Origin of the sequence: Mesorhizobium sp. M0243, from assembly GCF_040321775.1 — a bacterium.
Lineage (GTDB): Bacteria > Pseudomonadota > Alphaproteobacteria > Rhizobiales > Rhizobiaceae > Mesorhizobium.
Genome location: NZ_JAMYSF010000020.1, coordinates 1 through 56,099, shown reverse-complemented (window position 1 = coordinate 56,099; position 56,099 = coordinate 1). Strand labels below are relative to the sequence as shown.

The following is a 56,099-nucleotide window of genomic DNA, read 5'->3' as shown; positions in this document are numbered from 1 at the left end:
GCGGACGGGCCGATCAGCGCATCCTGGAAATCGACGATGCCCAGCCGGTCATGGCCGGAACGATCACCGCGCCAGATGATGTTGGGTGAATGGAAATCGCGCAGCATCAGCGTGTACTCGCGGCCTTGCAGCCGGTCGAGGAGCGCGTTCCATTCCTTGTGGTAACCGGCGCGCAAGGCATCGCTTGCCGGGGCGCCGGAGATTGCAGGCACGTACCAGTCGACCAGCAGGTCGGCTTCGATCATCATCGCATCGCGGTCGAAGGGTGGCACGTCGTGGAAGCCGCCGTGTCCCGTTTCCAGGCGCCGCGGCCAATTTCTGCCATGCATCATGGCCAGCAGCTCGGCCGCCGCCGCGCAGCGCTCGGCGACCGGCTGGCCATCGCTGCCGAGGAACCCTTCGGAACCAAGATATTCGAGCAGCAGGAATCCCTGTTCCTGGTCTTCGGCATGGATTTCCGGGACACTGACGCCGCCGGCCCTCAAGGCGCGGTCGATGGCGACGAAGGCGGAGACCGACTGGGCGGTATGAGCGATCTCGGCATAGGGCCTGCCATCGCGCACCGGGGGGCCGAGCACCAGCCGTGGCGAATTCATCAGCACTCGCGGCTTCTGGTCCGGCAGCGAAACGATCTCATAGGAGCGGGCCGAGGCATCGCCAATGAAATGGCGGCGTTGCGCTTCCCCCCAGCCTGCGTTCACGAGAAAGTCGCGCATGGCCAGCGACCGTGCCGCCCGATCGAAGGCATCACCCTGCCCTGACAATCGCGCCAGCCGGCCGTCGCCATGCTGGACGAGCTCTATCAGGATCGTGGTTTTCGGCAGATGGGCTTCCGCCCGTTCCGGCCATTCGACCAAAGCAGCACCCTGCGCCAGGGCTTCGTCGAACCCAAGCTCATCGAGCTCGTCCGCCGAGGACAGGCGGTAGAGATCGAAATGATGGACCGGAATGCGGGTGTCGTAGCTCTGCACCAATGTGAAGGTCGGACTCGGAACGTCGAGGCCGGCATCGTCGGCCAGGGTCCTGATCAAGGCCCGCGCCAGCGTCGACTTGCCGGCGCCCAGATCGCCCTTGAGGGCAAGCACATCGCCCGGGCGCAGCGACAGCGCCAGATCTTCGCCCAGCTGCGCTGTCTGGGTCTCGTCGGCGAGTGAACGCTCCAGCGCCAATCCGGTCATCGAGCGCGCTACTCGGCCGCGGCGCGGATGCCCGGCATGTCTGGAAAGGTGCAGATGACGGTTGTGCCCTTGTCCTTGCCGGTTTCGATGCGAACGCTGCCGCCATGCAGCTCGACGAAGCTCTTGACGATCGACAGGCCGAGGCCGGCGCCGCGCCGGCGGCCGCCATTGGCGCGCGGCTCGAAACGGCGGAACACCGAATCAAGCACATCCGGTGGCATGCCGGGGCCGTCGTCATGAACCGAGAATTCCACCCCATCCGCCAGATGGCGGCAAACGAGCCGGATGACGCTGGCTTCCGGAGCGTAATTGGCGGCGTTGCTGAGCAGATTGTAGAGGATCTGGCGGACGCGGACCTCATCGCCGTGAAACGTCTTCGGCGCCGCAACGGCGTCCACCTGGAGACTGATCGAATGCTCTTCCAGCCGGTCGGCCACCAGTTCGGCCGCAGCGGCGATGGTGCGATCGACCTGCACCTCGGAAATGTCGAGCTGCATGATGCCGGCGTCCACCGTCGCCAGGTCGAGGATATCGTTGACGATGGTGAGCAGGACCGAGGAGGACGAGCTGACATGCTCGACATATTCGCGCTGCTTCTGCGTCAGCGGACCGGTCGTGGGCTGCGACAGGAGTTCGGTGAAGCCGATGATGTTGGTCAGCGGCGAGCGCAGTTCATAGGAGACGTGCTGGACGAATTCGTTCTTGAGCTGGTCGGATTTTTGCAGCGCCTCGTTCTTGTCCTTCAGCGCCCGCTCGACATGGACGCTGTCGGTAACGTCGACGAAGGTCATCATCACCTGCCCGTTGGGCAGCGGGATCATGGCGTAACTCAGCACATTGCCATTGTTGAGCTCGGTCTGTCCGTGGCGGTCGCGGCGCTCGTCGTCAAAGCCGGTGATGGCGGCAACGAAGCTGGGCCAGGGGCTGTCCGCGGCCTGCCGGTCGCAGAGGTCACGTATCGCCGACACATGGACGCTGGGCTTGGCCGCTTCACCGCTCAATCCCCAGAGAGTGGCAAAGGCAGGATTCGACAGCCGGAGCCTGCCGTCGGGTCCGAACACCGCCACGCCTTCGGCAAGATTGTCGAGCGTCTCGCCCTGAACCCGCACCGCTGTCTGGTAGCGGCTTTCGAGGTCCATCTTCTCGGTCAGGTTCTCGAACACCCAGGTCACGCCGCCCTTGGGCTGCGGATTGGCGACGACGCGAATGGTCTTGCCATCCGGCAGATGCCACCAATGTTCCTGGGATTCGACGGCGCGATAGGCGCCGAGCAGGCCTTCCTTCCAGCGGCGCCATTCAGGCTGTTCGGCGATCTTGCCTTCGCTGCGCAGCCGGTCGAGCAGCAAGGCATTGTCGGGTGCGCTGTGCAAGAAGCCGGCGTCCAGCCCCCAAAGCTTCTGGAAGGCCTGATTGAAGAACCGCAGCTTCTCGTCGGTGTCGAAAATGGCGACCGCCGTGTTGAGCTGGTCGAGCGTGTCGGCGTGGCTTCGCACGGTCCGTTCGTATTCGCCGCGAACGGTCTCGATGGCACTGGTGTCGCAGGCAAGGCCGGCCGAGCCATCGCTGCCTGCGAAATCGGTGACCGCGAACACACGGCGGTCGCCTTCGATCACGGTGGACAGCGACTGCTCGAAAACCGGATGCGTCTTGTGCTGGGCGGCAATAGCATCGCGCGCCTGACCGCCGAGGAACTCCTTTTTCTCCCGAACCGCGGCTTCGGCATTTTCGGCTTCGACGGCATCGGCATAGGCGCGGTTGACCCACTTCAACCCGCCATCCTCGCCGCGGAGCCATGCCGGCATGTTCAGCGCGTCGAGCAGGCCGATCATCGTGTCGTGGTCGGCGGCCAGCCGCTGGTTCTCGATCTTCAGCCTGGCCTGGCTGCGCTGCGTCTCCGAGAGCGAGACAAAACGCACGAGCACATGCGCGGCACTCTTGCGGCCATGCACTTCGAGCGGCGCGCCGGCCTGCGATTCGATGACGAGGTCGAAGGGTCTGGCCTTTTCGCGCAATCCCGCGACGGCATGTTCGAGTGCCGCCGCCGAACGCGGCATCAGCCAGCGGCCGAAAGCAAGAAAAGCGGCCCTATCCTCGGGAGCGCCGCTTTCGACGGGCAATGTGCCGATGAGCTCGGGCTTCTTGTTTTCCGCGGCCCAGACGACGACGCGCTGGTCGCGCAGATTGAGCAGCGCCTCCGAACGGCGGAGCGCCGCGTTGATGTCGGCCAAGCGGCTCCTGAGTTCGACATTCTCCGCCGAGGTGCGGGCTCTTTCGCGGATGAGAACGATGGCCGATATCAGCGCGGCACCAGTCACGCCGACGAACACGGCAAGCTGCATGACCTCGATGGCGCTCAGCGACAGTCCAGCCACGCTGGCAGCAGCGGTTTCGGCATGCGCGACGGCGCCAGCCAAGGGGACCGTGAGCGCGGAGGTGGCAAGAAATGTCGACGCGCGGGCGCGCCAGGACAGGCTCCCGCCTTCCAGGGCGGAGCCAGCAATCCCCGAATCGTCATGGCCGCCGGAAACGGCCCGTCCCGCTCTGTGCGGGTGTTGCCCCGGCATGTCTTGGTCCTCTCCGCCGCCTGAATGCAAGACCGCCCTGATGCGTGCCTCTCTTGACCCTCTCGGGCTGGAAGCATCGCCGAATCACCTGACAATAACCCCTCGCCGAATCGCCGTGAAGGCTGATGGCGCGCAAAAATATGGCCGGGCGAAAAGTCAATCGCCCGGCCTCAATATCTGGTAGCAATTTTAGCTTTGGTTAATAGCGGTAGTGTTCCGGCTTGAACGGACCCTGCGGCGTGACGCCGATATAGGCGGCTTGTTCACCCGACAGTTCGGTCAAGCGGGCGCCGAGCTTGTCGAGATGCAGGCGCGCGACCTTTTCGTCGAGATGCTTGGGCAGGACATAGACCTGGTTCTCGTACTGGCCGGGCTTGGTGTAGAGCTCGATCTGGGCCAGCACCTGGTTGGTGAAGGATGCCGACATGACGAAGCTCGGGTGGCCGGTGGCGTTGCCGAGATTGAGCAGCCGCCCTTCCGACAAAAGGATCATCCGCTTGCCGTCCGCGAAGGTGATCATGTCGACCTGCGGCTTGACGTTTGTCCATTTCAAATTGCGCAGCGCGGCGACCTGGATCTCATTGTCGAAATGGCCGATGTTGCCGACGATGACCATGTCCTTCATCGAGCGCATATGGTCGAGGGTGACGACATCCTTGTTGCCGGTGGTGGTGATGACGATGTCGGCGGTGGGGGCCGCATCTTCCAGCGTGACGACTTCAAAACCGTCCATCGCCGCCTGCAGGGCGCATATCGGATCGACCTCGGTGACCTTGACGCGGGCGCCGGCGCCCTTGAGCGAGGCCGACGAGCCCTTGCCGACGTCGCCATAACCGCACACGACAGCGACCTTGCCGGCCATCATCGTGTCGGTGCCGCGGCGGATGCCGTCGACCAGCGATTCCTTGCAGCCATATTTGTTGTCGAACTTCGACTTGGTGACCGAGTCGTTGACGTTGATGGCGGGGAAGGGCAGCAGGCCCTTCTTCTGCAGTTGGTAGAGCCGGTTGACGCCGGTGGTCGTCTCTTCGGTGACACCGCGGATCGCCGCCTTTTGCTTGGTGAAGAAGCCGGGCGAAGCCTTCAGGCGCTTCTTGACCTGGGCGTAGAAGTATTCCTCTTCCTCGCTCTGCGGGTTGGACAGCACATCCTCGCCTGCCTCGGCGCGGGCGCCGATCAGGATGTACATGGTGGCATCGCCGCCATCATCGAGGATCATGTTGGACAGGCCGCCATCGGCCCACTGGAAGATCTTGTCGGTGTAGTCCCAATATTCCTCGAGCGACTCGCCCTTGACGGCGAACACCGGGATGCCGGCTTCGGCGATGGCCGCGGCTGCATGGTCCTGGGTCGAGAAGATGTTGCAGGAGGCCCAGCGGATATCGGCGCCCAGTACCTTCAGCGTCTCGATCAGCACCGCCGTCTGGATCGTCATGTGCAGCGAGCCGGTGATGCGCGCGCCCTTGAGCGGCTGCTTGGGACCGAATTCCTCACGGCAGGCCATCAGGCCCGGCATTTCGGTTTCGGCGATCTCGAGTTCCTTGCGGCCCCAGCCGGCAAGCGAGATGTCGGCGACCACATAGTCCTTGCTACCCGTCATGGCAGTACTCCGATGCGAATGTTGTGCTTGCGAATTTGTTGCGGACACGCCCGCGCCGGTCGGCGCGTCGAAGGGCGCGAATTGCCGGCCTGACTAGCAGATCGGAGCAGGGTCGACAATGGGATATAAAGAAATCTTTATCCCTGCATGTCTCTCAGACGCGCATCTGCACTCAGCATTCCTCGCCAAAGCGGGACGCCACCAGCTGCTCCAGGGCGTCGATGACCTGCCGGGCCTCCGGCCCGCTGGCGGTGACGCGGATCGAATAGCCGGGGCTTGCCGCCAGCATCATCAGGCCCATGATCGAGGTGCCGCCGACCTTGACGCCATCCTTCTCGACATGCACCGAGGCATCGAAGCCGCTGGCCAGCTGGACGAACTTCGCCGAAGCGCGCGCATGAAGGCCACGTTGGTTGATGATGGGAAAATCCCGGACAATTTGGTCTTTTTCCGGGGACAGCGCGGTCATTTGCTGCTCAGGAGCTGGCTGGCGACGTTGATGTATTTGCGGCCGGCGGCCTGAGCCTCATCGAGCGCGGCGGCCATATTGTCGCCCTTGCGGATTGAGGAGAGCTTGATCAGCATCGGCAGGTTCATGCCGGCGATCACCTCGGTGCGGCCGGATTCCATCACCGAAATGGCAAGGTTGGAGGGCGTGCCGCCGAACATGTCGGTCAGCACGATGACGCCCGCCCCGGTATCGACACGGGCAACAGCGTCGACGATGTCGCGGCGACGCTGCTCCATATCGTCGTCGGCACCGATCGCCACGGTTTCGAAATTGTCTTGTGGCCCGACGACATGTTCGACGGCATGTCGGAACTCGGTGGCCAGTTGACCGTGCGTTACAAGCACGAGTCCGATCATTCTTTGGTGGCTCCCGTCATCGCCGCTTCACAGGCGCATTTTATGCTCGCCAGCCAATCCAGGCGGCGGGAGCGCTATCTTGTCGACGCACGGCCCGTTGACAAGCCCAAAATTGCGCAGGCACATGCCATTTTGACGCATTGCAGCAAAAAACCCGGAACGGATCATAGAAAAGGCGCGATCGACAGCCGCGCCATCACGACCGGCAAGACCGCTGGGACATTGCGTTCGACCACGTCGACCCGCGGCACCAGACAGCCCGCAATGCTGCTTGCGGTATCCTCCTGGAAGCGCACCGCTTCACCGGCCGGCACCAGGCGGACATGGAGGTCGACGAGGCCTGCCGGCTCGAATGGCAGAGGTCGGGGGCCGAGCCCCGGCACCTCGGCGAGGCCTTCTATGGCGGCGGGAGCGCGGCACAGCAGCCGCCCGGCATGCGCCTCGACGAAGAGCTGATCGTCGCCGACGAGCCGCGAGAACAGGCCGCGATGGCGACAATGGTCGATGAGCGCCAGTGCCAGCGTCGTCTTGCCCGAGCCGGATGCTCCGGTGACGAGAATGCCGCGCTCGCCGATCAAAACCATTGTCGCGTGAATGTTTTCAGGCTGCACGGCTGGACCAGGCGTGGTGGAATTCATGCTCTCAGCCTTCGGCCGGCAATGTCACCACAAAGCGTGCGCCCTTGATCTCGCCGGGTTTGGTGCCGGGGATGTTCTCGGCGGTCAGCGTGCCGCCATGGGCCTCGACGATTTGCCTGGATATCGACAGGCCAAGGCCCGAATTCTGGCCGAATGCCTCGCCGGCCGGCCGATCCGTGTAGAAGCGCTCGAAGATGCGGTCGATGTTGTCGGCGCGGATGCCGGGGCCATTGTCGTCGACGGTGACGATGTTGAACTTGCCGGCACGCGCCAGCGAGAGGCTGATGTGGCCATGGTCCTCGGGAACGAAGGAACGGGCGTTCTCGATCAAATTGGTGATGACCTGGCCGATGCGCAGATCATGCCCGACGACGACGTAGCCTTTGACGCCTTGCGGCAGTTTGGCGGCCTTGAACTCGATCTCGACCGCCTTCTTGTTACGCGTCGCTTCGCGCGAAACGGCGACGAGATCGGTGATGAATTTCTTCAGGTCGACCGTCCCGGCATCCTCGCGCGCCAGTTCGGCGTCGAGGCGCGAGGCGTCGGAAATATCGGTGATGAGCCGGTCCAGCCGCCTGACATCGTGCTGGATGATATCCATCAGTCGGCCGCGCGAATCGTCGTTCTTGGCCAGCGGCAAGGTTTCCACCGCGCTGCGCAGCGACGTCAGCGGGTTCTTCAATTCATGCGACACGTCGGCCGCAAAGCTTTCGATCGCCTCGATACGGGCGTAGAGCGCGTTGGTCATGTCGCGTATGGCGATCGACAGATTGCCGATCTCGTCCTGACGGTCGGAAAAGTCGGGGATCTCTTCACGGCTCTTGACGCCGCGCCGCACCCGCACCGCCGCCGCCGACAGCCGGCGCAGCGGATTGGCGATGGTGGAGGCAAGCAGCATTGACAGGATGGCGGTGACAAGGGCCGCGATACCGAAGACGCGCAGGATCGCCTTGCGCTCGGCGGCGACGATCTTGTCGATGTCGCCGCCTTCGGTCGACAGCATCAGCACGCCCAGGACGGCACGAAAGCGCTGGATCGGCACCGCCACCGAAACGATCTGCTCGCCCTGCTCGCTGACGCGCACGATGGTCGACGGGCTGCCGGTGAGAGCCTTGACCACTTCCGGGAAAGCGGCGCCATTGCCGCCCGGCTGCTCGTGATAGACCGGCAGCTCGGTGTTGCGGAAGAAGTCGAAGACGAATTTCTGGATGCGCTCGACAAGATCGGGCTCTTCCTCTTCAACCGGCGGCAGATCGTAGCGCAGGATCTGGCCGCGCGAATAGAGGTGGCGCGAATCGAGCAGCAGATTGGCGTCGCGGTCATAGATGCGTGCGCGGGTCCTGGTCGGCGAGATCAGCCTTCTCAGCACCGGCGCGACCCGCTCCGGGTTGATCGGGAAGTCGAGATTGTCGAGCTGGTCGGAGCCGGGTCCCAGGCTTTCGCCGGCCTGCAGCTCAAGCAGCTTTTCCGGGTCGATGCTGATCGAATCCGTCTCGACGGTCGCCGACGCGGCAATGGCGCCGGCGATGATCTCGCCCTGGGTCATCAGGCTTTCGACGCGGGCGTCGATCAGTCCGTCGCGGAAGGTGTTGAGATAGAGGATGCCGGTCACCAGGACGGCGAGGCCGGCAAGGTTGAGGAACAGGATACGCCGCGTCAGGCTGGAAAAGATATGATGACCAAGGAAGCGGCGCATCGGCACCGTGATCTTCGAGACGAAGGACGGCATGATCCGCGACGGCCGCCTGGAGGCGCCCGCCGGTCTTGTTCGCTGTGCTTCCACTGCCATCGAATAGCAGGCCCTGCTACTTACGCTTCGCGGAACCGGTATCCGACTCCGTAAAGGGTTTCGATCATCTCGAAGTCGTCGTCGACGGCCTTGAACTTCTTGCGCAGCCGCTTGATGTGGCTGTCGATGGTGCGGTCGTCGACATAGACCTGTTCATCATAGGCCGAATCCATCAGCGCATCACGGCTTTTTACGACGCCTGGACGCTGCGCCAGCGAATGCAGGATCAGGAACTCGGTGACGGTGAGCGTCACCGGCTCGCCTTTCCAGGTGCAAGTGTGGCGCTCCTGGTCCATGACGAGCTGGCCGCGCTCGAGCGAGCGGGCCTGCTGGCTTGGCGTCTTGGCGGCAGCCTCGCGGGCACTGGCGCGGCGCAGCACGGCGCGCACGCGCTCGACCAGCAGGCGCTGCGAAAAGGGTTTGCGGATGAAGTCGTCGGCGCCCATCTTGAGACCGAACAACTCGTCGATCTCATCGTCCTTGGAGGTCAGGAAGATCACCGGCAGGTCGGACTTCTGGCGCATCCGGCGCAGCAGTTCCATGCCGTCCATGCGCGGCATCTTGATGTCGAGGATGGCAAGGTTCGGCGGGCGTGCCGCCAGGCCTTCCAGCGCCGACGCACCATCCGTGTAGGTCTCGACGCGATACCCCTCGGATTCCAAGGCGATCGACACCGATGTCAGAATGTTGCGGTCGTCATCGACAAGCGCGATTGTTGCCATTTCAAGCGGCTCCCTCATGAGCTGTCCCTTCTGTCGTAGAGAAGGGGCTTTTGCAGGACAAATTAGGTACAAAATGTGGCATAGGCCTTGTCCGCTGTCACGCGCGGCATGCCGGCGGCCACAATCCTACCTCGACATGGGTTGGACGAACGTACATCGCCAATCCTTTGGGCAACCGGAAACTTTTTGCACATATAAACGATTTAAACAACTTTCAAAATATTTAAATCGATTAATGATTTGATATCATTTGCCTTTTCTGGTTCTGACCATCTCAGCCCGCGTAGTGGGCGTGCTGGAAACGTGCCGGCAAAGATGCGGCAAATCCAAGAGGGACACTCGATGTCGGAAGTCGGCAAACGCAATTCCGCCTGCGCGATCGATCATATCGGCCTGAAAACCACCGGCGTGGTGCGCTATAATTTCGGTGCGGCTACCCTTTATGAGGAATCGATCCGGCGCGGGGAGGCCCGCTTGACCGCCCATGGCGCGCTGGTCGCCGAGACCGGCCAGCACACCGGCCGCTCGCCCAAGGACAAGTTCGTCGTCCGCAACGGTGACACCGAACCACATGTCTGGTGGGAGAACAACAAGGCGATCTCGCCGGCCCAGTTCGACACGCTGCTCGCCGATTTCCAGGCGCATGCCGCGGACAAGGATCTATACGTCCAGGATCTGGTCGGCGGCGCCGATGCGGAGTCGAGGCTGCCGACCAGGGTGATCACCGAATTTGCCTGGCACTCGCTGTTCATCCGCAATCTGCTCATTCGTCCCGGTGCCACCGAACTCGAGCAGTTCGTGCCCGAGATGACGATCATCGACCTGCCGTCCTTCCGCGCCGATCCCCTCCGTCACGGCAGCCGCACCGAAACGGTAATCGCCGTCGATCTTTCGCGCAAGATCGTGCTGATCGGCGGCACCTCCTATGCCGGCGAGATGAAGAAGTCGGTGTTCACCATGCTCAACTATCTCCTGCCGGCGAAAGGCGTGATGCCGATGCATTGCTCGGCCAATGAGGGTGCGGCCGGCGACGCCGCCATCTTCTTCGGCCTGTCGGGCACCGGCAAGACGACGCTCTCGGCCGATCCCTCGCGCACGTTGATCGGCGACGACGAGCATGGCTGGGGACCGCACGGCATCTTCAATTTCGAAGGCGGCTGCTACGCCAAGACGATCAAGCTGTCGGCGGAAGCCGAGCCGGAAATCTTCGCCACCACGCAGCGCTTCGGCACGGTGCTGGAAAATGTCGTGCTCGACGCCGATGGCGTGCCGGATTTCAACGACGGAAGGCTGACCGAAAACACACGCTGCGCGTACCCGCTGGACTTCATCCCCAATGCCAGCAAGACCGGCCGCGCCAACCATCCCAACAACATCATCATGCTGACCGCCGACGCCTTCGGCGTGATGCCGCCGATCGCGCGGCTGACCCCGGCGCAGGCGATGTATCATTTCCTGTCCGGCTACACCGCCAAGGTGGCCGGAACCGAAAAGGGGGTAACCGAGCCCGAAGCGACGTTTTCGACCTGTTTCGGTGCGCCGTTCATGCCGCGCCATCCCTCTGAATACGGCAATCTGCTGCGCGAGCTGATTGCAGGCCACGGCGCCAATTGCTGGCTGGTCAATACCGGCTGGACCGGCGGCGCCTACGGCACCGGCAAGCGCATGCCGATCAAGGCGACGCGCGCCTTGCTTGCCGCCGCACTTGACGGCTCGCTGAAGACGGCCGAGTTCCGCACCGACCCTCATTTCGGTTTCGCGGTGCCGGTGGCTGTCCCGGGCGTCGACAGCGGCATTCTCGACCCGATGATTCTGGACCCCCGGGCGACCTGGGCCGACAAGGCCGGCTATGACCGGCAGGCGGCAAGGCTGGTCGGCATGTTCGCCGTCAATTTCGAGAAATTCGAAAGCCATGTCGATGCCGTGGTGCTGGGCGCCGCGCCGCGCATGCAGGAAGCGGCGGAGTAATCGCGCCACAGGGTTCAGCTTTCGTTGAAAGGCCCGGTTCGATCGGGCCTTTTCTTTTTCGATCCGCCGCGCCATGACTGCGGCATGGCGAGCGACGACAACATCATCATATCAGGCGATGCGGTTATCCATCCGGGCGACCTGCACGAGGATTTCATCCGCTCGTCCGGCCCCGGCGGCCAGAACGTCAACAAGGTGGCGACGGCGGTGCAGCTGCGCTTCGACGCGGCCAACGCAACGGGTCTGTCGGAGCGCGTGCGCGAGCGGACGATCAAACTTGCCGGCCAGCGTGCCACCAAGGACGGTGTCATCGTCATCGAGGCAGGCCGCTTCCGCACCCAGGAACAGAACCGGGCGGATGCGCGGGCACGGCTGACGGCATTGGTCGCCAAGGCCGCCGAACCGCCACCGCCGCCGCGCAAGAAGACACGGCCATCGAAGGGCGCCGTGGAGCGGCGGCTGAAGAGCAAGGCCGGGCGCGGCACGATCAAGAAGCTGCGCGGCCGGGTGGAGAACGATTAAGCACCACACCAGAGCATGATGCCGAAAAGTGTGAAGCGGTTTCGGGCGACATCATGCTCTATCTCTTGGATCTAGGCACGCGCACAAAACGACTTCCCATTTTGGACCGCAGATGCAAGGTTCAACCATTGCCATTAGCAAGGGAGACCCAAGGATGGGCATGTTCGATTTCGTCAAGAGCGTCGGCAAGAAACTGGGCATCGGCGGTGACGACGAAGCCGCACCCTCGGCCGACACACTCAAGAAGGAGCTCGATTCGCACAAACTCGGCACCGATGGCGTCGAGGTCGTCGTCAAGGGTGACACGGCGGTGCTGAAGGGCGTGGTCAAGGATCAATCGATCTTCGAAAAGGCAGTCATCGCCGTCGGCAACACGCTCGGCGTCTCCAAGGTGCAGGCGGACGAATTGCAGGTCGCGCCAGCGTCTGGCACGGCCGCCGCCCCGGCCAAGGAGCCCACCTTTTACACGGTGAAGAAGGGCGACAATCTCTGGAAGATCGCCGAGAAAAGCTACGGCAAGGGCCAAGGCGTCAAGAACACGGTCATATTCGAGGCCAACAAGCCGATGCTGACCCATCCCGACAAGATCTATCCGGGCCAGGTGCTGCGCATCCCAGATCTCGCCTGATCAAGGCGATGCCAATTTGCGAAAAGCAATTCCAGGAAAAGTGTGAAACGGTTTTCCGTCCGGAATTGTGCCAAACAAAGAGTTAGAACGGCGGCTTTCGGGTCGCCGTTTTCTTTTGATCGTGACATTTTACGGTTCCGAACCATCCGGGAGGTGACCGAATCCGTGCTCGTTCTGCCCAAAGGTGTCCGCCACATGCCGGCCTATCTGTCACGCACCGTGCAGGAAGCGCTGGTCGATGAGGTGAGACGGATCGTGCAGCAGGCGCCGCTGTTCGTGCCGGCCATGCCGCGCACCGGCAAGGAGATGAGCGTGCGCATGACCAATTGCGGGCCGCTCGGCTGGGTCACCGACAAGGAGCACGGCTATCGTTACCAGCCGGCGCATCCGGTAACCGGGGCGCCTTGGCCGCCAATTCCGGATGCGCTGCTCGAGCTGTGGCGCGAGGTCTCGGGCTATCCGCACCCGCCGGAAGCATGCCTGATCAATTTCTACACGCCGGATGCAAAAATGGGGCTGCATCAGGACCGCGACGAGGCCGATTTTTCGGCGCCGGTCGTCTCCGTCTCGCTCGGCGACGACTGCCTGTTCCGAGTCGGCCAGACTACGCGTGATGGCGCCACCAAGTCGTTCAGGCTGCAAAGCGGTGACGTCGTGGTGCTCGGCGGCGAGGGGCGGCTGTGCTTTCACGGCGTCGATCGGATCTATCCCTCGACCTCGGCGCTGCTGAAAAACGGCGGGCGGATCAATCTGACATTGCGACGGGTGACGAAGCCGGCCGTCACAGCTTCCTGAGCGCCACTTCCTCGATCAGGTGGTCGGCGCCCTTGCGCAGGATGAGGTCGGCGCGCGCTCGCGTCGGCAGAATGTTCTCGCGCAGATTCTTCAAATTGATGTTGGTCCACAGGCCTTCGGCGATGGCGCGCGCCGAACCCTCCGACAGCTGCGAATAGCGGTGGAAGAAGGAGTCCGGGTTGCGGAAGGCGGTCTCACGCAGCCGCATGAAGCGGGAAATGTACCAGTTGTGGATCAGCTTTTCGTCGGCATCGATGTAGATGGCGAAGTCGAAGAAGTCCGACAGGAAAGGGACGATCTTGCCGTCCTGCGGCAGCTTGCCGGGCTGCAGGACATTGATGCCTTCGAAGATCAATATGTCGGGCCGGTCGATGGTGACGAACTCGCCAGGAATGACGTCATAGGTCAGGTGCGAATAGACAGGCGCGCGGACATCGGGCAGCGCCGACTTGATGCCCGACAGGAAGCGCAGCAGCGCGCCCACATCGTAGCTGTCGGGGAACCCCTTGCGCTCCATCAGGTTCTCGCGGCGCAGGACCTCGTTGGGCAGCAGGAAGCCGTCGGTGGTGATGAGATCGACCTTGGGGCTCGACGGCCAGCGCGTCAGCAGTTCCTTCAGCACGCGTGCGGTGGTCGATTTGCCGACGGCGACCGAACCGGCGATGCCGATGATGAAGGGCGTCTTGACCACGTCGACCGCGTTGAAGAAGGCCTGGCGTTGCCGAAACAGCAGCTGGCTCGCTTCGACATGCGCGGACAAAAGCCGCGACAGCGACAGATAGATGCGCGTGACCTCTTCGAGATCGACCGGATCGTTGAGCGAGCGCAGGCGGCGGAATTCGTCCGCGCTCAGCGTCAGCGGCGTGTCGGCACGGAATTGCGACCATTGATCGGCGGAGAAGAAACGAAAGGGGGAATATTTCTCGGTTGGCGCGAGCTGATCCATCGAGATACCTGCCCTCCTCGCGGTCAGCCCTTGGGCCGTGACGCCTTCTCGGCGATGCCCGAACGCCGGGTGCGGCCTTCGAGTTCCCTAAGCACGTCGCTCAGCGGAACCCCGGAGAGGCCGAGAACGACGAGCCAATGATATATAAGATCGGCACTTTCCGAAACGATGGCCGGTTTGTCGCCCTTGACGGCGGCAATCACCGTCTCGACCGCCTCCTCGCCGAGCTTCTGCGCCGCCTTGTCGATGCCGCGCGCGAACAGTTTTGCCGTCCACGAGTCCGGGTCGCCGGAATGGGCGCGTTCCCCAACGATTTTTTCCAGATCGGAAAGCGAAAACTCAGCCATGGCGTCATCTATCTGCTTGTTTAAGCGTGATCTTTTCCGAAAACCGGTTCCCACTTTTCGGGATCATGCTTTAGGGCCGATTATTCACAGAGTCCAGCCGCATCGGCAGCCCCGCGGCGGCCATATGTGCCTTGGCCTGCGCTATCGTGTAGGTGCCGAAATGGAAGATCGACGCCGCCAGAACCGCGCCGGCATGGCCGTCGCGAATGCCTTCGACCATGTGGTCGAGCGTGCCGACACCGCCGGAAGCGATCACCGGCGCGCGCACGGCGTCTGATATCGCGCGGGTCAGCGCGATGTCGTAGCCGGCCTTGGTGCCGTCCTGATCCATCGAGGTCAGCAGGATCTCGCCGGCGCCGCGATCGACCATTTTCCGGGCGAACTCGACCGCATCGATGCCGGTCTTTTCGCGGCCGCCATGGGTGAAGATCTCCCAGCGGTCGGTCTCACTGGTGCTCGACACCTTCTTGGCGTCGATGGCGACGACGATGCACTGGTTGCCGAACTTGTCGGCGGCCTCGGCAACAAAATCCGGGTTCTTCACCGCGGCCGTGTTGATCGACACCTTGTCGGCGCCGGCCAAGAGCAGCTTCCTGATATCGGCGACCTGGCGCACGCCGCCCCCGACGGTCAGCGGCATGAAACATTGTTCGGCGGTGCGTGCGATGACGTCGAAGATGGTTTCGCGATTGTCCGACGAAGCGGTGATGTCGAGGAAGCAGAGTTCGTCGGCGCCGGCCGCGTCATAGGCCTTGGCCGCCTCGACCGGATCGCCGGCGTCGACGAGATCGACGAAGTTGACGCCCTTGACGACACGGCCGTTCTTGACGTCGAGACAGGGGATGACACGGGCTTTCAGCATCAGCGGCCCTCTATCGTGGCGATGAGATCGTTCAGCAACTGGCCAACCAGCGGCGGAACATCGGCCTGGGCATCGAAGGCCGGGTCGTAGGCGGAGACGGTGATGCCGACGACCGGCACCGCCAGCGCCATGGCGCAAGTGGCGTCGCGCAGCTGTTCCGGGCTCGGGCCGCCCGAAGTGATATAGCGGTTGGCCTGCAGCTCCCGGGGATCATGCACGTCCATATCGAGATGCATGTGCACGCGTCTGGCGCCGGCGATCTTCAGTCTTTCGGCCGCCTGGGCCACCCCGGAGCATTCCGTCCGCACGATCGGCAAGGTCTCGAGAAGCTGTCTTTCCGCCGGATCGAGATCGCGCGCGTTGACGAGCACGCAACGCGACGGATCGATCGGCCTGAAGCCGGGAATGGCCGACGCCATCGGCCGCCAGCACAGGCCAAGCACCGTCGCCAGCGCCATGCCGTCGAGAAAGCCATATGTGGATGTCTCGGGCGTGTTCAGGTCGCCATGCTGGTCGGCCCAGATGATCGCATCGGCGTCTTCGCCGGCGACCGCGCCGGCGCTGGTCAGGCAGTTTCCGGCAAGGACGATCGGGAACCGACCGGCGTCACGGGCAAGACGAACCTCGCTCGCAACCGCGTTGCAGACGGCAAAGCCGGTGGCGATCTCGCGCTCCTGATCGTCTCCGACCTTGCCGATGTCCCCGACCGCGACGTCGTGACCGGCCATCGTCAAGGCTTCGACGAGCCCGCCCGAGACCAGCGCGTCCGGACCTTGGCCCATGCCGCCATGGTAATGGCCGCTGTCATAGGAGGCCAGGATGATGGAAATTTTCACGTCCGCGGCTCCGCCCTGCCCTGGAGGATCGCCAGGGCCTCGGCCGGATCGATGCGGCCGTCATAGAGCGCGCGCCCGGAGATCGCGCCTTCGAGCTTTTGCGCATCGGGCATGGTCATGCGCACGATGTCGGCGATCGAGGCGAGGCCGCCGGAAGCGATCACCGGGATCGACACGGCATCGGCGAGGTCGATGGTGGCGTCCCAATTGATGCCGGTCAAAACGCCGTCGCGGTCGATGTCGGTGTAGATGATGGCGGCGACGCCGGCGCCCTCGAATTTCCTCGCCAGTTCGATGACGCCAAGGCTCGACGCCTCGGCCCAGCCCTCGACGGCGACCTTGCCGCCCTTGGCGTCGATGCCGACGGCGACCTTGCCCGGAAACGCCTTGCAGGCCTGCTTGACCAGGTCCGGGTCACGCACCGCCACCGTGCCCAGGATGACGCGGGCCAGCCCGCGATCGAGCCAGTCCTCGATCTGCGCCAGCGTGCGGATGCCGCCGCCGAGCTGCACCGGGTTCTTCGTCGCCTTGAGGATGGCGCCGACCGCCGCACTGTTGACGCTCTGGCCCTGGAAGGCGCCGTTGAGGTCGACGACATGCAGCCATTCGAAGCCCTGTTGCTCGAAGGCTCGCGCCTGAGCGGCAGGATCGTCGTTGTAGATGGTCGCGGTGGCCATGTCACCGTGCCTGAGGCGCACGCACTGGCCGTCCTTGAGGTCGATGGCGGGGAAAAGGATCATCCGTTCAGGCGCCTTCCACAATGGCGAAATGCGACGTCGAATAGAGGCGTCGGAACTTCAGCGCCGCCTGGTATTCGGGCGAATGGAAGCAGGCGAGTGCGACCGCGTAGCTCTCGAACTCGATGATGACATGGCGATTGCCCGATGGCCCTTCCGGGCTCGACGACTGACCGCCGCGGGTCAGGAATTTTGCGCCATATTTGTCGAAAGCCGCTTTGTTGGCGGCAATGTATAGCGGATAGTTTTCCGGATCGGTCACCTCGACCATCGCCATCCAGTAGCCCTTCTTGCTCATCGGTTTTCAGGGCCTCCAACGCAGGAAATTGGTGATCAGCGTCAGGCCGAGCGCCTGGCTCTTTTCCGGGTGGAACTGCGTGCCGACGAGATTGTCGCGGGCGACAGCCGCCGTCACCGGGCCGCCATAGTCGGCAACCGCCAGAACCTCGTCCGCCTTGCGCGCATCGAGATGATAGGAATGCACGAAATAGGCATGCAGCCCGCTTGCGCCAGTCGGTATGCCGGCAAACAGCGGATGCTGGCGCTTGAGCTCGATCGTGTTCCAGCCGATCTGCGGGATCTTCAGCGCCGGATCGGAAGGCATGATCTCCTTCACGTCGCCCGATATCCAGCCGAAGCCCTCGGTAATCGTCTTTTCGAGGCCGCGCTGCGACATCAGCTGCATGCCGACGCAGATGCCCAGGAACGGCCGGCCCTTGACGATCGCGACCTCTTCGACGGCTTCCCACATGCCTTCGACGGCCTGCAGGCCGGCCGCGCAGTCGGCATAGGCGCCGACGCCGGGCAGGACAATGCGATCGGCCGTGCGCACCCGCTCGGCATCTGCGGTCAGGTCGATATCGGCCGATATGCCGGCTTCCAGCGCGGCGCGCTCGAAAGCCTTGGTGGCCGAGCGCAAATTGCCCGAGCCGTAGTCGATGATCGCAACCCGCATGTCAGCTTCTTCCCGGGATGTGGGTCAGCCCCAGCGCCATGCCCGGCTGCGACGGCCGCGCCAGGGCAGCGTCCGGGACCATGCGCGGTGCCGGTGCGGCCTGATCGGGAAGCGCTTCCGCCTCGAGCGCATAGCGTGTGTCGGCGTCGTCGAGCCAACCGGCTTCGACCGCGCCCCATTCGTGCCAACCGCGCCGGCGAAGTGCCGCGATGCGCAGGCCTTGCCCTTCCAGTCCGACATAGAGCGAAACCAACAGTGACAGCAGCGAGCCGGCCAGACCAAGGCCGAGCTTCTGGCCCAGCATCGAAAGCAGGCCCATGACGACGAAGGCAAGCGCTGCCTCGATCCACAACCGATGCCAGGCGAACCATAGCGGCGGCACGAGCAGGCCCAGCCAGGTGAAGCCATCGCGGACAAAGGCCGTTGCATCGGCCTTCTCGCTGCGGCCTGGCGGTTCCATCACGACATAGGTGGCCATGGCCTTATCCCTTCAACGATCCCTTGGTGGAGGGAACCGCATCCGGCTGGCGCGGATCGCGTTCGAGAGCAGCGCGCAGCGCGCGCGCCACCGCCTTGAAGCAGGTCTCGGCGATGTGATGGTTGTTGGCGCCATAGTGATTGGTGACATGCAGCGTGATGCCGGCATTCTGCGCCAGCGCCTGGAAGAATTCGCGCACCAGCTCGGTGTCGAAAGTACCGATCTTCGGCGATGAGAAGGAAACGTTCCAGACCAGGAAGGGACGGCCGGACACGTCGATCGCGGCGCGCGTCAGCGTCTCGTCCATCGCGAGGTCGATCGAGGCATAACGCATGATGCCGCGCCGCTCGCCCAGTGCCTTGGCCAGCGCCTGGCCGAGCGCGATGCCGGTATCCTCGACCGTGTGATGATCGTCGATATGCAGGTCGCCCTTGGCCCTGACCGTCATGTCGATCAGGGAATGGCGCGAGAGTTGGTCCAGCATATGGTCGAAGAAGCCGACCCCCGTGGCGATATCCGACTTGCCGGAGCCGTCGACATGGACCGACACGGAGATGTCGGTTTCCTTGGTCTTGCGGCTTGCTTCGGCGGAACGGGGCGGCATCACTCTATCCTTGTCGCAGAGGTTCACATCGTGACCGGCTCAGAGGCTTCAAGCGCTCGCAGGCTTGAAAACGAAAGCCTTCTAGCAGCATGGTCCGGCGATTGCCAGTTGCCTCTGGCAGCGGTATCGGCCTTGCCGCGGAGGCGATTTGCAATCACCGGCCCCATGCATACATATGGCCGATCAAAGTTACTCGTACCGCGCCAATCGCCTGATCGGGATGGCGCTGCTCGGAGCCAGGAAATGTCCGATAATCTGACCATGCACGCCACGACCATCGTGACGGTGCGCAAAGGCAACAAGGTGGTGATCGCCGGCGACGGCCAGGTCAGCCTTGGCCAGACCATCATGAAGGGCAACGCCAAGAAGGTGCGCCGCATCGGCAAGGGCGGCAATGTGATCGCCGGGTTCGCCGGCGCCACCGCCGACGCCTTCACGCTGCTGGAACGGCTCGAGGCCAAGCTCGAACAATATCCAGACCAGCTGACGCGCGCCTGCGTCGAACTCGCCAAGGACTGGCGCACCGACCGCTATCTGCGCCGGCTCGAGGCGATGATGCTGGTGGCCGACAAGTCGGTGTCGCTGGCGCTGACCGGCACCGGCGACGTGCTCGAACCCGAATTTGGTGTCATGGCCATCGGTTCGGGCGGCAATTACGCGCTGGCGGCGGCACGCGCGCTGATGGACAGCGACAAGGATGCCGAGGAGATCGCCCGCAAGGCGATGCAGATCGCATCCGACATCTGCGTCTACACCAACAACAGCTTCGTCGTCGAAACGCTCGATGTCGGCTGAGCGGGCCGACCATGATCCCGAAACGTGGAAACCGGTTTTCTCGGACGAACGGTTCCGTTCGTCCAGAGATCATGGTCCAACAAGAAGATAGCTATGATTTTCGGCCGGTGACCGAGAAAGACCTGCCGATGATCGCCGGCTGGCTCGCCGAACCGCATGTCGCCGAGTGGTGGGACGATCCCGAGATCGAGATCGCGCAGATCCGCGAGCACATCGACTCGATTTCCGTCGAGCCGCTGATTATCGAACTCGACGGCAAGCCGATCGGTTATCTGCAGACCTATGATCCGCATCTGGAGGACGGCCATCCCTATGCCGACCAGCCGTTCGGCACGCTCGGCATCGACCTGTCGATCGGCCGGCCGGAGCTGGTCGGGCTCGGCCATGGCTCGGCAATCGTGCGCCAGTTCGTCGAACAGCTTTTCGACGAAGGCGTGCCGCGCGTCATCATCGATCCTGATCCCGCCAATGTCAGGGCCATCCGCGCCTATGAAAAGGCTGGCTTTGTTGCCTTTGACACCAGAACATCGGAGTACGGGCCGGCCTTGATGATGGCGCGCGACGCGACGCAGGAGCCCAATTGATCAGCGCCGAAACCCTCGACAAGGCAATCGCGAAAGGTTTGATCTCGCAGACCCTTCGCGATCGGTTGGAGGCCATGGAACGTGCGGTCGCTCTCGCCCCCGAGGCCAGGCGCGCCGATGACGAGGGTGACGAGGAAAACCTGCGGCTGGTCGGCGGCGGCAACGATCTGTTCGTCACCGTTGGAACCGTTCTGCTCAGCGCCGGCTTCTTCTTTGTCCTCACCACCTTGCTTCCAGGCCAGACATTCTGGATCGCCGGCATCCTCGCGGTTTTCGCCTGGGGGCTTGCCGAAATTGTCACGCGTCAGCACCGGATGAAATTATCGTCGTCCGTGCTTGCCCTGATTTTCATGGCCGCCATTCTGGCCGCTCTGGCGCTACAGGTGGAGTCCAGCTTCGGCATACGCAAGCCGGAGACTATCTGGCAGCTATTGGCGTTGCGCCAGAAGGCGTCCCAGGCTGGATATCTGTTCCTGGGCGGAGGAATAATCGCGGCGGCGATCTATTTCTGGCGTTTTCGCGTCCCCATCATTGCCGGGGCTATCGCCATCGCCTTTACACTGCTTGCCTTCCTGCAAACGGCGATAATCCTGTATGACAGCGTGACAGCGGGTGCGATTGCGCCGCCGCGTATTGAGGATGTTCCCGAATTGCTCCGCGCGGCACTTTACATGCCGCTGATCTGCGGCCTGATCGTGTTCGCAACGGGTGTAGCTTTTGACATTTACGACAGGGATCGACGCAAGATCTGGTCTGATTGCGCTTTCTGGCTGCATGTCGTCTCGGCGCCCATGCTGGTGCATCCGCTGTTTATCATGGCAACCGGCCAGAACGTCGTATTCGGACATATCGCGCCGGATGCCAATGCAACCATCATGCTGACGATTCTGATCCTTGGCTTCCTCTATGTCGCGCTTGCCATCGACCGCCGTTCGCTTCTGGTTCCGACATTGGCTTACTTCGGCTCGCTGGGCATCTACTATCTGGTGAATTCCGCCTCCGATTCGACGGGTATCCCGCCTTTTGCCTTGATCCTGGTCGTTGTTGGCGCGCTGATTATTCTGTTCGGGGCTGGCTGGCAGCGTATCCGGCGGATTGTGGTCAAACCCACCTTGCCGGCTGCCGTGATCCGCCGGCTACCGCCGCTGAAGGCGTGACAAGGCTTTGTGATGATCGACACGGCGACGCGAAACGAGGGGGAATGAACCGATGACGACACCGGCCACGGAGAGCAGCTATTCGGCCTATGAAGACAGCTGGCGGATGGGGCTTCTGCTCGTCCTCGCCCTGATCATCTTCCAGGCCGGGGCGCTCTACGGCATGGGGCGAACGCCGATCTGCACCTGCGGCTATGTGAAACTCTGGCACGGCGTGGTGAACAGTTCGGAGAATTCCCAGCACATTTCGGACTGGTATACGTTCTCGCACATCATCCACGGCTTCCTGTTCTATGCGCTGGCCAAATTCCTGTTCCCGCGTTCGCCGATCGGACTGAGGCTGGCGTTCGCCGTCTTCATCGAAGGCGGCTGGGAGCTGCTCGAAAACAGCCCGTTCATCATCGAGCGCTACCGCGCCGGCACCATCTCGCTCGACTATTACGGCGACAGCATCATCAATTCGGTGTCCGACACACTGGCCATGGTGCTGGGATTTGTGATGGCGCGAAGGCTACCTATATGGGTGATCGTCAGCCTTGCCATCATCTTCGAACTCGGTACCGGCTATCTCATCCGGGACAATCTGACACTCAACGTGATCATGCTGCTGCATCCGTTCGAGGCCATCAAGCAGTGGCAAAGTGGAATCTAGTGATATGAGCACATTTTCTCCCCGCGAAATCGTTTCGGAACTCGACCGTTTCATCATCGGCCAGAAGGACGCCAAGCGCGCCGTGGCTATCGCCTTGCGCAACCGCTGGCGCCGCCAGCAGCTGGAAGGCCAGATGCGCGAAGAGGTGATGCCGAAGAACATCCTGATGATCGGGCCGACCGGCGTCGGCAAGACGGAAATCTCGCGCCGCCTGGCGCGGCTCGCCGGTGCGCCTTTCGTCAAGGTCGAGGCGACCAAGTTCACCGAGGTCGGCTATGTCGGCCGCGATGTCGAACAGATCATCCGTGATCTGGTCGAGATCGCCATCGGCCTGGTGCGCGAGAAGATGCGCGAGGACGTCAAGGCGCGCGCCCACGTCAACGCCGAGGAACGCGTACTGGAAGCATTGGTCGGCAAGACGGCGAGCCCGGCCACCCGCGATAGTTTCCGCAAGAAGCTGCGCGACGGCGAACTCGATGACAAGGAGATCGAGGTCGAGGTCGCCGACACCGGCGCTGGCGGCATGCCCGGCTTCGAAATCCCCGGTATGCCGGGCGCCAATATCGGCGTGCTGAACATCAACGACATGCTGTCGAAGGCGATGGGCGGCAAGAAGACCAAGATGCGCAAGACGACGGTCAAGGAGTCCTACGATCTGCTGGTCAACGACGAGTCCGACAAGCTGCTCGACCAGGACGAGGTGGTGCGCCGGGCGCTCGATGCGACGGAGAATGACGGCATCGTCTTCCTCGACGAGATCGACAAGATCGCGTCGCGTGAAGGCGGCATGGGCGCCGGCGTTTCCCGCGAAGGCGTGCAGCGCGACCTGCTGCCGCTGATCGAAGGCACCACGGTGGCGACCAAATACGGACCGCTGAAGACCGACCACATCCTGTTCATCGCCTCGGGTGCGTTCCACGTGTCCAAGCCGTCAGACCTGTTGCCGGAATTGCAGGGCCGCCTGCCGATCCGGGTCGAGCTGCGGGCGCTGGAAAAGGACGATTTCGTCCGTATCCTGACCGAGACAGAGGCCAGCCTGATCAAGCAGTATATCGCGCTGATGAAGACCGAGGGCGTCGACCTGACCTTCACCGACGACGCTATCGATTCGCTGGCCGGCATTGCCGTCGACCTCAACGCGAGCGTCGAGAACATCGGCGCAAGAAGACTGCAGACAGTGATGGAGCGGGTGCTGGACGAAATCTCCTACGACGCGCCCGACCGCAACGGAACCAGCGTCACCATCGACGCCGCCTATGTGGAAAAGCATGTCGGCGATCTCTCCAGGAATACCGACCTGTCGCGGTTCATCCTTTGAACGACGGCGCCGGAACGTTCCGGCGCCGGTCCAGGCAACATTTTCCGGCCAGCAAAATCATGTGTGGCCAGATGGTATCATCTGGCCAGCTTTCGTAGTGCCGGGTGAAGGGGCGCTCTCGACTCGACCAAGAGCTTTACCTAGTTTGCGCGGCAATTCTCGATCTCTTGGTTTGACGCAATTCCGGAAAACCGTTTCACACTTTTCCTGGAATTGCTTGGGCGGCGGTGCATGAAAAAACTTATCCTGGTCATTCTCGGCTTGACGCTGGCGGCGACGCTGTTCGCCGCCGAGGCAGCGACATTGGTGGCGCCGGGAAATCGCAATGCCGTGCAGCCCGACATTCCCGGCGCCTCCAGCCGGCGCACGCAAGCGACCAACACCAGCTTCCAGGCGAAGTACCGCAAGGTCTACGCCCTGCTGCAGAACGACGCCGATCTGCGCGGCAAGATCAAGAAGGCAGCCGCCACCTACGGCATCGATCCCTTGCACATCGTCGGCGCCATCGTCGGCGAGCACACCTACAATGTCGATGCCTATGACCGGCTGCAGACCTACTATGTCAAGGCGATCTCCTATCTCTCCAGCAAGCTGTCCTTCGCCTATGACGGCGAGGACATCACCGATTTCGTGCAGCGGCCGGAATTCAAGAAATGCGCCGCAATGTCCGACAGCTACGATCTGTGGGAATGCCGCGAACAGGTGTGGAACCGTTCGTTTCGCGGCAAGTCGGTCGGCGGGACGAACTTTCCCGACGACCGTTTCGGCGCCACCTTCTTCCAGCCCTATTATGCCGGCCAGACCTTCGGCCTGGGTCAGCTCAATCCGCTGACCGCCCTGCAGATGAGCGATCTGGTGCACAAGGTTTCGGGCCTGCCCAGGCTCGACGTCGGCGATCCCAATTCGGTCTACAAGACCATCATGGATCCCGACCTGACGCTGCCTTACGTCGCCGCGACGATCAGGAAATCGATCGATGCCTACAAAAGCATTGCCGGCTTCGACATTTCGGGCAATCCAGGGCTGACCGCCACGCTCTACAATGTCGGCAATCCGGAGCAGCGCGCCGACGCGCTGAAGGCGGAGAACGACAGGCGCCGCGCCGCCGGCGAGCCGGAAAAGCTGCCGGAAGAGAATTACTATGGCTGGCTGGTGAACGACAAATTGCCGGAGCTGAAGGCGCTGTTTTAGCGGGTTTGAGCTCAGGCCTCTACCTCCCGCTTGTGGGGAGGGTATCGCATATGGATTCTTGCGAAGAAGGACCCCCACCCTAACCCTCCCCACAAGGGGGAGGGAACGCTGTCGCGTGCCTTTTATTCTTCTTTGGCGCCGAAAAGTCAGGCGACTAGCCTAGGTCGGCGCCGACGGAAGTCTCCCTCCCCCTTGTGGGGAGGGGTTAGGGGTGGGGGTCGGTGCCGGGCAGACATCTCAGGAATTCCATATGCGATTACCCTTCCCACAAGGGGCAGAGCAGGCTCAGGCCGCCAGCAACGACTTCAGCTTCACATCCTGCGATCCCAGCGCTTCCGGCGCCGGCTTCGCCCGTTTGCCGATCAGCATTTCGGCCAGCCTGATGTCGCGGGCGACCGCATTGCCGGGGCCGACGCCGCTGGCCGCCACCAGCCTGCCGTCTTCAGCCAGATGGAAGAGGATGAAGGCGCCATCGCCGAGGTCGCGGCGCACGGTGCTGCTGCCTTCGTCGGACAGCCCGGCAATCTGCAGGGACAGACCATATTGATCCGACCAGAACCATGGCACCGCCGCATGCGCCTCGCCGGCACCCAGCATATTCCTCGCCGCCAGCGCGCCCTGCTCCTGGGCGTTGCGCCAGGCTTCCAGCCGTACGCGGCGGCCGCCATAGACGGCGAGCGGAAACGAGCAGCAATCGCCGGCGGCAAAGATGTCGGGATCGCTGCTGCGCAGCTCAGCATCGACGGCAATGCCGTTGTCGATCGCCAGCCCAGCTTCGGCCGCAAGCCCGGTCACCGGCACGGCGCCGATGCCGATGATCGCGAGGTCGGCGACGATTTCCCGGCCGCCGGCAAGCGCTATGCGCACCTTGTTGCCGTCGTCGGCGATGGACGCGATGCCGTCCCCGCACAGAATATCAACGCCCTCGGCGATGTGTGCATCGTGGATAATTTCGGCGATCTCGGCCGGCACGCCGCGCATCAGGATGCGCGGCTGCGCCTCGATAACGGTGACCGCAGCGCCTAGCTTGCGGGCCGCGGCCGCGAGTTCGAGACCGATGAAACCGCCGCCGATGATGGCGATGCGGTTGCCGGCGGTGAGATGCGCACGAATGGCGAGCGCATCGGCAAAGGTGCGGAGATAGACGCAGCGCGGACCCAGTCCCGGCATCGGCAGCTTGCGCGGCGTCGAACCGGTTGCCAGCAGGAGCTTGTCGTAAGGCAGGACCGATCCGTCCGACAGGCGCACCGCATGCGCCGCGCGATCGATCGCCACGGCCTGGACGGAATGGATATGCCGGATCGATTTCTCGGCCAGAATGGCGTCGCTGGCGATCGCCTTGATCTCGGGCGCATCGCTGGCCATCGCCTCCTTGGACAGAGGCGGGCGCTCGTAGGGCAGATGCGGCTCGTCGCCGACCAGCGTCACCGGCCCCCGATAATCGAGGTCGCGCAGCGCCAATGCCGCCCGCCCGCCGCATTCGCCGGCGCCGATGATGAGCATCCCCCCCGCCATGTCAGTCATCCGATCTGGATCAGGACTTTGCCGGCATCGACCTTGACCGGATAGGTCTTGAGATTGACGCAGACCGGGGCGCCGCGGGCGTCACCCGTCTTGTAGTTGAAGCGGCCATTGTGCTTGGGGCATTCGATGATGTCGTCCATCACCAGCCCATCGGCCAGGTGCACCTTTTCATGCGTGCAGAGGCCGTCGGTGGCGAAGAACTCGTCGTCGGGGCTGCGATAGATGGCGAAGGTGCGGCCACCATGGTCGAAGCGCATCACATCCTCCTCGTCTATGTCGCCGGTGGCGCAGGCCTCGACCCAGTCGCTCATTCAAGTCCTCCCCAAAAGCAAATCCAGGAAAAGTGCGCAGCGGTTTTCCGTCCGGAATTGCGTTAAAATAAATAGGCTAGATCGGATAGAAGCACGATCATCCCGCCGCGGCGGCGATAGTGTCGTTGTGGAATTCTTCGCGATATGGCCGTGCGGTCGGCGGCAGCTCGCGCTTGAGGAAATAGTCCTCATTGCGCAGCTGGCGCAGGAAGACCGGGATCATCTCGCGGTAGCCGGCCAGGATCGACGGTGTCGGTTCCGGCAGATCGTGCTTGATCAGTTCGTGCAGCCTCGGCAGCGCATGATAGGGCACCATCGGGAACATGTGATGCTCGACATGGTAGTTCATGTTCCAGTAGATGAAGCGGCTGATCGGGTTCATGTAGACGGTGCGGCTGTTCAGCCTGTGGTCGGTGACGTTATCGGCCAGGCCGCCATGCTGCAGCAGCCCGACCATGACGTGATGCCAGGCGCCATAGAGCCTGGGCAGGCCAACCAGCATCAGCGGCAGAAACGAACCGGTGTAGAGCGCCAGCGCGACGGTGGCGGCATAGATCGCCGTCCAGATGCGGGCGACGCGGATTGCCTTAGGCTGTTCCTGTTCGGGAATGAAGGTCTTTTCGGCGGCGCTGACGGTGCCGGCGGCGTTGCGCAGCATGTCTGACATCGCATGCCAGGCGTCGAGCACGCCAACGAAGCCCAGCATGGCGCGAACCAGATCAGGCGGCCGCATGACCGAGATTTCCGGGTCGCGGCCGACGATGATGGTGTCGGTGTGATGGCGGGTGTGGCTCCAGCGCCAGGTCACCGGATTGCGCATGATCATGAAGCAGGCGATCTGATAGACCGCATCGTTCATCCACTGCGTCCGGAAGGCGGTGCCATGACCGCATTCGTGCCAGCGCGAATCCGTCGAGGAGCCGTAGAGGACGCCATAGACGAAGAAGAACGGCACGCACCACCAACTGCCCCAGAACCAGGCGCCGCCGGCGCCGCTGACGATCAGCGCGGCGAACCAGATCGCCGTATCGCGGATCGCCGGCCCGTCGGAGCGCTGCATCAGCTCCTTCATCTGCTTGCGCGGTATGTCGGTGTGATACCACTCGGCGGCCGACAGGCCGGTCTCGACGGCGAGCCTGGCGTCGCGGCCGATCAGGCTGTAGTCACGCCGGGACGGCGCAGTGGACATGATTGCCTCCCTCGGCAAAGGCATCCGCCAGAGCGATGCCGTGAAATCCCTTGGTTTCGAGCATCAAAGTAACGCCGACCGATGATAGACTCAACATCACAAAGATAGTTTCTATCATTTTCCATCAGGATGATGTACGAAGGCTCAAGCAAATCCGACGAGGCAAGCATGGTGAAGCGGCCGACAATATCAGATCTGGCGCGCATCTCGGGCGTCAGTGTCGCCACCGTCGACCGCGTGCTGAACAACCGGCTGCCAGTGCGCGAAGAGACAGCGCGCCGCGTCTACGAGACCGCTACCGATATCGGCTACCACGCCGCCGGCCTTATCAAGCAGCGCATGCGCCAGGAATTGCCGGAGTACCGGCTGGGCTTCCTGCTGCTGCGGGGCAATGATGCCTTCTACGGTGACTTCGCGCGGGAACTCGAACTGGCCATATCGCAATCGCAACGCTTCCGCGGCGTTGCGACCATCGATTTCGCCAGTTCCCTGGCTCCCGACGAGATCGCCTCCCAGATGCGCAGGCTGGCGGCGAAATCGAGGGCAATCGCCGTTGTCGGTCCGGACCATCCGACCCTGACAGCGGTCGTGGAAACCATGAAGGCGAGAGGGCAGCCGGTCTTTTCGGTGCTGTCCGACTTTGCCGCCGGCATCCGGGAGGGCTATATCGGCCTCGACAACCGCAAGGTCGGGCGCACCGCCGCATGGATGATCTCCAAAGCAGCCAGGCGGCCTGGCAAGGTCGCCCTCTTCGTCGGCAGCCACCGCTTCCACGGCCATGAGCTGCGCGAGATCGGCTTTCGCTCCTTCTTCCGCGAGCATGCGCCGGAGTTCAGCGTGCTTGAAACGCTGGTCAATCTGGAAGCCAACCAGGTGACCCATGACGCGATGATCGATCTTCTGGCACGTTATCCGGATCTTGCCGGCTGCTACGTCGCGGGCGGCGGCATGGAAGGCGCAGTCTCGGCGCTGCGGGCAGCGAAGCCCGCGACCATGCCGGTGGTCGTCTGCAACGAGATCAACGCCGAGTCGCGCGCGGCACTCGCCGACAACATCCTCACCATGGTGATCTCGACCCCGCTCGCCGCTTTGTGCCGTGAGCTTGTCGACCTGATGGCGCATGCCATCGAAACCGGCGCCGCCAACGCTCCGGGCCAGACCTTCCTGCCCTTTGACATCTACCTGCCGGAAAACATCTAGCCCGCCGCCGCGCAAGGCCGCCGAGGCAAATGATAGAATCCATCAGAGCGATGCGTAAATCGGCCGGCAGGCCGCGGAATCGCCCTTGACGCCCCGATGTGAAATGGAATAAATATTTCATCATCTGTGTATTTTGGTTCTTTCGTTCCGGAACATCTGTTTCAAACAGAGGGTTTGACGTTCCAGCCAGGAGGCAAGCGTCATCCGGAATAGAAAAGATATCAGGGAGAGATTCCCCGGGGAGATCGGGGATTCCGGATAAATCGGTGAAACCGGACACCAATATGTGGAGGAGAAACACAATGAAGAAATTGATTTTGGGCGTCGCCTTCGCGGCGCTGATGAGCTCATCCGCCCTGGCCGCCAAGGTTGGCGTGTCGATGGCCAAGTTCGACGACAACTTCCTGACCGTGCTGCGCAACGGCATGATCGAGCAGGCCAAGGGCATGAGCGGCGTGGAGCTGCAGGTCGAGGACGCGCAGAACGACGTTGCCAAGCAGCTCGACCAGATCAAGAACTTCGCCGCCTCCGGCGTCGATGCCATCATCGTCAACCCGGTCGACACTTCGGCCACCCAGGCGATGTCGGACGCAGCCGCGGCAGCCAAGATCCCGCTGGTCTATGTCAACCGCGAGCCGGTCAATGTCGATACGCTGCCCGACAACCAGGCCTTCGTCGCCTCGAACGAAGCCGATTCCGGCACGCTCGAGACCAAGGAAGTCTGCCGCCTGTTCAAGGAAGCCGGCAAGAAGGAAGCCAATGTCTATGTGATCATGGGCGAGCTTTCCAACCAGGCCGCCGTGCAGCGCACCAAGGACATCGACGATGTGATCGCGACGCCGGATTGCAGCTTCATCAAGATCATCGACAAGCAGACGTCGAACTGGAACCGCGACGAGGCGCAGAACCTGATGACCAACTGGCTGTCGACCGGCAAGCCGTTCGACGGCGTCATCGCCAACAATGACGAAAGCGCCATCGGCGCCATCCAGGCGATGAAGGCCGGCAACATCGACATGAAGGCGGTTGTCGTCGGCGGCGTCGATGCCACCCAGGACGCGCTGGCGGCAATGCAGGCGGGCGACCTCGACGTAACCGTGTTCCAGGACGCGGCCGGCCAGGGCGCCGGCGCTCTCGATGCGGCGCTCAAGCTCTCCAAGGGCGAGAAGATCGAGCACAAGGTCTACGTGCCCTTCCAGCTGGTGACGCCGGCCAACATCGACAAGTTCCTGAAGAAGAACTGAGCCGCCAACGGTTCGATACGGAGCGGCGCTCGACCAAGACAGCGCCGCTCCCCTCTCTCCCTCGGCGCCGGCACGGCGCGAGGGCGACCGCGGCTGATGGAGGACAGGATACGTGGCACAGACATCTCATGGCGTCGGCGGCGTCGGTTATGATGCGAGGAAGCGCACATGGCCGGCCGAGTTCAATGTTTTCCTGGCGCTGGTCATTCTCGTCGTCATCTTCGAACTGATCGGCCGCGTCTTTCTCGGCGACAGCTTCCTGTTCAACACCCGCAGCGACGTCGGCGGCATCTTCAACGAAGCGCGCCTGCAGATCATCATCCTGCAGGTGTCGATCGTCGGCATCATCGCCATCGGCGTGACGCAAGTGATCATCACCGGCGGCATCGACCTGTCCTCGGGCTCGATCGTCGGCGCGACCGCCATGATCGCCATGAGCTTCGCCCAGGTGGCGACGGTCAACGGCAACCCCAATCCCAAGGCGATGTTTTTGGCGCAAGGCTGGACGGACCTGCCTGTCATCGTGCCGCTGCTGGTGGCGATCGCCTGCGGCCTGTTTGCCGGCCTGGTCAATGGCGCGCTGATCGCCTACACGCGCATTCCGCCGTTCATCGCCACGCTCGGCATGATGGTGACCGCGCGCGGCATCGCGAAATGGTGGTCCAAGGGCCAGCCGATCTCGTTTCCCACCGAGAGTTTCGCCGGCATCGGCAAAGGCCTGATGCCCGTCGTCATCTTCCTGTCGCTGGCCATCCTGTTCCAGCTGATCATGACCTACACCAGGTACGGCAAGCACTGTTACGCGATCGGCTCCAACGAAGATGCCGCGCGCATGTCCGGCATCAAGATCGCCAACCACAAGATCCTGGTCTACGTCATCGCCGGCATTCTCGCAGCGCTCGCCGCCGTGGTGCTGAGCTCCAAGAACCTGACCGCGCAGTCCGGCATGGGCGTGATGTACGAGCTCGACGCCATCGCCATGGCGGTCATCGGCGGCGTCTCCCTGTCGGGCGGGCGCGGCTCGATCATCGGCACGGTGATCGGCTCGCTGATCTTCGGCGTCATCATCTCCGGCTTCACCTTCCTGCGCCTCGACGCCTACTACCAGGAGATGGTCAAGGGTGTGATCATCGTCGGTGCGGTGGTTCTCGACCAGTGGCGCCAACGCCTGCGGGCAATGAGGGCATGACCATGTCAGACATCGTCCTGAAGACTGAAAACCTGACCAAGCGCTATGGCGGCGTGCACGCGCTGGAAGGGGCGAATTTCGAGCTGCGCAAGGGCGAGCATGTCGCCATCATGGGCGACAACGGCGCCGGCAAATCGACCTTCGTGCGCCAGATCACCGGCGTCGAGCAGCGCACAAGCGGCCAGATCTGGTTCGACGGCAAGGAAGTGAATTTTGCCGGGCCGATCGAGGCCCGTACGGCGGGCATCGAGACCGTGTTCCAGAACCTGGCGCTGGCCGACGATCTCGACGTGCCTTCGAACCTGTTCCTCGGCCGCGAGAAGGTTTTGTTCAACCTCGGCCCGTTCTCGATCCTCGACCGCAAATACATGCGCAAAGCGACCGAGGCGGCGCTCGTCCGCACGGCGGTGAAGATCCCCAATCTGTCCAACACCATCCGCCACATGTCGGGCGGCCAGCGCCAGTGCGTGGCGATCGCCCGGACGGCAACCTTCGCTTCCAAGCTGATCATCATGGACGAGCCGACGGCTGCCCTTGGCGTGCAGGAGACCGCGCAGGTCGAAAACATCGTCCGTACGCTCAAGGACAATGGCGAGCCGCTGATCCTGATCAGCCACAATATGCGCCAGGTGTTCGATCTCTGCGACCGTATCGTCGTGTTCCGGCGCGGCCGCATCGTCGCCAATCTGCGCAAGGAGAACACCGACGGAAACGATATCGTCTCCTACATCACCGGCGCCAAGACCGGGGAGGCGGAACTCGCAGCCTAAAACAGGATGACCACCCTGTTTTAAGGACGATATGCATGCTTGAAGCAATCTTGCCCCTTCCTCAGAGAAGGTGCGGACACAACTCTCTCTAACCCATCCCCCCAGAGGAAATACCCATGACCGTTCGCTTCGCTCTCCTCGGTGCCGGCCGCATCGGCAAGGTCCACGCCCGCGCCGTCGGCTCCAACCCGCAGGCCAAACTGGTTGCCGTTGCCGATGCGTTCGAGAAGGCCGCCAAAGAGCTGGCGAGCGCCTATGGCGCCGAGGTGCGCAGCATCGAGGATATCGAAAAAGCCGGGGATATCGACGCCGTCGTCATCTGCACGCCGACCGACACCCATGCCGATCTGATCGAGCGCTTCGCCAAGGCCGGCAAGGCGATCTTCTGCGAGAAGCCGATCGACCTCAACGTCAAGCGCGTCGAGAAGTGCCTGGCCGTGGTCGAGAAGACCAAGGCGACGCTTATGGTCGGCTTCAACAGGCGCTTCGATCCGCATTTCGCCGCCGTCCGCAAGGCGATCGACGACGGCGCCATCGGCACCGTCGAGATGGTCACCATCACCTCGCGCGATCCCGGCGCGCCGCCGATCGACTACATTAAGCGCTCGGGCGGCATTTTTCGCGACATGACCATCCATGATTTCGACATGGCGCGCTTCCTGCTCGGCGAAGAGGTCGTGGCGGTCAGCGCCCATGCCTCGGTGCTGGTCGACAAGAAGATCGGTGCTGCCGGCGATTTCGATAGCGTCAGCGTCATCCTCGAAACCGCTTCCGGCAAGCAGGCCGTCATCTCAAACTCGCGCCGCGCCACCTATGGTTACGACCAGCGCATCGAGGTGCATGGCTCGAAAGGCATGGTTGCCGCCGAGAACCAGCGCCCGGTGTCGATCGAACTGGCCAACGAGAAGGGCTATACGCGCCCGCCGCTGCACGACTTCTTCATGACCCGCTACCTCGACGCCTATGCCATTGAGATCGCCGCGTTCATCACGGCCGCGACCTCGGGCAAGAAAGCGGCGCCGAGCGGCGCTGACGGCCTCGTCGCGCTGAAGCTGGCCGATGCGGCGCTGAAATCAGCAACGACCGGCAAGACCGTCCGTCTCGACAAGTAAGAACCCTTGGAAAAAACCACAGGAGCAGAGCGATGAGCGGAACAGCCGATCGCAATTCACAGACACGCGCCATCGTCACCGGTGGCGCCCAGGGGATCGGCTTTGCCGTTGCCGAAGCGCTGGCCGACGAGGGCTGCCGGGCACTGGCGCTCATCGGCCGCTCGCAAGAGAAGGGCGACAAGGCCGTCGCCCATTTTAGGAAAGCGGGCGTCGACGCGATCTTCATCAGCGCCGACGTCTCTAAAGTGGCCGACTGCAAGCGCGCCGTTGCCAACGCGATCTCGCATTTCGGCACCATCAACGCGCTGGTCAACGCCGCCGCGACATCGGCGCGCGGTTCGCTGGTCGAAACCAGCGAAGAGCTGTTCGACACCATCTTCGACACCAATGTGCGCGGCCCGTTCTTCCTGATGCAGGGCGTGGTGGCGCATCTCCTGGAAAAGAAGGCACCCGGCTCGATCGTCAATGTGCTGTCGATGTCGGCGCATACCGGCCAGTCGTTCCTGACGCCCTATTCGACCAGCAAGGGGGCGCTGATGACGCTGACCAAGAACGTCGCCAACGCCTATCGCCACAACCGCATCCGCTGCAATGCGGTGCTGCCGGGCTGGATGGACACAGAGGGCGAGGACATCGTGCAGAAGAAGTGGCACGACGCGCCGGACGACTGGCTGGCCAAGGCCGAGGCGGCGCAGCCGATGGGCCAGTTGGTCAAGCCGGACCAGCTTGCACGGCTGATCAGCTACATGGTGAGCCCGCAGTCGGGCGTCATGACCGGATCGCTGGTCGACTACGATCAGAGCATTGCGGGGGCGTCTCCGGAGTAACGCCGGCGAGTCTAGCGGAAACGCCCATAATTTCGTCATCCACGGGCGGAGCAAGGAGCGTAGCGACGCGGCGCAGACCCGAGGATCCATGCCGCGACTTCTGAGCGTTGCTGCGGTGCGGAATTCTGCTCCGATGCACTCCACGGCTGAGGTCACGGCATGGATCCCAGGGTCTCCGCGACGGAGCTTCGCTCCTGCTCCGCCCAGGGATGACGAAGTTTGGGTGCTTCGGCCATCCCGAATTGTCTCCGCATCAGGGCACGTGACAAGCGCCTCCGCATCGACTATATGAGCTTCATGATCAACCTGACCGCCACGTATTGGTACTTTAGGAGCTCGCTGGCGGCGGGAGGATTGCGCTCGATCTGAAGATTGCAGCAACAAGATCCGAACAGCCGCCATACCTGGCGGCTTTTTTGTTTTCAGCCGGCAGGTTCCCTCTAAATCAAAGAGGAGCATGATGTCGTCCGAAAACCGCTTCACACTTTTCGGCATCATGCTCTCGACAGGAGCAGAAAGCCGTGTTGACCACCACAGACGACCTTCGGGTCAAGGAAATCCGAGAACTGAGCACACCGGACGAGGTGATGCGGGAGATACCGCGCACTTTGACGGCGACGCGCACCGTCAGCGCATCGCGCAACGCAACCCATGCCATCTTGAACGGCACCGACGACCGGCTGCTCGTCATTGTCGGCCCGTGTTCGATCCACGATCCGGTCGCGGCCGTCGACTATGCCAGCCGCCTGGCGGCGCTGCGCGAGAGCCTCTCGGACCGGCTGGAGATCGTCATGCGGGTCTATTTCGAGAAACCGCGCACGACGGTCGGCTGGAAAGGCCTGATCAACGATCCCGACCTCGACGGCAGCTTCAACATCGACAAGGGGCTGCGGATGGCACGCAACGTGCTGTCGGCCGTCAACAATCTCGGCCTCCCGGCAGCGACCGAGTTCCTCGACATGACCACGCCGCAATACATTGCCGACCTGGTCGCCTGGGGCGCGATCGGTGCGCGCACGACCGAGAGCCAGATCCACCGCGAGCTGGCCTCGGGCCTCTCCTGCCCGGTCGGCTTCAAGAACGGCACCGACGGCAATCTTCGCATAGCCGCCGAGGCGGTGAAATCCGCCGCCCAGCCGCATCATTTCATGGCGGTGACCAAGGGCGGGCGCAGCGGCATCGCCACGACCACGGGCAATGAGGACTGCCACGTCATCCTGCGCGGCGGCGTTCAGCCCAACTATGATGCGGCGAGCGTCGAAGCCGCCGCTGTGGAACTCGCTCGTATCGGCGTTGCGCCCAGGCTGATGATCGATGTCAGCCACGCCAATTCGGCCAAGAAGCCCGAGAACCAGCCCAAGGTCGCGGCCGATGTCGCCGGCCAGGTCGCGGCAGGCGACGAGCGCATCATCGGCCTGATGATCGAGAGCAATCTCGTCGCCGGCCGGCAGGACGTGGTGCCGGGCAAGCCGCTGGTCTATGGCCAGAGCATCACCGATGGCTGCATCGACTGGGCGACCACCGAGACGGTGCTGCACGGCCTTGCCGGCGCCGTCGAGTGGAGCCGCTCGGCACGCCGCGCCATGATCGACAACCGGCAGGGAGCCGCTTGAGCCACTATTGCCGGCCTTTGCCCGGCACGGACCCCCACCCCTAACCCCCGCCCACAAGAGGGAGGGCAATCGCATGTGGATACTTGCGAAGAAGGACCCCCACCCTAACCCTCCCCACAAGGGGGAGGGAACGCTGCCGCGCACTCCTACTCGAACCTTTGACGCCTGAAACGTCGGCAGTTTGCCGTTGTCAGCGCCGACTGGAGTCCCCCTCCCCCTTGTGGGGAGGGGTTAGGGGTGGGGGTCCTCTTCGCAAGAAATCCCTACGCCGCCCTTAACCCCTCCCATGCCGTGAACACCGACACGGCAAAGAGCAGCAGTCCGGCCGCCCGGCCGGCAAAAATCGTCGCCCGCGGATTGGCGATCAGAAGATTGCGGCTGCGGCCGGCCGTGATCGCCAGTCCGCCATAGATCGCAGCCTGCGTCACCACGGTCAGCAGTCCCATGATCGTCGCCTGCATCCAGATCGGACCGTAGTCCGGTTTCAGGAACTGCGGATAGACGGCAAGCACGAATAGGTATGCCTTCGGGTTGATCAGGCAGGTCACAAAACCCTGGCGAAAGGCCTTCCATGCGGAACGGCTGCCGGCAGGCCCCTCCTGACCGACAGTGATGGAACTGCGCATCAGCGTGATGCCGATAAAGGCCATGTAGGCGGCGCCGGCAAGCAGAAGCGGCTTGAACAGGATCGGCACGAAATGCATCAGCAGGCCGACGCCGATGGCGCCGTTCAGCGTGTGCACCATGCCGCCGACCATGATGCCGCCAGTCGCGGCGAGACCCCTGTCGCGTCCGCCGGTCAGTGCATTGGCGAGCACGAAGAGCATGTCCATGCCTGGAACGGCGATGATGCCGAACAGCAGGATAAAGAAAAGCCAGAGATTTTCCGCATAATCCATGTCAGTTGCCTGCCGCCTCGCTCCGCCAAACCGCAGCGGAACCTGTTGATTTTCAATTCGATAGGCGCTCCTATAGATCAGCCCAACTGACAATGCTGTGTCAGTTGGGCTCGCAACCCGGGGGGAAAAATGCGCAAGGCGTCACGCCTGTTCGAGATCATCCAGATCGTGCGGCTGGCGCGGCAGCCGGTGACGGCGGCGACGATTGCCGAGCGGCTGGAAGTGACGGTGCGCTCGATCTATCGCGACATCGCAGCGCTGCAGGCGATGCGCGTGCCGATCGAGGGCGGACGCGGCATCGGCTATATCCTGCGCCCCGGCTTCGACCTGCCGCCGCTGATGTTCTCGATCGAGGAGATGGAGGCGATCGTCTTGTCGCTGGCGCTGTTGGAGCGCACGGGCGACAGCGAGCTCAAGCAAGCGGCCAAGCGCGTCAGCGTCAAGATCGCCGGCGCGGTGCCATCACCCTTGCGCCAGGTATTCGACGCCAATGCGCTGCATGCCTGGGGTTTCGCCGCGCCTTCTACCGGCGCGATCGACCTGGCGCTGGTGCGACGCGCCATCCGCGACGAGGAGAAGCTCGATCTCTCCTATCGCGACGAGATGGGCCGGGCCTCCGAGCGCCTCGTCCGCCCGATCGCGCTCATCTACTACGCCGAAACCGCCAACATCGTCGCCTGGTGCGAGCTGCGCCAGGCGATCCGCAATTTCCGCAGCGACCGGATCGAGGATTGCCAGGCGACGGGGTTGCGGTTCAAGGGCGAAGGCGACCGCTTGCGGCAGGTCTGGGTAAACGGATGGGAGACTCCGGCCGCCGGCGGCTGAGGTGACCGCAGATACTTGGCGTGGTGCTTACCTAGGCAGGTCGCACGCCTTGGGGATTGGTCGAAACTCCCGTTGCTTCGTCATCCTGGGGCGAAGCAAGGAGCGAAGCGACGCGGCGCAGACCCTGGGATCCATGCCGCGACCTTTGTCGAGGAATGCAGCGGAGCAGAATTCTGCACCGTTGTGACGCGTTGGAGTCGCGGCATGGATCCTATGGTCTGCGCCGCGTCGCTTCGCTCCTTGCTCCGCCATAGGATGACGAAGCGACAGGGCGGCTTCGGCCAATCGCGAATGTCTGCGACGGGTCACCAAATGAATGGTGAAATCTTGCCTGCCGAGAGTCGGTAACCTTCCCCGTCTCGACGAACTACATGGCTCTATCGCACGTCCACCCAGCGCTTTTCCTCGAACGAACGCGCCATCGCGTGCACCGTGCGCTCGATCTCCAGCCCTTCGGCAAACTCGATGAGCCGCGCCGGCCTGCCTTCAAGCCGCGTCAGCAATTCGTGGCACTCGATGATCTTCAGATCGTTGAAGCCGAGGCCATGGCCCGGCGCCGGCACGAAGAGGTCATAGGGCTTGTGGTGCGGCGCCACCAGGATGGTGCGGTAGCCCTGCTCGGTCGGCCGGTCGGCGGTGAGGTAAAGTTGGAATTCGTTCGATCGTTCCTGGTCGAACAGGATCGACCCTTTCGAGCCGAAAATCTGGACGGCGATGCGGCCCTTGCGGCCCCAGGCCGAGCGGTTGACCAGCAGCGTGCCGGCAATGCCATTTTCCAGATGCATCAGCACGCTGGCGATGTCGTAGGTTTCGACCGCGCGACGGCCGCCGCTGGCCAGCTTGCGATCGACATAGGGTTTGGCCATGTCGCAGATGACGCTGGCGACGCGGCCGAACAGGGCTGAGACCAGCGACAGCGGATGCACGGCGAAATCGTCGAGCGCGCCATAACCGGAGGCCGCCTCGTGCTTCCAGAAGAACAGCGCTTCCGGGTCGGCCATGAAGTCCTCGTCCATCTCGATGCGCAGATGGTTGACCTCGCCGATGATCTTCTCGTCGAGCAGCGCGCCGATGTGGCGGATGGCTGGGCTCTGGATGTAGTTGTAGCCGAGCGCCGCGACCTTGCCGGACTTGCTCGCCGCCGCAGCCATCGCCTCGGCCTCGGCAAAGCTCGGCGCCATCGGCTTTTCGCACCACAGATGCTTGCCTGCTTGAAGAACCGCGATGGCCATTTCCGGATGGAACTGGTTGGGCGTGGTCAGCGAGACGATATCGACTTCGGGATCGTTGACGACAGCGCGCCAGTCCCCCGACGCCTTGGCGAAACCGAACTCGCCCGCCTTGCGCCGGGCAAGCTCTTCATTCACCTCGCCGAGATGGACCAGCCGTGGCTTGGCAACGTCGGGAAAGACGGCGCTGACGGCACTCCATGCTATGGCGTGACACTTGCCCATGAAACCCGTACCGATGAGACCGACGCCGACCATTTTCCGTTTCTCCACTGCTTGAAGCGTTGTGTGGATGAATTAGTCCATTTTCATCCGAAATGGAATGTCTGCCTCATTTTTTATGGCGTTCTTGCGCAGGCTCGCTATGATGATGCAGAGAGGGACGCTTCACGCATGAGCTTGGACACAGCGACGATGGACGAACGGGTACCTCGCGATTTCGAGACGCTGCGCACCACCATCCTGGAGCGGCGCGAAAGCCTGCCGAAGCGCATCGCCCAGATCGCCGCCCATGCGCTCGACAATCCCGACGATATCGCCTTCGGCACGGCCGCCAGCATCGCCGCTTCGGCCGGCGTGCAGCCTTCAACCCTGATCCGATTTGCCCAGCAGCTTGGCTTCGATGGTTTCACCAGCCTGCAGCAGGTGTTTCGCGAACGGCTGCGCGAGCGCAACTCATCCTATGACGAAAGGCTGCAGGCGTTGCGCGCCAAGGCAGAGGGCGGCGCCGGCCATCGGGCGATCTTCGACGGCTTCGTCGCCGCGGCCAGCACCTCGCTCAACGACATTTCGCGCACGCTGGACGAAGCGCATCTGGAAGATGCTATTTCCCTGCTGGCAAAGGCGGAAACCATCTACGTGCTGGCCAAGCGCCGCTCCTATCCGGTGGCGTCCTACATCGCCTATGCGCTGGGCAAGCTGAAGATCCGCAACCAGTTGATCGAATCGGCGGCCGGGCTGAATGCCGAGATGATCGGCTTCGCAACGCCGGCGGATGCCGTCATCGCCATCTCCTTCTCGCCCTATGCGCCTGCCACCATCGAGGAGGCGCGCAGTATTTCGGAACAGGGCGTGCCGATCGTCGCCATCACCGACAGCTCGTTTTCCCCGCTCGCCCAGTTCGCTAAGGTCTGGTTCGAGGTTGCCGAGGCCGATTTCGCCGGCTTCCGCTCGCTGTCGGCGACAATGGCGCTGGCCATGGCGCTGACCGTCGGCGTCGGCGAGAAGCGACGCGACACGGGTCGGAAGCGCAAGGCCTGATCCACCGCCGAAAGGTACTTTTCCCCGAAGGAACGCTCATTCCATATTGACTATGGATTGGAATTATTATTTCATATTCCCGGCGCCACGCTGCCGCTCGCGCGTGTACCCCAACACAACAAGGCCGACGGGAGGTTCCAATGAGCGAAGCCGTGGACGCTGAATACGCGCCGCTCGACGTCATCACCATCGGTCGCGCTTCCGTAGACCTTTATGGGCAGCAGATCGGCTCGCGGCTGGAGGACATCACCTCCTTCGCCAAGTCGGTCGGCGGTTGCCCGGCCAATATCTCTGTCGGCACCGCCAGGCTCGGCCTGCGCTCGGCGCTGCTCACCCGCGTCGGCGACGAGCAGATGGGCCGCTTCATCCGCGAGCAGCTGACGCGTGAAGGCGTCAATGTCGACGGCCTGAAGACCGACAAGGAGCGGCTGACCGCTTTGGTGCTGCTGTCGGTCGAGGACGAAGGCGTTTCGCCGATGATCTTCTACCGCTCCGATTGCGCCGACATGGCGCTGGCGCCGGAAGACATCGACGAGGCCTTCATCGCCTCGGCGCGCTCGATCGTCGTCACCGGCACGCATTTTTCCAGGCCCAACAGCGATGCCGCGCAGCGCAAGGCGATCCGCATCATGAAGGCCAAGGGCGGCAAGGTGGTGTTCGACATCGACTACCGGCCGAACCTGTGGGGCCTTGCCGGCCATGCCGAAGGGTTCGAGCGCTATGTGAAATCGGACCGAGTCTCGGCACAGTTGAAGACGGTGCTGCCCGACTGCGACCTCATCGTCGGTACCGAGGAAGAGATCATGATCGCGTCGGGCGCCGACGATTGCCTGAGCGCCCTGAAGACGATCCGCTCGCTGTCGTCCGCCACTATCGTCCTGAAGCGCGGCGCCATGGGCTGCATCGTCTATGACGGACCGATCAGCGACGATCTCGAGGACGGTGTCGTCGGCAAGGGATTTCCGATCGAGATATACAATGTGCTCGGCGCCGGCGACGCCTTCATGTCCGGTTTCCTGCGCGGCTGGCTGGGTGGCGAAGATCATGCGACAGCGGCGACCTGGGCCAACGCCTGCGGCGCTTTCGCCGTGTCGCGGCTGCTCTGCGCGCCGGAATATCCGACCTTCGAGGAACTGCGGTTCTTCCTCAAGAACGGCAGCAAGCATCTGGCGTTGCGCAAGGACGAGGCGATCAACCACATCCATTGGGCGACGACGCGCCGGCGCGACGTCGCCTCGCTGATGGCGCTCGCCTGCGACCATCGCGTGCAGCTGGAGGATGTGGCGGCGAAGGCCGGCGCCGATCCGGCGCGGATCGAAGAATTCAAGGTGCTGGCGGTCAAGGCCGCGGCGAAGGTCGCTGCCGGCCGCGACGGCTACGGCATGCTGATCGACGAGAAACATGGCCGCAAGGCGATGTTCGAATTCGCCAGGCATTCCTTCGCCTGGCTCGGGCGGCCGGTGGAGTTGCCGGGTTCGCGGCCGCTGCGCTTCGAATTCTCGCAGGACATCGGCTCGCAGCTGGTGGAGTGGCCGGTCGATCACTGCATCAAGTGCCTGTGCTTCTACCATCCCGACGATCCGGCGGCGCTGAAGGACGAACAGCAGCAGAAGCTGCGCGCGCTGTTCGAAGCCGCGCGCAAGGTCGGCCGCGAATTGCTGGTCGAGATCATTGCCGGCAAGCATGGCAAGCTCGACGACACGACGATCCCGCGCGCGCTGGAGGAGCTCTATGCGCTCGGCATCAAGCCGGACTGGTGGAAGCTCGAGCCGCAGGCGTCGGCCGGCGCCTGGGCCAAAATCGAAGCGGTGATCCTGAAGCACGATCCGTGGTGCCGAGGCGTCGTGCTGCTTGGCCTGGAGGCGCCGCAGGACGAGCTGGAAGCGGCTTTCGCCGCCACCGCCAAGGCACCCATCGTTAAGGGCTTTGCGGTCGGCCGCACCATCTTCGTCCATGCGGCCGAGCAATGGCTGGCCGGCAAGATGTCGGATGACGAGGCGATCGCCGATATGGCGCAGCGCTTCGAACAGCTGACCGAAGCGTGGCTTGCCGCGCGCGGCCGTAAGGCGGCATAAGAAAGCCCGGCACAAGGACTGCGGAGGAAACCACCATGAGCAAGACAATCCGCCTGACGATGGCGCAGGCGCTGACCCGCTTCCTGTCGCGCCAGATGACCGAGATCGACGGTAGCAAAGTCCCCATCTTCGGCGGCGTATGGGCGATCTTCGGCCACGGCAATGTCGCCGGCATCGGCGAGGCGCTCTATCAGCTGCGCGACGAATTGCCGACCTTCCGCGCCCACAATGAACAGGCGATGGCGCATGCGGCGATCGCCTACGCCAAGGCCAATTTCCGCCGCCGCTTCATGGCCGCGACCTCTTCGATCGGCCCTGGCGCGCTCAACATGGTGACGGCGGCGGCGCTCGCCCATGTAAACAGGTTGCCCGTCCTGTTTTTGCCGGGCGACGTCTTCGCGAACCGCATTCCCGACCCGGTGCTGCAGCAGGCTGAGGATTTCTCCGACGGCACGGCGACGGTCAACGACTGCTTCCGTCCGGTTTCGCGCTATTTCGACCGCATCACCCGGCCGGAGCAGATCATTCCTGCGCTCAGCCGCGCCATGCAAGTGCTGACCGATCCGGCCGAATGCGGGCCGGTGACGCTGTCGCTGTGCCAGGACGTCCAGGCCGAGGCCTGTGATTATCCCGAGAGTTTCTTTGCCGAGCGGGTCTGGCACCAGCGCCGGCCGCGCCCTGACCGCCATGAGCTTGCCGCTGCAGTCGGCGCGCTCAAGGGTGCGAAAAAACCGCTGGTGATCGCCGGCGGCGGCGTCCTCTATTCGCAGGCGTCGGACGAACTGGCGAAATTCGCCGAGAGCGCCGGCATCCCGGTCTGCGAGACGCAAGGCGGCAAATCCTCGCTGCCGGACGACCATCCGCTCAACATGGCGGCGGTCGGCGTCACCGGCACTTCTGCCGCCAACCGGCTGGCTGAGGAAGCCGATGTCGTGCTGGCCATCGGCACGCGCCTTCAGGATTTCACCACCGGCTCGTGGGCGCTGTTCAAGAATTCCGGCAAGACCATCATCGGGCTCAACGTGCAGCCCTTCGACGCCGGCAAGCACCGCGCGCTGCCATTGGTGGCCGATGCGGCCGAGGGCCTGGCCGAACTCAGTGCTGCGCTGAACGGCTGGAAGGCACCTTCCACCTGGACCGACAATGCGGCCACCGGCAAGAAGGCCTGGCAGGCCGAGGCGGCCAAGGTGACGGCGTCGACCAATGCCGCCTACCCGTCCGACGCGCAGGTGATCGGCGCCGTGCAGCGCGCCATGGGCTCCGGTGTGACGCTGCTGAATGCCTCCGGCGGGTTGCCGGGCGAATTGCACAAACTTTGGCAGGCGGGCGCGCCCGGATCGTATCATGGCGAATATGGCTTCTCGACCATGGGCTACGAGATTGCCGGCGGGCTCGGAGCCAAGATGGCCAAGCCCGGCGATGAGATCGTCGTCATGATCGGCGACGGCTCCTACCTGATGATGAATTCCGAAATCGCCACTTCGGTGATGCTCGGATTGAAGCTGACCATCGTGCTGCTCGACAATCGCGGCTACGGCTGCATCAACCGGCTGCAGATGGCGACCGGCGGCGCCAACTTCAACAATCTCCTGAAGGACTCGCGCCACGAGGTCCTGCCCGACATCGACTTTGCCGCGCATGCGGCGAGCATGGGGGCGATCGCCGAGAAGGTGCCGTCGATCGCCGGGCTGGAAAACGCGCTGGAGAAGGCAAAGAAGAACAACCGCACCACCGTGCTGGTCATCGACACCGACCCGCTGGTTTCCACCGATGCCGGGGGCCATTGGTGGGACGTGGCGGTGCCGGAAGTGTCTGTACGGCCGCAGGTCAACGCGGCGCGCAAGGCGTATGACGAGAAGCGGAAGATGCAGACCGTCGGCGATTGATAAAGGCGCTGCCACCCCTACCTCCCCCTTGTGGGGAGGTCGGACCGAAGGTCCGGGTGGGGGTCCGGCGCCACCCCCACCCCACTGCTTCGCAGCGACCCTGCCCACAAGGGGGAGGGTGAACAAGAACCGGAGTGACTACTTGAAAGCCAAACTGGGCATGTCCCCCATTGCGTGGTGGAACGACGATCTTGCGGAACTCAGCGATGACGTGTCGCTGGAAGAATGCCTGCGCCAATCACGGTCGGCCGGCTTCACCGGCATGGAGATGGGCCGGCGTTTTCCCAATGACCCCGAAATCATGCTGCCGATCCTGAAGGCCGCCGACGTCACGCTGTGCGGCGGCTGGTTCTCGGGCACGCTGGTCGATGGGGAGATGGCCGACAACAAGGATCGCATCCAGCCGATGATCGGCCTGTTCAAGGCGGTGAATGCGCCTTGCATCGTCTATGGCGAGGTCGGCCGCTCGATCCAGGGCGACCGCTCAAAGCCGCTGGCCACCAAGCCGAAGCTGTCGGATGACGAGATGAAGGCTTATGCCAGGCGGCTCGCCGAATTTGGCGAATGGTGCGCCGAGCAAGGCATGCCGCTCTCCTACCACCACCATATGGCGGCAGTGGTCGAGACCGAGCCGGAACTCGATGCCTTCATGCGCTATTCCGGAGCCGGCATTCCCCTGCTGCTCGATGCTGGACATCTGGCATTCGCCGGCGGCAACGTGCTGCGCGCTATCGACAACCATCATACCCGGATCAGCCATGTGCATGTGAAGGACGTTCGCATGGGGGTGATCGAAAAGCTCGATCGCACCAAACAATCCTTCCTCGACGCGGTGGCGCTGGGCGCCTTCACCGTGCCGGGCGATGGTTCGCTGGATTTCGGCGCCATCGTGCAGCGCTTCGCCGACCATGGCTATGAGGGCTGGTTCGTGGTCGAGGCGGAGCAGGACCCGAAGAAGAACCCGCCACTCAGGATGGCGCAGGTTGGCTACAAGGAATTGATGCGCGTCATGACCGCCGCCGGCTATACGGTCGAGACGCAAGGCTTTCCAAATGTCTAGTTTCCCAATGGCTGGTGCGACGGGTTCCCGGCGAGGCCGATTGCTGTAGATTGGCCCGATGAAAGATTCCGAACACCCCTTCTTCCGGCCTTTGTGGCGGCGCGTCGCCATCGTCGCGGTCTGCGTCATCTGGTCGATCATCGAGTTCGCCACCGGCACGCCGTTCTGGGGCATGATCGCGCTCGGCTTCGCCGGCTACGCCGTCTGGCAGTTTTTTTATCTCTATAAGCCGGCCGACGAGGCGAAGGCCGAGGCCGAACCGAAGGAGTGACTGATCGCATGCGTTGGCGATTGGCTCGCAGTGCTTCTAACTTCGTCATCCTAGGGCGGAGCAAGGAGCGCAGCGACGCGGCGCAGACCCTAGGATCCATGCCATGACTTTGAAGCTGGTGTACCGGTGCAGATTCCGCTCCGCTGTGCCCTTCGGCCGAGGCAACGGCATGGATCCTAGGGTCTCCGCGACGGAGCTTCGCTCCTGCTTCGCCCTAGGATGACGAAGTTGGAAGGGCGCCGGCCAATTTCCGAACGTTTGCGATGGTCCTTTCAAACAAACGACTTGGCTTTACAGGCCTGCAACCGTCAGGCCACTGGAATAGGAGACAAGAAATGTCGAAGCTGCTCGTCAAAGCCGACAAAGGCCTTGGCCGCGTCGCCCATGTGACGCCGAAAAGCGCCGGCTGGACCTATGTCGGTTTCGACCTGCATCGGCTGAAGCCGGGCGAGAGCGTCTCCGGCAAGACGGAGGATCGCGAAGTCTGCCTGGTGTTCGTTACCGGCAAGGGCAAGGCTTCAGCCGGCGGCAAGGATCTCGGCCTGCTCGGCGAGCGCATGTCGCCCTTCGAGGGCAAGCCGTGGTCGGTCTACATTCCGCAAGGCTCCGACTGGTCGATGACGGCGGATACCGAGCTGGAACTTGCCGTCTGCTCGGCGCCGGGCCTTGGCGGCGGCCTGCCGGTGCGGGTGATCGCACCGGACGATCTCGGCCAGGAGGTGCGCGGCAAGGGCACCAACACGCGCTATGTCACCAACATCCTGCCGGAGGGAAAGCCGGCCGATTCGCTGCTGGTGGTCGAGGTCATCACGCCTGGCGGGCATACGTCGAGCTATCCGCCGCACAAGCACGATCAGGACAATCTGCCCGCCGAATCCTATCTCGAGGAAACCTACTATCACCGTCTCAACCCGCCGCAGGGCTTTGCCTTCCAGCGCGTCTACACCGATGCCGACAAGAACGGCCATCGCGCGCTCGACGAAGCCATGGCGATCGAGGATGGCGATGTCGTGCTGGTGCCCGGGGGCTATCACCCCTGCGCCGCCTGCCACGGCTACGACCTCTATTATCTCAACGTCATGGCTGGGCCGAAGCGGACGTGGAAATTCCACAACGCGCCCGAGCACGAGTGGCTGATGAAGGCCTGATCGGTCGCTGCGTGAGCACTCGCTCCCTGGTCCAGCACGAAAAAATCGTCGGCTAATGACCCCGCCGCAGCGTTTTGTTACCTGAAAGCCAGCAAGGCTTCGTCAATTCGTCATGGAAATCACCTATGGCAGCGAAGCTGACAAGGACTTTCCATGCGCTACGCCCTCTATTTCACCCCCCGGCAGGACGAGCCACTGGCGCGGATCGCCGCCGACTGGCTGGGCCGCGACCCGTTTGGCGCCGCGACGAGGCCGGTCGAAGCGGTGGCAGACCTGTCGGCGGCGGAAGTCGCTTTCCACACCGCTTCGGCGCGCCGTTATGGCTTTCACGCAACGCTGAAAGCCCCCTTCCGCCTGGCTGCCGACGAGACGGAAGCCTCGCTGCGCGCCGCACTCGACCAATTCGCCGAGGCCATGCCGGCGGTGACCATCCCGCGTCTCGTGGTCAGCCAGATCGACGGCTTCTTCGCACTGGTGCCGGAAGGGCCAGTGCCTGCGCTCAACCGGTTCGCCGATGACGTGGTGCGCGATTTCGACCGGTTTCGTGCACCGCTGAGCGAAGCGGAAATCGAGCGGCGCAGCCCGGATTCGCTGAAGCCGGCCGAGTTCCGCAACCTCTGCCAATGGGGTTACCCCTATGTCTTCGAAACCTTTCGCTTCCACATGACGCTGTCCGGCCGGGCGGGGTCACAGGAAAGCCCTCGTTTGCGCGCAGCGATCGACAGCCTGTTCGCGGAAGTGCTGCAACAGAAGGTGCTGGTGGATGCGTTGACCTTGTTTGTCGAAACCGAACCGGGTGCACCGTTCATGGTGCTCTCGCATCACGCGCTCGGGCGCCGCCCGGCCAGAAAAACCGCCTGAAGGACTGCCTGAAATGACCGCCGAGACTGTTCTCCACAATGCCCGCATCGTGCTTGCCGACGAGATCGTCGAGGGTTCGCTGGTGCTGCGCGACGGCTTTATCGCCGGCATCGAATCCGGCATCAGCCGCATCGGCGAGGATATGGACGGCGACTATGTCATTCCCGGGCTGGTCGAATTGCACACCGACCATCTCGAAGGCCACTACGCGCCGCGGCCCAAGGTGCGCTGGAATCCGATCGCCGCCGTGCTCGCCCATGACGCGCAGGTAGCGACCGCCGGCATCACCACCGTGCTCGACGCCTTGCGCGTCGGCATGGACGAAGACGCCGACCTGACATCGGCCGACATCCGCAAGCTGGCCGACGCAATCGAGGACAGTGTGAAGCAGGACCGTCTGCGCGCCGATCATTTCATCCATCTGCGCTGCGAGGTTTCGGCACCGGACTGCCTCAGGGCTTTCGCCAATTTCGACGGCGACGAGCGGGTCAGACTGGCGTCGCTGATGGACCATGCGCCAGGCCAGCGCCAGTTCGTCAACCTCGAGACCTATGCCTACTATTACCAGCGCAAGCTGAAGCTGACCGATCGCGACTTCAAGCTGTTCTGCGAAAAGCGGATGGCCGAATCGGCGCGCAATTCGGCGCCGAACCGGGCGGTGATATCAGCCGCCTGCCAGGAGCGCGGCATCGTGCTGGCCAGCCACGACGACGCCACATCAGGCCATGTCGACGAGGCGATCGAGCAGGGCGTGCGCGTCGCCGAATTCCCGACCACGGAAGAGGCCGCCAGGGCCTCGAAAGAGGCCGGGATGGGCGTGCTGATGGGCGCGCCCAACGTCATGCGCGGCGCCTCGCATTCGGGCAATGTCTCCGCCCGTACGCTGGCCGGCGACGGCCTGCTCGACATCTTGTCATCCGACTATATTCCCTTCAGCTTGATCCAGTCGGCGTTCTTCCTCGGCGATGTCGTCGAAGGCATTTCCCTGCCGCAGGCCGTCGCCATGGTCTCGAAGAACCCGGCCGATGCGGTTGGCCTGACCGATCGCGGCGTCATCGAACAGGGCCGCCGCGCCGATCTGGTGCGCGTGCGCGTCGACGACCATGTCCCGGTGGTGCGCACCGTGTGGCGGCAGGGAAGCCGGGTCGCATGATGGTGTCGGCATCGATCGAGCGGGAATTGTCGGCCGAGACGTTTCCGATCCGCGATGGCGTTTTCGTCGCCGTCGTCGGCCCAAGCGGCGCCGGCAAGGACACAGTGATCGGCTACGCCCGCGCCCGCTTTGCCGATGAGACAAGGCTGGAGTTCGTCCGCCGCGTCATCACCAGGCCGAGCGATGTCGCCAGCGAGGACCACGACACGCTGGCCGATGCCGCCTTCGTCGAGGCCGAAGCCGATGGCGCCTTCGCCATCTCCTGGGAAGCGCACGGCTTGCGCTACGGCATCCCCGCCGATGTCGACTGGTCCGTCGCCAATGGCCGTGTCGCTGTCGCCAATGTGTCGCGCGCGATCATCCCCTCCTTGCGCGAACGCTATGCCAATCTGGCCATCGTCGAGATCACCGCCTCGCCTGAAGTGCTGGCCGAGCGTCTGGCGATGCGCGGCCGCGAGTCACGCGGCGAAGTGCTGGCGCGGCTGGCGCGCAGCGCCAATGTCACTCTGTCCGGGTCTGGCGTCACCTCGATCGACAACAGCGGCCCGCGCGAGGCGGCCGGCGACCGTTTTGCCGAGGTGCTGCGCAAGGCGATGGCCTTTTCCGACATATCGGGCTTGATCTAGATCGTCTGCTCTTGACGCCTCGTTCACGCGATGGGCGCTTTAAGCCCCAAGCGCAAAGGGCATCAGCGACACCGTGCCAGCCGAACTTTCACCTGGGGCGAGTACGATGGTGCCCTCGTCCGGATCGCTCCATCCGCCCCGGTTGAAAGCACCGGAGGCCATTGTCTGCGGTTCGACGCAAAAGTAAGGCTTGGCCGGGTCGGCGTACAGCATCAGATGCTTGAAGATCGGATCGGCCTTGATGCGCAAACCCGCGCCGCGCGCCGGAAAGCGAAGCGTCGCCTCACCCGTCCAGCCGCCATAATCATTGTTGCGCCAGCCGGCGGGTAAAGGCCGGCCATCGGCGAAGTCGAGCTCGGGGGCAAGCGTGATCGGATCGCCGGCAATGCCTTGCGGTTCTTCCAGATAGAACCGCGTGGCGTTGAACCGCAGCGTCACGTCCGGGTCGCGGTCGAACCAGGGATGCAGTCCGAACCCGAACGGCATCGAAACCGGCCCCGTGTTGGTCAGTGTCATGGTCACGTCGAGGCCTTCTTCGGACAGCGCGAAAGCCTGCGTCGCGTGATAGGAGTAGGGTTCGAGGCTGGCTGCGATATCCAGCGACAGCGTTGCCTGGGCGTCGCCCGCCTCAGTGACAGTCCAGGGGTGTCTCCAGCCGCTGCCATGCACGTTGATGGCTTCGGGCGGATTGTTGGGCTGGACCCGCCAGCGCTTCGCTCGAAACTCGAAGGTATTTCCGGGGATGCGGTTGACGTAGGGCATCATCGGGAACATGGCAACGCCAAGCACGTTGCCCGCTTCGCGATCGTCATCGGAAATCCGGCGCATGAGATCGATGCCGCGCCAGCGCAGCGCGCTCACGCTGCCGCCGATGCGCGGCACCAGTGCGACCTCAAGCGCGCCGGCCCTGAGCGTCAACGGTTCAGGAATTGCAGCCATCGCCCGCCATTCGCCGCGAGGCGCTATTCCGCGGCCGCGCCGGAAGCGCTCTTGCGCGTGGCGTCGACCATCAGCCGCCGTTCCCGGAACACGCCCCATTGCTGGTCGACCAGCACGCCGATGAGGATGACGCCGCCCATCACCGCGAAGTTGAGCGAGGACGGGATGCCGAGCAGATTGACGAGGTTCTGCAGTTCCTGCAGCAGGACCGTGCCGAGGATGACGCCGATCAGCGAGCCCTCGCCGCCGCGCAGCGAGAAGCCGCCGAGCACGGCTGCGGCGATGGCGTAGAGTTCGTAGAACTGGCCGTGGCTGGCCGGCGAGATCGAGCGCGTGTACATGGCGAAATAGATCGCCGACAGCGCCGTCAGCACGCCGCAGATGACGTAGGCGGCGATGACGACACGGCCGGTGCGGATGCCGGAATATTTCGCCGCCTCCTCGTTCTTGCCGATGGCGTAGAGATAGCGGCCGAACACCGAGCGGTGCAGCACCACCCACATGACTATTGAGATGACGATCAGCGCGATGAAGCTGTTCGGCACGCCATAAGAGCGCCCGGCGGTCAGGAATTCGAGGTCGGGGAAATTCTGGCCGAACGCAAAACCCGCCGTGCCGTCGCCAGTGTAGAAGCGGGCGACGCCACGGTAGATCAGCAGGCCGCACAGGGTGACGACGAAGGGCTGCAATTTCAGTCTTGTGATCAGCCAGCCATGCGCCAGGCCGATGATGGCGCCAAGCACCAGGATGAGCACGAAGGCAACCGGCCATCCCATGCCACGCACGGCGATGAAGTCGATGAACAGCGTTCCGAGCAGCGCGACCACCGAGCCGACCGACAGTTCGATGCCGCCGGTGATGATGACGAAGGCCTGGCCGATCGACAGGATGCCGAACAGGCCGATCAGGTTCGAGGTGTTGGCGAGGTTGATCGGAAGCAGGAAGCGCGGATTGATGACCGCAACGATCGCCCCGACCACCAGGATCAGGATCAGCAGGCCGAGATCTTTCTTGCTCATCGTCTTCTCCCCAATGCCCGCCCTGGAAGGTTCCGGACCGGAACCCATGGCAAACAAGAAACTATTTCGGCTGCTTGCCCACTGCCAGCAGCAGCACGTTTTCCTGGCTGAACCGGTCCTTGTCGAGAATGCCGGAGATCTGGCCCTCATGCATGACGGCGATGCGGTCGGACACGCCGATCACCTCTTCCATGTCGGAGGAGATCATCAGCACGGCGACGCCGGCATCGGCGAGCGCCCGCATCAGGCCATAGATTTCCGCCTTGGCGCCGATGTCGATGCCGCGCGTCGGCTCGTCGAGGATCATCACCTTCGGGTTCATGGCCAGCCACTTGCCGAGCACGACCTTCTGCTGGTTGCCGCCCGACAGCGTGCCGGTGCGCGTCTGCACCGAAGGCGCCTTGATGCCGAGATCTTTCTTTTGCTTCTCGGCGGTGGCGGTCTCGGCGCTTGAGGACACCAGGGAGCGGCGCGCATGCGCCGGCAGATTGGGCAGCGAAATGTTCTGCGCGATCGACAGGTCGAGCAGGATGCCGGTGAGCTTGCGGTCTTCCGGCACCAGGAAGATGCCATGCGCGACGGCGTCGGCCGCGGAAGCCAGCGCGAGCGGCTTGCCGTCGAGTTCGAGCGCGCCGCCGAGCTTCGAGTCGATGCCGAAGAACACCCGCGCCAGTTCGGTGCGGCCGGAACCGACAAGGCCGGCAAGCCCGAGGATTTCGCCGCGCCTGACGTCGAGGTCGACCGGCCGGCCGGGATAGGCAGGCGTGCGGATGGCCTTGGCCGCAAGCGCCGTGGCGCCGGGCGCACGCGCCGCTTCCGAGGCCTTTTCGCGCTCCTTCAGCATGCGGCCGATCATCAGCTTGACCATCTGGTCGTGGCCGATGTCGCTTTTCGGCAAGGTGCCGGCCAGCATGCCGTCGCGCAGCACGACGACGCGGTCGGCGACGCGCTCGACCTCGTGCAGGCGGTGCGAAATGAAGATGACGCTGATGCCGTCGGCCTTCAGCGCCTTGATGACGTCGAGCAATTTGTCGGTCTCGGCGAGCGGCAGGCTCGATGTCGGCTCGTCAAGGATGACCAGCCGCGCCTCGATCGACAGCGCCTTGGCGATCTCGACCATCTGCTGCTGGGCCAGCGACAGGGTCGCGACCGGCGTGTCGGCGGAAAAATTGGCGCCGACGCGCTTCAAAAGCGGCGCCACCATGGTGCGCAGCTTGGCGCGGTCGACGAGCTTGAGCGGCCCGGCGCACAACGGCTCGCGGCCGAAGAAAATGTTGGCGGCGACATCGAGATTTTCGAACAGGTTGAGTTCCTGGTGGACGAAGGCGATGCCCGAGCCCAGGCTGGCTTCGACGGAGAGCCTGTCATGTGCGGTGCCGTCGACGGTGATCGTGCCGCTGTCGGGCGTGGTGACGCCGCCGAGGATCTTCATCAAGGTCGATTTGCCGGCGCCGTTTTCACCGACAAGGCCGATGACCTCGCCCGGCCTGACCTCCATGGAGAAGCCGTCGAGCGCGACGACGCCCGGATAGGTCTTGCGCACGTTCTCGAGGCTGAGGAACGGCGTCGTTGCTGCGATGGATGTGTCGGAATAATTCATCATGCCTGACAGCGATTGGCGGGCCGACTTTTTGGCAGACTGACGATCCGCGTGCGGTTCGTCAATGCGAGCAGCCGGCCCAAGCGACGTTGAGCCGGCTGAACTGCTTCAAGTCTTATTTTCCGGCCATCGCCTTCAGATTGGCGGCGTAGGCGTCGACGTCATCCTTGCCGATGATCTTGGTCGGGATGATGATGAGGTTGCCTTCCGGGATGCCCGACTTGTCGCCCTTGAGATAGGCAGCCATCAGCTTCATGCCCTGATAGGCCCATTCGAAGGGCTGCTGCACGACGGTGGCGGCAACGGTGCCTTCCTTGACGCCGCCCAGCGTGATCGGATCGTCATCGAAGCCGACGACGGTGATCGAGCCGAGCTTGCCGGCGTCGCGCAGCGCTTCATAGATGCGCGGCGTATTGTAGGAGTAGAAGCCGACCATGCAGGTGACGTCGGGGCTGGCAACCAGCGCGTCCTCGACGTTCTTCTTGGCGCGCGCCTGGTCGATGTCGTCGCCGCGCACGTCGATCAGCTCGATCTTGGTTCCGGCGAGGCCGTCCTTCATGCCCTGGATGCGCTCCTTGGCATTGTCGGCGCCGAGCAGGCCAACGAAGCCGAGGCATTTTCCGCCATCGGGCATCGCCTTCTTGGCGATTTCGGCCGCCTGCTTGCCGGCATCGACATTGGACGAGCCGATATAGGCGACGCGCTTGGTCTGCGGGGCGTCCGAGTCGGTGGTGAACAGCGCCGTTTCCGAAGCGATCTTGTTGAGGCCATCGGTCGAGGTCTTGGGATCGACGGCCGAGACCATGATGCCCTTGACGCCGGCGGTCACCAGATCGTCCATCAGCCGCTGCTGGATGGCGACCGAGGACTGCTCGGGATATTTGAGCTCGAGCGTATAGTCGGGCAGTTCGCCCTGCGCCTTCTTGACGCCGGCTTCGGCGGCCTTCCAGAAATCGGAAGCGCCGTTGACGACGAAGGCCAGCGTCGGCTTGTCTTGGGCGCGCGCGATGGCCGTGGCCGACAGGCCAAGCAGCAGCGCGGTCGCGGCTACGGATGCAGTTCGTATCAAGGATTTCATGTTCAACCTCCCGTTTGGCTCAGTCGTTGGACCGGCCGATCTTGCACTGACCTGATTTGCCGTTTGCAGCGTGGACGCCCTCCTCCTCAAAGGGGTTCCCGGCACCGAAAGAATGGCGTCGTTCCAGCCACGATCATGGACCTTAGAGACTCATCCTTCGTTCGTAAATAGTCCGATTTGTCTGACATATCACATATCCGAGACAAGGCTCGCGGAGGTAGGATCCGCTCGCCACCGGGCCATTTTTCGTACTCTCCCGCCGCCCCGGACGTGACCGGCCGGACGCGACGGATTGACGGTACAGCGCATTTTTGTATTAGTAAACAGTATTAGTTCCGAGCCAATGCCGGGGTTTCGCAGTGTGCCCGCCGCCGAGCCGTGGTCACCGCTGAGCCGCAGCCCAAGCCTTTCACCCTTTGAGTTTTGGCTTGTATGGAGATCCACGGCGGATGGACCTCCGGCGTACTAATAGTTATAAACGGCGTTGACGTTATCTCTATGCATCGATGGCGTCACGCCATCTTGCCGGCCTGACCGGCCTGCCAGACTGGGATTTGCCATGAGCGAGACGACGGATCGGGCCAGCGACACAGCGAGGCGGCGCAAGGCGCCGGCCAAGGGCGCCAAGGGCCGCGTCACCATGATCGATATCGCCAGGGCCGCCGGCTGCTCGCAGGCGACCGTTTCCTTCGTGCTCAACAATTCGCCGGGGATCAAGCTGTCGCAGCAGACCCGCGAACGGGTGATCGAAGCCGCGCGGACGCTTGGCTACACCGCGCCCGCCTTCGAGGCGCTTCACCCCCCGCTGCCCGCCTTCGAAGGCCTGGACGGGGTGATCGGCTTTGCCGTCGACCAGCTCGCCACCAGCCCGGAGGCCGTGGTCGCCATCGAGGGCGCGCGCCAGGCCTCGTGGAATGCCGGCAACGTGCTTCTGGTGGCGCAAACGCTGGGCGATTCCGTCATGGAGCCGCGCGCCATCGCCGCACTCACCAAGCGGGGCATTTCGGCGCTGATCTACATGACCATCTTCACCCGCGAGATATCAGCGCCCGATTACCTCTACGGCCTCGACATCCCGGTGATCCTGCTCAACTGCTACACGGCGGATTACGCCTTCCCGGCTGTGGTGCCGAGCGAGATCGCCGGCGGCCAGAGCTCGACCCGGCACCTGATCAGCCACGGCCACCGCCGCATCGCCACCATCACCGGCGAGCCGTGGATGCAGGCGGCACAAGACCGGCTGAAGGGCTACCGCCGCGCGCTCGCCACCGCCGACATCCCGTTCGACGGCGAATTGGTGGTCGAGGGCGACTGGTCGGCCAGCGCCGGCTATGCCGCGACCGTCAAGCTCTTGGCGCTCAGGGATAAGCCCACCGCCATCTTCTGCCAGAACGACCGCACCGCGATCGGCTGCTACGAAGCGCTGAAGGAAGCCGGCCTGCACATCCCGCAGGACATCTCCGTGGTCGGCTACGACGACGAGGAAATCGCCCGCCATCTCTTCCCGCCGCTGACGACCTCGATCCTGCCGCACATGGCCATGGGCCAATGGGCGATCGAACAGCTGGAAGCACCGGCGGCTCCGGGACGGGGGCGGTATCCGATTACGAAGCTGGAGTGCCCGCTGGTGGAGCGGGAGAGTGTAATGGGGGTGGCGGGGGTTTCCTAAGGCGCATCGTGTTTGAGAGATATTGTGGCGACGCGCTTTAGGTCTCCATCGTTGACGCCTTCGCTGTCTGGTCTCCGCTGAAGTCCGGCTTACTGTCCTCGACATGCAAAAGCCCGCCAAGGAATCCGCGAATAACAGGCCCTCTTCGGAACGTCGAAATCAAGCGTTTCGTCCGACAATCGCAAGGCCATGTCGCAGATTGTCTGCGCTCACGGCAAGGACTAGCTGGCCGGCATCCATTGAGCAACAGCGGCCCTCGCTGGTCTGATGATCACGCTCGTGGAGAGCCCGGTTGCGGTCGGCTTGTCGGTTTCCAATCGAGATTTCTCTTCGCCTGCAGTCCTTCGTAGTCGGGAATGCACGTGAAGAACGCCGGCCGGCGATCGCGTCCCGCTGCCTTGCAATCCGAGCATCCGAACAAGCCGACGAGATCCCAATGCATCGATCCGTGACCTGGACCGAGCCGGTCAATTAGAGCCTGAACTTCGAGCTTGGTCGACTTGCAGCACATGGCATGCCCGCAATTGACATAGAGGCTTTCGCGGGCGGCCAACGTGTCTGCGAGCGTCTTCGTCATCCTTTGAAGCGCTCGGTGTACCAGGTGATCTTGCCGTCGATCTTCATCGGTTTGTGGATCATCAGGCGCTTCGGCAAGTGTTCGGGGTGCACCTCCAGAAGCGTAATTTTGATCTGCGGCTTGCATCGGCTGCAATCGAATTTCAGCGAAAGCGGATCGACGCCGCCCCCGTAGACCATCATCAAATCGACCGATCGGCAGTAGCGAACATT

At 63.3% G+C, this 56,099-nt stretch carries 55 protein-coding genes (1 of these 55 running past the window's edge); 28 read left to right on the top strand and 27 right to left on the bottom strand.

Features of this window, described 5'->3' with window-relative positions; translation table 11 throughout:
* From tsaE to NKJ11_RS23365, 8 genes are all read right to left on the bottom strand, one after another.
* Window positions 1-1,178 carry the 5' portion of a tRNA (adenosine(37)-N6)-threonylcarbamoyltransferase complex ATPase subunit type 1 TsaE gene (gene tsaE / locus NKJ11_RS23400; protein ID WP_352794335.1) on the bottom strand. The gene continues 334 nt to the left of window position 1, outside the view, so the window shows 1,178 of its 1,512 coding nt (coding positions 1-1,178); its start codon is at window positions 1,176-1,178; its stop codon lies off the left edge, out of view.
* 8 nt (window positions 1,179-1,186) lie between these two features.
* A complete protein-coding gene (locus tag NKJ11_RS23395; RefSeq protein ID WP_352794334.1) occupies window positions 1,187-3,742 on the bottom strand; it encodes a sensor histidine kinase in 2,556 nt (851 codons plus the stop codon).
* A 199-nt stretch (window positions 3,743-3,941) separates the two neighbouring features.
* Window positions 3,942-5,342, bottom strand: coding sequence for an adenosylhomocysteinase (gene ahcY, locus NKJ11_RS23390; protein WP_352631996.1), 1,401 nt, complete (start codon window positions 5,340-5,342; stop codon window positions 3,942-3,944).
* A gap of 172 nt (window positions 5,343-5,514) precedes the next feature.
* Entirely contained in the window at window positions 5,515-5,811 is a 297-nt protein-coding gene (locus NKJ11_RS23385) for an HPr family phosphocarrier protein (protein WP_027039963.1), read from the bottom strand.
* Window positions 5,808-6,209: a PTS sugar transporter subunit IIA gene (locus NKJ11_RS23380; RefSeq protein WP_010912939.1), complete on the bottom strand. Its 402-nt coding sequence runs from the start codon at window positions 6,207-6,209 to the stop codon at window positions 5,808-5,810. The genes NKJ11_RS23385 and NKJ11_RS23380 overlap by 4 nt, the downstream gene beginning before the upstream one ends.
* 164 nt (window positions 6,210-6,373) lie before the next feature.
* Entirely contained in the window at window positions 6,374-6,847 is a 474-nt protein-coding gene (locus tag NKJ11_RS23375) for an HPr kinase/phosphorylase (protein WP_352631998.1), read from the bottom strand.
* A 4-nt stretch (window positions 6,848-6,851) separates the two neighbouring features.
* A complete protein-coding gene (locus NKJ11_RS23370) occupies window positions 6,852-8,636 on the bottom strand; it encodes a sensor histidine kinase (RefSeq protein ID WP_013528336.1) in 1,785 nt (594 codons plus the stop codon).
* 20 nt (window positions 8,637-8,656) lie between these two features.
* Complete coding sequence (locus NKJ11_RS23365; RefSeq protein ID WP_013528337.1) at window positions 8,657-9,358, bottom strand: response regulator transcription factor; 702 nt, start codon at window positions 9,356-9,358, stop codon at window positions 8,657-8,659.
* 342 nt (window positions 9,359-9,700) lie between these two features.
* Between NKJ11_RS23365 and NKJ11_RS23360 the strand changes: the two genes are divergently transcribed.
* From NKJ11_RS23360 to NKJ11_RS23345, 4 genes are all read left to right on the top strand, one after another.
* The gene (locus tag NKJ11_RS23360) at window positions 9,701-11,326 is read left to right on the top strand and encodes a phosphoenolpyruvate carboxykinase (protein WP_352632000.1); all 1,626 of its coding nucleotides are present in this window, start codon (window positions 9,701-9,703) and stop codon (window positions 11,324-11,326) included.
* An 84-nt stretch (window positions 11,327-11,410) separates the two neighbouring features.
* Complete coding sequence (gene arfB / locus NKJ11_RS23355) at window positions 11,411-11,848, top strand: alternative ribosome rescue aminoacyl-tRNA hydrolase ArfB (protein WP_023810634.1); 438 nt, start codon at window positions 11,411-11,413, stop codon at window positions 11,846-11,848.
* Between the two features lie 154 nt (window positions 11,849-12,002).
* The gene (gene lysM / locus NKJ11_RS23350) at window positions 12,003-12,476 is read left to right on the top strand and encodes a peptidoglycan-binding protein LysM (RefSeq protein ID WP_352611031.1); all 474 of its coding nucleotides are present in this window, start codon (window positions 12,003-12,005) and stop codon (window positions 12,474-12,476) included.
* Window positions 12,477-12,641: 165 nt separating this feature from the next.
* Window positions 12,642-13,271 carry an alpha-ketoglutarate-dependent dioxygenase AlkB family protein gene (locus NKJ11_RS23345; protein WP_023810636.1) on the top strand — a complete coding sequence of 210 codons (630 nt, stop codon included), beginning with the start codon at window positions 12,642-12,644 and terminating at the stop codon, window positions 13,269-13,271.
* On the opposite strand, the gene coaA is transcribed toward NKJ11_RS23345, so the two are convergent.
* The 9 genes from coaA to hisB form a co-directional block, all read right to left on the bottom strand.
* Complete coding sequence (coaA, locus tag NKJ11_RS23340) at window positions 13,258-14,217, bottom strand: type I pantothenate kinase (protein WP_352611030.1); 960 nt, start codon at window positions 14,215-14,217, stop codon at window positions 13,258-13,260. The genes NKJ11_RS23345 and coaA overlap by 14 nt on opposite strands.
* A gap of 23 nt (window positions 14,218-14,240) precedes the next feature.
* Window positions 14,241-14,564 (bottom strand): phosphoribosyl-ATP diphosphatase, encoded by a 324-nt coding sequence (locus NKJ11_RS23335; RefSeq protein ID WP_128302728.1) that lies wholly within the window; start codon window positions 14,562-14,564, stop codon window positions 14,241-14,243.
* Between the two features lie 70 nt (window positions 14,565-14,634).
* On the bottom strand, window positions 14,635-15,429 hold the full coding sequence (gene hisF / locus NKJ11_RS23330) for an imidazole glycerol phosphate synthase subunit HisF (RefSeq protein WP_352794371.1): 795 nt from the start codon (window positions 15,427-15,429) through the stop codon (window positions 14,635-14,637).
* Window positions 15,426-16,262, bottom strand: coding sequence for an arginase family protein (locus tag NKJ11_RS23325; protein WP_023810639.1), 837 nt, complete (start codon window positions 16,260-16,262; stop codon window positions 15,426-15,428). The genes hisF and NKJ11_RS23325 overlap by 4 nt, the downstream gene beginning before the upstream one ends.
* Window positions 16,259-17,002, bottom strand: a complete 744-nt coding sequence (gene hisA, locus NKJ11_RS23320; RefSeq protein ID WP_023810640.1) for a 1-(5-phosphoribosyl)-5-[(5-phosphoribosylamino)methylideneamino]imidazole-4-carboxamide isomerase — start codon at window positions 17,000-17,002, stop codon at window positions 16,259-16,261. The genes NKJ11_RS23325 and hisA overlap by 4 nt, the downstream gene beginning before the upstream one ends.
* 4 nt (window positions 17,003-17,006) lie before the next feature.
* The gene (locus NKJ11_RS23315; RefSeq protein ID WP_127289536.1) at window positions 17,007-17,297 is read right to left on the bottom strand and encodes a DUF1330 domain-containing protein; all 291 of its coding nucleotides are present in this window, start codon (window positions 17,295-17,297) and stop codon (window positions 17,007-17,009) included.
* 6 nt (window positions 17,298-17,303) lie between these two features.
* Window positions 17,304-17,954, bottom strand: coding sequence for an imidazole glycerol phosphate synthase subunit HisH (hisH, locus tag NKJ11_RS23310; protein ID WP_352794332.1), 651 nt, complete (start codon window positions 17,952-17,954; stop codon window positions 17,304-17,306).
* Window position 17,955: 1 nt separating this feature from the next.
* Window positions 17,956-18,432 carry a DUF2628 domain-containing protein gene (locus NKJ11_RS23305; RefSeq protein WP_352611029.1) on the bottom strand — a complete coding sequence of 159 codons (477 nt, stop codon included), beginning with the start codon at window positions 18,430-18,432 and terminating at the stop codon, window positions 17,956-17,958.
* A 4-nt stretch (window positions 18,433-18,436) separates the two neighbouring features.
* The gene (gene hisB, locus NKJ11_RS23300; protein WP_127414699.1) at window positions 18,437-19,036 is read right to left on the bottom strand and encodes an imidazoleglycerol-phosphate dehydratase HisB; all 600 of its coding nucleotides are present in this window, start codon (window positions 19,034-19,036) and stop codon (window positions 18,437-18,439) included.
* Window positions 19,037-19,279: 243 nt separating this feature from the next.
* On the opposite strand from hisB, the gene hslV reads away from it, so the two are divergent.
* The 6 genes from hslV (at window position 19,280) to NKJ11_RS23270 (ending at window position 24,733) form a co-directional block, all read left to right on the top strand.
* Entirely contained in the window at window positions 19,280-19,831 is a 552-nt protein-coding gene (hslV, locus tag NKJ11_RS23295; protein WP_256746590.1) for an ATP-dependent protease subunit HslV, read from the top strand.
* A 71-nt stretch (window positions 19,832-19,902) separates the two neighbouring features.
* The gene (locus NKJ11_RS23290) at window positions 19,903-20,415 is read left to right on the top strand and encodes a GNAT family N-acetyltransferase (RefSeq protein WP_023810645.1); all 513 of its coding nucleotides are present in this window, start codon (window positions 19,903-19,905) and stop codon (window positions 20,413-20,415) included.
* The gene (locus NKJ11_RS23285) at window positions 20,412-21,572 is read left to right on the top strand and encodes a hypothetical protein (RefSeq protein WP_352794331.1); all 1,161 of its coding nucleotides are present in this window, start codon (window positions 20,412-20,414) and stop codon (window positions 21,570-21,572) included. The genes NKJ11_RS23290 and NKJ11_RS23285 overlap by 4 nt, the downstream gene beginning before the upstream one ends.
* A 52-nt stretch (window positions 21,573-21,624) precedes the next feature.
* A complete protein-coding gene (locus NKJ11_RS23280; protein ID WP_352794330.1) occupies window positions 21,625-22,224 on the top strand; it encodes a DUF2585 domain-containing protein in 600 nt (199 codons plus the stop codon).
* 4 nt (window positions 22,225-22,228) lie between these two features.
* Window positions 22,229-23,542: an ATP-dependent protease ATPase subunit HslU gene (gene hslU / locus NKJ11_RS23275; RefSeq protein ID WP_023810648.1), complete on the top strand. Its 1,314-nt coding sequence runs from the start codon at window positions 22,229-22,231 to the stop codon at window positions 23,540-23,542.
* Window positions 23,543-23,773: 231 nt separating this feature from the next.
* Window positions 23,774-24,733 (top strand): DUF1402 family protein, encoded by a 960-nt coding sequence (locus NKJ11_RS23270; protein ID WP_352794329.1) that lies wholly within the window; start codon window positions 23,774-23,776, stop codon window positions 24,731-24,733.
* Window positions 24,734-25,018: 285 nt separating this feature from the next.
* Here NKJ11_RS23270 and NKJ11_RS23265 read toward each other — a convergent pair whose 3' ends face one another.
* The 3 genes from NKJ11_RS23265 to NKJ11_RS23255 form a co-directional block, all read right to left on the bottom strand.
* Complete coding sequence (locus NKJ11_RS23265; protein ID WP_352794328.1) at window positions 25,019-26,257, bottom strand: NAD(P)/FAD-dependent oxidoreductase; 1,239 nt, start codon at window positions 26,255-26,257, stop codon at window positions 25,019-25,021.
* Window positions 26,254-26,568 carry a Rieske (2Fe-2S) protein gene (locus NKJ11_RS23260; RefSeq protein WP_027161041.1) on the bottom strand — a complete coding sequence of 105 codons (315 nt, stop codon included), beginning with the start codon at window positions 26,566-26,568 and terminating at the stop codon, window positions 26,254-26,256. Before NKJ11_RS23260 ends, NKJ11_RS23265 begins: the two co-directional genes overlap by 4 nt.
* A 97-nt stretch (window positions 26,569-26,665) precedes the next feature.
* Complete coding sequence (locus tag NKJ11_RS23255; RefSeq protein ID WP_352794327.1) at window positions 26,666-27,757, bottom strand: fatty acid desaturase family protein; 1,092 nt, start codon at window positions 27,755-27,757, stop codon at window positions 26,666-26,668.
* 168 nt (window positions 27,758-27,925) lie between these two features.
* Between NKJ11_RS23255 and NKJ11_RS23250 the strand changes: the two genes are divergently transcribed.
* From NKJ11_RS23250 to NKJ11_RS23220, 7 genes are all read left to right on the top strand, one after another.
* Window positions 27,926-28,957: a LacI family DNA-binding transcriptional regulator gene (locus tag NKJ11_RS23250; protein ID WP_352672869.1), complete on the top strand. Its 1,032-nt coding sequence runs from the start codon at window positions 27,926-27,928 to the stop codon at window positions 28,955-28,957.
* Window positions 28,958-29,259: 302 nt separating this feature from the next.
* A complete protein-coding gene (locus NKJ11_RS23245; RefSeq protein WP_352794326.1) occupies window positions 29,260-30,201 on the top strand; it encodes a sugar ABC transporter substrate-binding protein in 942 nt (313 codons plus the stop codon).
* A gap of 112 nt (window positions 30,202-30,313) precedes the next feature.
* On the top strand, window positions 30,314-31,390 hold the full coding sequence (locus NKJ11_RS23240) for an ABC transporter permease (RefSeq protein ID WP_023810654.1): 1,077 nt from the start codon (window positions 30,314-30,316) through the stop codon (window positions 31,388-31,390).
* A 2-nt stretch (window positions 31,391-31,392) separates the two neighbouring features.
* Window positions 31,393-32,160: an ATP-binding cassette domain-containing protein gene (locus tag NKJ11_RS23235; protein WP_023810655.1), complete on the top strand. Its 768-nt coding sequence runs from the start codon at window positions 31,393-31,395 to the stop codon at window positions 32,158-32,160.
* A gap of 116 nt (window positions 32,161-32,276) precedes the next feature.
* Window positions 32,277-33,272 (top strand): inositol 2-dehydrogenase, encoded by a 996-nt coding sequence (gene iolG, locus NKJ11_RS23230; RefSeq protein WP_352794325.1) that lies wholly within the window; start codon window positions 32,277-32,279, stop codon window positions 33,270-33,272.
* A gap of 32 nt (window positions 33,273-33,304) precedes the next feature.
* Window positions 33,305-34,099: an SDR family oxidoreductase gene (locus NKJ11_RS23225; protein ID WP_352794324.1), complete on the top strand. Its 795-nt coding sequence runs from the start codon at window positions 33,305-33,307 to the stop codon at window positions 34,097-34,099.
* Between the two features lie 521 nt (window positions 34,100-34,620).
* A complete protein-coding gene (locus NKJ11_RS23220) occupies window positions 34,621-35,712 on the top strand; it encodes a 3-deoxy-7-phosphoheptulonate synthase (RefSeq protein WP_352794323.1) in 1,092 nt (363 codons plus the stop codon).
* Between the two features lie 263 nt (window positions 35,713-35,975).
* On the opposite strand, the gene NKJ11_RS23215 is transcribed toward NKJ11_RS23220, so the two are convergent.
* Window positions 35,976-36,611, bottom strand: coding sequence for a LysE family translocator (locus tag NKJ11_RS23215; protein WP_352736556.1), 636 nt, complete (start codon window positions 36,609-36,611; stop codon window positions 35,976-35,978).
* A gap of 129 nt (window positions 36,612-36,740) precedes the next feature.
* Between NKJ11_RS23215 and NKJ11_RS23210 the strand changes: the two genes are divergently transcribed.
* Window positions 36,741-37,436 carry a helix-turn-helix transcriptional regulator gene (locus NKJ11_RS23210; protein ID WP_352672882.1) on the top strand — a complete coding sequence of 232 codons (696 nt, stop codon included), beginning with the start codon at window positions 36,741-36,743 and terminating at the stop codon, window positions 37,434-37,436.
* A gap of 377 nt (window positions 37,437-37,813) precedes the next feature.
* On the opposite strand, the gene NKJ11_RS23205 is transcribed toward NKJ11_RS23210, so the two are convergent.
* On the bottom strand, window positions 37,814-38,923 hold the full coding sequence (locus NKJ11_RS23205) for a Gfo/Idh/MocA family protein (protein WP_352794322.1): 1,110 nt from the start codon (window positions 38,921-38,923) through the stop codon (window positions 37,814-37,816).
* Between the two features lie 156 nt (window positions 38,924-39,079).
* On the opposite strand from NKJ11_RS23205, the gene NKJ11_RS23200 reads away from it, so the two are divergent.
* The 9 genes from NKJ11_RS23200 to phnN all read left to right on the top strand — a co-directional run bounded on the left by NKJ11_RS23200 (window position 39,080) and on the right by phnN (window position 49,005).
* Window positions 39,080-39,925 carry a MurR/RpiR family transcriptional regulator gene (locus NKJ11_RS23200; RefSeq protein ID WP_032909097.1) on the top strand — a complete coding sequence of 282 codons (846 nt, stop codon included), beginning with the start codon at window positions 39,080-39,082 and terminating at the stop codon, window positions 39,923-39,925.
* 140 nt (window positions 39,926-40,065) lie between these two features.
* Window positions 40,066-42,000 carry a bifunctional 5-dehydro-2-deoxygluconokinase/5-dehydro-2-deoxyphosphogluconate aldolase gene (locus NKJ11_RS23195; protein ID WP_352440534.1) on the top strand — a complete coding sequence of 645 codons (1,935 nt, stop codon included), beginning with the start codon at window positions 40,066-40,068 and terminating at the stop codon, window positions 41,998-42,000.
* A gap of 35 nt (window positions 42,001-42,035) precedes the next feature.
* Window positions 42,036-43,886: a 3D-(3,5/4)-trihydroxycyclohexane-1,2-dione acylhydrolase (decyclizing) gene (iolD, locus tag NKJ11_RS23190; protein WP_352440535.1), complete on the top strand. Its 1,851-nt coding sequence runs from the start codon at window positions 42,036-42,038 to the stop codon at window positions 43,884-43,886.
* Between the two features lie 142 nt (window positions 43,887-44,028).
* Entirely contained in the window at window positions 44,029-44,946 is a 918-nt protein-coding gene (gene iolE / locus NKJ11_RS23185; RefSeq protein WP_352794321.1) for a myo-inosose-2 dehydratase, read from the top strand.
* A 58-nt stretch (window positions 44,947-45,004) separates the two neighbouring features.
* On the top strand, window positions 45,005-45,217 hold the full coding sequence (locus tag NKJ11_RS23180) for a DUF3329 domain-containing protein (RefSeq protein ID WP_023810667.1): 213 nt from the start codon (window positions 45,005-45,007) through the stop codon (window positions 45,215-45,217).
* Window positions 45,218-45,552: 335 nt separating this feature from the next.
* Window positions 45,553-46,365 carry a 5-deoxy-glucuronate isomerase gene (iolB, locus tag NKJ11_RS23175; protein ID WP_352794320.1) on the top strand — a complete coding sequence of 271 codons (813 nt, stop codon included), beginning with the start codon at window positions 45,553-45,555 and terminating at the stop codon, window positions 46,363-46,365.
* A 153-nt stretch (window positions 46,366-46,518) separates the two neighbouring features.
* Window positions 46,519-47,226 (top strand): DUF1045 domain-containing protein, encoded by a 708-nt coding sequence (locus tag NKJ11_RS23170; RefSeq protein WP_352794319.1) that lies wholly within the window; start codon window positions 46,519-46,521, stop codon window positions 47,224-47,226.
* 13 nt (window positions 47,227-47,239) lie between these two features.
* The gene (locus tag NKJ11_RS23165) at window positions 47,240-48,379 is read left to right on the top strand and encodes an alpha-D-ribose 1-methylphosphonate 5-triphosphate diphosphatase (protein WP_352585694.1); all 1,140 of its coding nucleotides are present in this window, start codon (window positions 47,240-47,242) and stop codon (window positions 48,377-48,379) included.
* Window positions 48,376-49,005, top strand: coding sequence for a phosphonate metabolism protein/1,5-bisphosphokinase (PRPP-forming) PhnN (gene phnN, locus NKJ11_RS23160; RefSeq protein WP_352794318.1), 630 nt, complete (start codon window positions 48,376-48,378; stop codon window positions 49,003-49,005). The genes NKJ11_RS23165 and phnN overlap by 4 nt, the downstream gene beginning before the upstream one ends.
* A gap of 39 nt (window positions 49,006-49,044) precedes the next feature.
* On the opposite strand, the gene NKJ11_RS23155 is transcribed toward phnN, so the two are convergent.
* The 4 genes from NKJ11_RS23155 to NKJ11_RS23140 form a co-directional block, all read right to left on the bottom strand.
* Complete coding sequence (locus NKJ11_RS23155) at window positions 49,045-49,944, bottom strand: aldose 1-epimerase (RefSeq protein WP_352794317.1); 900 nt, start codon at window positions 49,942-49,944, stop codon at window positions 49,045-49,047.
* Window positions 49,945-49,967: 23 nt separating this feature from the next.
* The gene (locus NKJ11_RS23150; RefSeq protein WP_352794316.1) at window positions 49,968-50,963 is read right to left on the bottom strand and encodes an ABC transporter permease; all 996 of its coding nucleotides are present in this window, start codon (window positions 50,961-50,963) and stop codon (window positions 49,968-49,970) included.
* Window positions 50,964-51,024: 61 nt separating this feature from the next.
* Window positions 51,025-52,563: a sugar ABC transporter ATP-binding protein gene (locus tag NKJ11_RS23145; protein WP_352794369.1), complete on the bottom strand. Its 1,539-nt coding sequence runs from the start codon at window positions 52,561-52,563 to the stop codon at window positions 51,025-51,027.
* 115 nt (window positions 52,564-52,678) lie between these two features.
* Window positions 52,679-53,641, bottom strand: coding sequence for a sugar-binding protein (locus NKJ11_RS23140; protein ID WP_352794315.1), 963 nt, complete (start codon window positions 53,639-53,641; stop codon window positions 52,679-52,681).
* A 559-nt stretch (window positions 53,642-54,200) separates the two neighbouring features.
* On the opposite strand from NKJ11_RS23140, the gene NKJ11_RS23135 reads away from it, so the two are divergent.
* A complete protein-coding gene (locus tag NKJ11_RS23135) occupies window positions 54,201-55,310 on the top strand; it encodes a LacI family DNA-binding transcriptional regulator (RefSeq protein ID WP_352794314.1) in 1,110 nt (369 codons plus the stop codon).
* 573 nt (window positions 55,311-55,883) lie between these two features.
* Here NKJ11_RS23135 and NKJ11_RS23130 read toward each other — a convergent pair.
* The coding region (locus NKJ11_RS23130; protein WP_352794313.1) for a hypothetical protein at window positions 55,884-56,099 on the bottom strand (216 nt) is incomplete at its 5' end.

Excerpts from the sequence above, each read along its gene's own strand:
- NKJ11_RS23315 (WP_127289536.1), bottom strand. The coding sequence starts at position 17,297 with ATGAGCAAGAAGGGCTACTGGATGGCGATGGTCGAGGTGACCGATCCG.
- NKJ11_RS23245 (WP_352794326.1), top strand. The coding sequence starts at position 29,260 with ATGAAGAAATTGATTTTGGGCGTCGCCTTCGCGGCGCTGATGAGCTCA.
- NKJ11_RS23385 (WP_027039963.1), bottom strand. The coding sequence starts at position 5,811 with ATGACCGCGCTGTCCCCGGAAAAAGACCAAATTGTCCGGGATTTTCCC.
- arfB (WP_023810634.1), top strand. The coding sequence starts at position 11,411 with ATGGCGAGCGACGACAACATCATCATATCAGGCGATGCGGTTATCCAT.
- ahcY (WP_352631996.1), bottom strand. The coding sequence starts at position 5,342 with ATGACGGGTAGCAAGGACTATGTGGTCGCCGACATCTCGCTTGCCGGC.
- NKJ11_RS23225 (WP_352794324.1), top strand. The coding sequence starts at position 33,305 with ATGAGCGGAACAGCCGATCGCAATTCACAGACACGCGCCATCGTCACC.
- NKJ11_RS23205 (WP_352794322.1), bottom strand. The coding sequence starts at position 38,923 with ATGGTCGGCGTCGGTCTCATCGGTACGGGTTTCATGGGCAAGTGTCAC.
- phnN (WP_352794318.1), top strand. The coding sequence starts at position 48,376 with ATGATGGTGTCGGCATCGATCGAGCGGGAATTGTCGGCCGAGACGTTT.
- hisB (WP_127414699.1), bottom strand. The coding sequence starts at position 19,036 with ATGCCGCCCCGTTCCGCCGAAGCAAGCCGCAAGACCAAGGAAACCGAC.
- NKJ11_RS23255 (WP_352794327.1), bottom strand. The coding sequence starts at position 27,757 with ATGTCCACTGCGCCGTCCCGGCGTGACTACAGCCTGATCGGCCGCGAC.
- NKJ11_RS23365 (WP_013528337.1), bottom strand. The coding sequence starts at position 9,358 with ATGGCAACAATCGCGCTTGTCGATGACGACCGCAACATTCTGACATCG.
- coaA (WP_352611030.1), bottom strand. The coding sequence starts at position 14,217 with ATGGATCAGCTCGCGCCAACCGAGAAATATTCCCCCTTTCGTTTCTTC.
- hslV (WP_256746590.1), top strand. The coding sequence starts at position 19,280 with ATGTCCGATAATCTGACCATGCACGCCACGACCATCGTGACGGTGCGC.
- NKJ11_RS23305 (WP_352611029.1), bottom strand. The coding sequence starts at position 18,432 with ATGGCCACCTATGTCGTGATGGAACCGCCAGGCCGCAGCGAGAAGGCC.
- NKJ11_RS23335 (WP_128302728.1), bottom strand. The coding sequence starts at position 14,564 with ATGGCTGAGTTTTCGCTTTCCGATCTGGAAAAAATCGTTGGGGAACGC.
- iolD (WP_352440535.1), top strand. The coding sequence starts at position 42,036 with ATGAGCAAGACAATCCGCCTGACGATGGCGCAGGCGCTGACCCGCTTC.
- NKJ11_RS23135 (WP_352794314.1), top strand. The coding sequence starts at position 54,201 with ATGAGCGAGACGACGGATCGGGCCAGCGACACAGCGAGGCGGCGCAAG.
- NKJ11_RS23170 (WP_352794319.1), top strand. The coding sequence starts at position 46,519 with ATGCGCTACGCCCTCTATTTCACCCCCCGGCAGGACGAGCCACTGGCG.
- iolG (WP_352794325.1), top strand. The coding sequence starts at position 32,277 with ATGACCGTTCGCTTCGCTCTCCTCGGTGCCGGCCGCATCGGCAAGGTC.
- iolB (WP_352794320.1), top strand. The coding sequence starts at position 45,553 with ATGTCGAAGCTGCTCGTCAAAGCCGACAAAGGCCTTGGCCGCGTCGCC.
- NKJ11_RS23270 (WP_352794329.1), top strand. The coding sequence starts at position 23,774 with ATGAAAAAACTTATCCTGGTCATTCTCGGCTTGACGCTGGCGGCGACG.
- NKJ11_RS23360 (WP_352632000.1), top strand. The coding sequence starts at position 9,701 with ATGTCGGAAGTCGGCAAACGCAATTCCGCCTGCGCGATCGATCATATC.
- NKJ11_RS23265 (WP_352794328.1), bottom strand. The coding sequence starts at position 26,257 with ATGACTGACATGGCGGGGGGGATGCTCATCATCGGCGCCGGCGAATGC.
- NKJ11_RS23395 (WP_352794334.1), bottom strand. The coding sequence starts at position 3,742 with ATGCCGGGGCAACACCCGCACAGAGCGGGACGGGCCGTTTCCGGCGGC.
- NKJ11_RS23155 (WP_352794317.1), bottom strand. The coding sequence starts at position 49,944 with ATGGCTGCAATTCCTGAACCGTTGACGCTCAGGGCCGGCGCGCTTGAG.
- lysM (WP_352611031.1), top strand. The coding sequence starts at position 12,003 with ATGGGCATGTTCGATTTCGTCAAGAGCGTCGGCAAGAAACTGGGCATC.
- NKJ11_RS23165 (WP_352585694.1), top strand. The coding sequence starts at position 47,240 with ATGACCGCCGAGACTGTTCTCCACAATGCCCGCATCGTGCTTGCCGAC.
- NKJ11_RS23195 (WP_352440534.1), top strand. The coding sequence starts at position 40,066 with ATGAGCGAAGCCGTGGACGCTGAATACGCGCCGCTCGACGTCATCACC.
- NKJ11_RS23235 (WP_023810655.1), top strand. The coding sequence starts at position 31,393 with ATGTCAGACATCGTCCTGAAGACTGAAAACCTGACCAAGCGCTATGGC.
- NKJ11_RS23370 (WP_013528336.1), bottom strand. The coding sequence starts at position 8,636 with ATGGCAGTGGAAGCACAGCGAACAAGACCGGCGGGCGCCTCCAGGCGG.
- hslU (WP_023810648.1), top strand. The coding sequence starts at position 22,229 with ATGAGCACATTTTCTCCCCGCGAAATCGTTTCGGAACTCGACCGTTTC.
- NKJ11_RS23215 (WP_352736556.1), bottom strand. The coding sequence starts at position 36,611 with ATGGATTATGCGGAAAATCTCTGGCTTTTCTTTATCCTGCTGTTCGGC.
- hisH (WP_352794332.1), bottom strand. The coding sequence starts at position 17,954 with ATGCGGGTTGCGATCATCGACTACGGCTCGGGCAATTTGCGCTCGGCC.
- NKJ11_RS23380 (WP_010912939.1), bottom strand. The coding sequence starts at position 6,209 with ATGATCGGACTCGTGCTTGTAACGCACGGTCAACTGGCCACCGAGTTC.
- NKJ11_RS23280 (WP_352794330.1), top strand. The coding sequence starts at position 21,625 with ATGACGACACCGGCCACGGAGAGCAGCTATTCGGCCTATGAAGACAGC.
- NKJ11_RS23375 (WP_352631998.1), bottom strand. The coding sequence starts at position 6,847 with ATGAATTCCACCACGCCTGGTCCAGCCGTGCAGCCTGAAAACATTCAC.
- NKJ11_RS23180 (WP_023810667.1), top strand. The coding sequence starts at position 45,005 with ATGAAAGATTCCGAACACCCCTTCTTCCGGCCTTTGTGGCGGCGCGTC.
- NKJ11_RS23145 (WP_352794369.1), bottom strand. The coding sequence starts at position 52,563 with ATGAATTATTCCGACACATCCATCGCAGCAACGACGCCGTTCCTCAGC.
- NKJ11_RS23150 (WP_352794316.1), bottom strand. The coding sequence starts at position 50,963 with ATGAGCAAGAAAGATCTCGGCCTGCTGATCCTGATCCTGGTGGTCGGG.
- NKJ11_RS23200 (WP_032909097.1), top strand. The coding sequence starts at position 39,080 with ATGGACGAACGGGTACCTCGCGATTTCGAGACGCTGCGCACCACCATC.
- NKJ11_RS23290 (WP_023810645.1), top strand. The coding sequence starts at position 19,903 with ATGGTCCAACAAGAAGATAGCTATGATTTTCGGCCGGTGACCGAGAAA.
- NKJ11_RS23210 (WP_352672882.1), top strand. The coding sequence starts at position 36,741 with ATGCGCAAGGCGTCACGCCTGTTCGAGATCATCCAGATCGTGCGGCTG.
- NKJ11_RS23250 (WP_352672869.1), top strand. The coding sequence starts at position 27,926 with ATGGTGAAGCGGCCGACAATATCAGATCTGGCGCGCATCTCGGGCGTC.
- NKJ11_RS23140 (WP_352794315.1), bottom strand. The coding sequence starts at position 53,641 with ATGAAATCCTTGATACGAACTGCATCCGTAGCCGCGACCGCGCTGCTG.
- hisA (WP_023810640.1), bottom strand. The coding sequence starts at position 17,002 with ATGATCCTTTTCCCCGCCATCGACCTCAAGGACGGCCAGTGCGTGCGC.
- NKJ11_RS23260 (WP_027161041.1), bottom strand. The coding sequence starts at position 26,568 with ATGAGCGACTGGGTCGAGGCCTGCGCCACCGGCGACATAGACGAGGAG.